This is a genomic window from Bradyrhizobium sp. UFLA05-109, from assembly GCF_054185165.1.
Genome location: NZ_JBBIAR010000031.1, coordinates 57,672 through 107,415, shown reverse-complemented (window position 1 = coordinate 107,415; position 49,744 = coordinate 57,672). Strand labels below are relative to the sequence as shown.

40 protein-coding genes are annotated in these 49,744 nt (G+C 63.8%); 24 read left to right on the top strand and 16 right to left on the bottom strand.

Annotation, left to right across the window (positions count from 1 at the left end; genetic code table 11):
• Nucleotides 1-241: 241 nt before the first annotated feature.
• The gene (locus tag Q3C01_RS23125; RefSeq protein ID WP_458147607.1) at nucleotides 242-1,021 is read right to left on the bottom strand and encodes an enoyl-CoA hydratase-related protein; all 780 of its coding nucleotides are present in this window, start codon (nucleotides 1,019-1,021) and stop codon (nucleotides 242-244) included.
• 209 nt (nucleotides 1,022-1,230) lie between these two features.
• Here Q3C01_RS23125 and Q3C01_RS23120 point away from each other — a divergent pair, with 209 nt between their 5' ends.
• Nucleotides 1,231-2,505: an acyl-CoA dehydrogenase family protein gene (locus Q3C01_RS23120; RefSeq protein WP_458147606.1), complete on the top strand. Its 1,275-nt coding sequence runs from the start codon at nucleotides 1,231-1,233 to the stop codon at nucleotides 2,503-2,505.
• Between the two features lie 113 nt (nucleotides 2,506-2,618).
• Here Q3C01_RS23120 and Q3C01_RS23115 read toward each other — a convergent pair whose 3' ends face one another.
• Both Q3C01_RS23115 and Q3C01_RS23110 read right to left on the bottom strand, forming a co-directional pair.
• A complete protein-coding gene (locus tag Q3C01_RS23115) occupies nucleotides 2,619-4,199 on the bottom strand; it encodes a fatty acid--CoA ligase (RefSeq protein ID WP_458147605.1) in 1,581 nt (526 codons plus the stop codon).
• Nucleotides 4,200-4,433: 234 nt separating this feature from the next.
• A complete protein-coding gene (locus Q3C01_RS23110; RefSeq protein WP_458147604.1) occupies nucleotides 4,434-5,306 on the bottom strand; it encodes an SDR family oxidoreductase in 873 nt (290 codons plus the stop codon).
• A 105-nt stretch (nucleotides 5,307-5,411) separates the two neighbouring features.
• On the opposite strand from Q3C01_RS23110, the gene Q3C01_RS23105 reads away from it, so the two are divergent.
• Both Q3C01_RS23105 and Q3C01_RS23100 read left to right on the top strand, forming a co-directional pair.
• Nucleotides 5,412-6,221, top strand: a complete 810-nt coding sequence (locus Q3C01_RS23105) for a crotonase/enoyl-CoA hydratase family protein (RefSeq protein ID WP_458147603.1) — start codon at nucleotides 5,412-5,414, stop codon at nucleotides 6,219-6,221.
• 142 nt (nucleotides 6,222-6,363) lie between these two features.
• A complete protein-coding gene (locus tag Q3C01_RS23100) occupies nucleotides 6,364-7,911 on the top strand; it encodes an acyl-CoA synthetase (RefSeq protein WP_458147602.1) in 1,548 nt (515 codons plus the stop codon).
• A 390-nt stretch (nucleotides 7,912-8,301) separates the two neighbouring features.
• On the opposite strand, the gene Q3C01_RS23095 is transcribed toward Q3C01_RS23100, so the two are convergent.
• From Q3C01_RS23095 to Q3C01_RS23085, 3 genes are all read right to left on the bottom strand, one after another.
• The gene (locus Q3C01_RS23095) at nucleotides 8,302-9,768 is read right to left on the bottom strand and encodes an arylsulfatase (protein ID WP_458147601.1); all 1,467 of its coding nucleotides are present in this window, start codon (nucleotides 9,766-9,768) and stop codon (nucleotides 8,302-8,304) included.
• 150 nt (nucleotides 9,769-9,918) lie between these two features.
• Nucleotides 9,919-11,529: an arylsulfatase gene (locus Q3C01_RS23090; RefSeq protein WP_458147612.1), complete on the bottom strand. Its 1,611-nt coding sequence runs from the start codon at nucleotides 11,527-11,529 to the stop codon at nucleotides 9,919-9,921.
• Nucleotides 11,530-11,737: 208 nt separating this feature from the next.
• Nucleotides 11,738-12,094 carry a hypothetical protein gene (locus Q3C01_RS23085; RefSeq protein WP_458147600.1) on the bottom strand — a complete coding sequence of 119 codons (357 nt, stop codon included), beginning with the start codon at nucleotides 12,092-12,094 and terminating at the stop codon, nucleotides 11,738-11,740.
• 81 nt (nucleotides 12,095-12,175) lie between these two features.
• On the opposite strand from Q3C01_RS23085, the gene Q3C01_RS23080 reads away from it, so the two are divergent.
• On the top strand, nucleotides 12,176-12,580 hold the full coding sequence (locus Q3C01_RS23080; RefSeq protein ID WP_458147599.1) for a YccF domain-containing protein: 405 nt from the start codon (nucleotides 12,176-12,178) through the stop codon (nucleotides 12,578-12,580).
• A 265-nt stretch (nucleotides 12,581-12,845) separates the two neighbouring features.
• On the top strand, nucleotides 12,846-15,656 hold the full coding sequence (gene ppc / locus Q3C01_RS23075; protein ID WP_458147598.1) for a phosphoenolpyruvate carboxylase: 2,811 nt from the start codon (nucleotides 12,846-12,848) through the stop codon (nucleotides 15,654-15,656).
• A 63-nt stretch (nucleotides 15,657-15,719) separates the two neighbouring features.
• Here the strand turns inward: ppc and Q3C01_RS23070 are convergent, their stop codons facing one another.
• The 3 genes from Q3C01_RS23070 to Q3C01_RS23060 are packed head-to-tail and all read right to left on the bottom strand — an operon-like array spanning nucleotide 15,720 to nucleotide 18,244.
• Nucleotides 15,720-16,634 (bottom strand): SDR family NAD(P)-dependent oxidoreductase, encoded by a 915-nt coding sequence (locus Q3C01_RS23070; RefSeq protein WP_458147597.1) that lies wholly within the window; start codon nucleotides 16,632-16,634, stop codon nucleotides 15,720-15,722.
• 53 nt (nucleotides 16,635-16,687) lie between these two features.
• On the bottom strand, nucleotides 16,688-17,827 hold the full coding sequence (locus Q3C01_RS23065) for a thiolase C-terminal domain-containing protein (RefSeq protein ID WP_458147596.1): 1,140 nt from the start codon (nucleotides 17,825-17,827) through the stop codon (nucleotides 16,688-16,690).
• Between the two features lie 3 nt (nucleotides 17,828-17,830).
• The gene (locus Q3C01_RS23060) at nucleotides 17,831-18,244 is read right to left on the bottom strand and encodes a Zn-ribbon domain-containing OB-fold protein (protein ID WP_458147595.1); all 414 of its coding nucleotides are present in this window, start codon (nucleotides 18,242-18,244) and stop codon (nucleotides 17,831-17,833) included.
• 201 nt (nucleotides 18,245-18,445) lie between these two features.
• Between Q3C01_RS23060 and Q3C01_RS23055 the strand changes: the two genes are divergently transcribed.
• From Q3C01_RS23055 to alkB, 4 genes are all read left to right on the top strand, one after another.
• Nucleotides 18,446-19,798, top strand: coding sequence for an amidase (locus Q3C01_RS23055; protein WP_458147594.1), 1,353 nt, complete (start codon nucleotides 18,446-18,448; stop codon nucleotides 19,796-19,798).
• Complete coding sequence (locus Q3C01_RS23050) at nucleotides 19,791-20,477, top strand: DUF2848 domain-containing protein (protein ID WP_458147593.1); 687 nt, start codon at nucleotides 19,791-19,793, stop codon at nucleotides 20,475-20,477. The genes Q3C01_RS23055 and Q3C01_RS23050 overlap by 8 nt, the downstream gene beginning before the upstream one ends.
• Before the next feature lie 147 nt (nucleotides 20,478-20,624).
• A complete protein-coding gene (locus Q3C01_RS23045) occupies nucleotides 20,625-21,371 on the top strand; it encodes a 2OG-Fe(II) oxygenase (RefSeq protein ID WP_458147611.1) in 747 nt (248 codons plus the stop codon).
• Nucleotides 21,372-21,380: 9 nt separating this feature from the next.
• The gene (gene alkB / locus Q3C01_RS23040) at nucleotides 21,381-22,034 is read left to right on the top strand and encodes a DNA oxidative demethylase AlkB (protein WP_458147592.1); all 654 of its coding nucleotides are present in this window, start codon (nucleotides 21,381-21,383) and stop codon (nucleotides 22,032-22,034) included.
• An 89-nt stretch (nucleotides 22,035-22,123) separates the two neighbouring features.
• Here the strand turns inward: alkB and Q3C01_RS23035 are convergent, their stop codons facing one another.
• The 6 genes from Q3C01_RS23035 to hpaH form a co-directional block, all read right to left on the bottom strand.
• A complete protein-coding gene (locus Q3C01_RS23035) occupies nucleotides 22,124-23,749 on the bottom strand; it encodes a thiamine pyrophosphate-dependent enzyme (RefSeq protein ID WP_458147591.1) in 1,626 nt (541 codons plus the stop codon).
• A 21-nt stretch (nucleotides 23,750-23,770) separates the two neighbouring features.
• Nucleotides 23,771-24,640 (bottom strand): fumarylacetoacetate hydrolase family protein, encoded by an 870-nt coding sequence (locus Q3C01_RS23030; protein WP_458147590.1) that lies wholly within the window; start codon nucleotides 24,638-24,640, stop codon nucleotides 23,771-23,773.
• 3 nt (nucleotides 24,641-24,643) lie between these two features.
• The gene (hpaD, locus tag Q3C01_RS23025; RefSeq protein WP_458147589.1) at nucleotides 24,644-25,627 is read right to left on the bottom strand and encodes a 3,4-dihydroxyphenylacetate 2,3-dioxygenase; all 984 of its coding nucleotides are present in this window, start codon (nucleotides 25,625-25,627) and stop codon (nucleotides 24,644-24,646) included.
• Between the two features lie 99 nt (nucleotides 25,628-25,726).
• Entirely contained in the window at nucleotides 25,727-27,265 is a 1,539-nt protein-coding gene (gene hpaE, locus Q3C01_RS23020; protein ID WP_458147588.1) for a 5-carboxymethyl-2-hydroxymuconate semialdehyde dehydrogenase, read from the bottom strand.
• Nucleotides 27,258-27,656: a 5-carboxymethyl-2-hydroxymuconate Delta-isomerase gene (locus Q3C01_RS23015; RefSeq protein ID WP_458147587.1), complete on the bottom strand. Its 399-nt coding sequence runs from the start codon at nucleotides 27,654-27,656 to the stop codon at nucleotides 27,258-27,260. The genes hpaE and Q3C01_RS23015 overlap by 8 nt, the downstream gene beginning before the upstream one ends.
• A 30-nt stretch (nucleotides 27,657-27,686) precedes the next feature.
• Complete coding sequence (gene hpaH, locus Q3C01_RS23010; RefSeq protein WP_458147610.1) at nucleotides 27,687-28,493, bottom strand: 2-oxo-hept-4-ene-1,7-dioate hydratase; 807 nt, start codon at nucleotides 28,491-28,493, stop codon at nucleotides 27,687-27,689.
• Nucleotides 28,494-28,610: 117 nt separating this feature from the next.
• On the opposite strand from hpaH, the gene hpaR reads away from it, so the two are divergent.
• From hpaR to Q3C01_RS22935, 15 genes are all read left to right on the top strand, one after another.
• Nucleotides 28,611-29,129, top strand: a complete 519-nt coding sequence (gene hpaR, locus Q3C01_RS23005) for a homoprotocatechuate degradation operon regulator HpaR (RefSeq protein ID WP_458147586.1) — start codon at nucleotides 28,611-28,613, stop codon at nucleotides 29,127-29,129.
• 163 nt (nucleotides 29,130-29,292) lie between these two features.
• The gene (locus tag Q3C01_RS23000; protein ID WP_458147585.1) at nucleotides 29,293-30,378 is read left to right on the top strand and encodes a malate/lactate/ureidoglycolate dehydrogenase; all 1,086 of its coding nucleotides are present in this window, start codon (nucleotides 29,293-29,295) and stop codon (nucleotides 30,376-30,378) included.
• Between the two features lie 125 nt (nucleotides 30,379-30,503).
• Nucleotides 30,504-31,280, top strand: coding sequence for an HpcH/HpaI aldolase family protein (locus Q3C01_RS22995; protein ID WP_458147584.1), 777 nt, complete (start codon nucleotides 30,504-30,506; stop codon nucleotides 31,278-31,280).
• Between the two features lie 157 nt (nucleotides 31,281-31,437).
• The gene (locus Q3C01_RS22990) at nucleotides 31,438-32,961 is read left to right on the top strand and encodes a UxaA family hydrolase (protein ID WP_458147583.1); all 1,524 of its coding nucleotides are present in this window, start codon (nucleotides 31,438-31,440) and stop codon (nucleotides 32,959-32,961) included.
• A 191-nt stretch (nucleotides 32,962-33,152) separates the two neighbouring features.
• Nucleotides 33,153-36,422 carry a transglutaminase family protein gene (locus tag Q3C01_RS22985; RefSeq protein ID WP_458147582.1) on the top strand — a complete coding sequence of 1,090 codons (3,270 nt, stop codon included), beginning with the start codon at nucleotides 33,153-33,155 and terminating at the stop codon, nucleotides 36,420-36,422.
• Between the two features lie 27 nt (nucleotides 36,423-36,449).
• Complete coding sequence (locus Q3C01_RS22980; RefSeq protein ID WP_458147581.1) at nucleotides 36,450-38,969, top strand: circularly permuted type 2 ATP-grasp protein; 2,520 nt, start codon at nucleotides 36,450-36,452, stop codon at nucleotides 38,967-38,969.
• Nucleotides 38,966-39,844 (top strand): transglutaminase family protein, encoded by an 879-nt coding sequence (locus Q3C01_RS22975; RefSeq protein ID WP_458147580.1) that lies wholly within the window; start codon nucleotides 38,966-38,968, stop codon nucleotides 39,842-39,844. Before Q3C01_RS22980 ends, Q3C01_RS22975 begins: the two co-directional genes overlap by 4 nt.
• 275 nt (nucleotides 39,845-40,119) lie before the next feature.
• Nucleotides 40,120-40,800, top strand: coding sequence for a formyltransferase family protein (locus Q3C01_RS22970; RefSeq protein WP_458147579.1), 681 nt, complete (start codon nucleotides 40,120-40,122; stop codon nucleotides 40,798-40,800).
• Nucleotides 40,797-42,491, top strand: a complete 1,695-nt coding sequence (locus Q3C01_RS22965) for an ATP-grasp domain-containing protein (RefSeq protein ID WP_458147578.1) — start codon at nucleotides 40,797-40,799, stop codon at nucleotides 42,489-42,491. The genes Q3C01_RS22970 and Q3C01_RS22965 overlap by 4 nt, the downstream gene beginning before the upstream one ends.
• A gap of 264 nt (nucleotides 42,492-42,755) precedes the next feature.
• Nucleotides 42,756-43,583, top strand: coding sequence for an HD domain-containing protein (locus Q3C01_RS22960; protein WP_458147577.1), 828 nt, complete (start codon nucleotides 42,756-42,758; stop codon nucleotides 43,581-43,583).
• Nucleotides 43,584-43,707: 124 nt separating this feature from the next.
• Nucleotides 43,708-44,601 carry an alpha/beta fold hydrolase gene (locus Q3C01_RS22955; protein WP_458147576.1) on the top strand — a complete coding sequence of 298 codons (894 nt, stop codon included), beginning with the start codon at nucleotides 43,708-43,710 and terminating at the stop codon, nucleotides 44,599-44,601.
• 119 nt (nucleotides 44,602-44,720) lie between these two features.
• Nucleotides 44,721-45,347: a GTP cyclohydrolase I FolE gene (gene folE / locus Q3C01_RS22950; protein ID WP_458147575.1), complete on the top strand. Its 627-nt coding sequence runs from the start codon at nucleotides 44,721-44,723 to the stop codon at nucleotides 45,345-45,347.
• A gap of 25 nt (nucleotides 45,348-45,372) precedes the next feature.
• The gene (locus tag Q3C01_RS22945; protein WP_458147574.1) at nucleotides 45,373-46,896 is read left to right on the top strand and encodes an FAD-dependent oxidoreductase; all 1,524 of its coding nucleotides are present in this window, start codon (nucleotides 45,373-45,375) and stop codon (nucleotides 46,894-46,896) included.
• A gap of 130 nt (nucleotides 46,897-47,026) precedes the next feature.
• Complete coding sequence (locus Q3C01_RS22940; RefSeq protein ID WP_458147573.1) at nucleotides 47,027-47,602, top strand: HdeD family acid-resistance protein; 576 nt, start codon at nucleotides 47,027-47,029, stop codon at nucleotides 47,600-47,602.
• A gap of 73 nt (nucleotides 47,603-47,675) precedes the next feature.
• Nucleotides 47,676-47,900 carry a LapA family protein gene (locus tag Q3C01_RS22935; protein WP_458147572.1) on the top strand — a complete coding sequence of 75 codons (225 nt, stop codon included), beginning with the start codon at nucleotides 47,676-47,678 and terminating at the stop codon, nucleotides 47,898-47,900.
• A 9-nt stretch (nucleotides 47,901-47,909) separates the two neighbouring features.
• Here the strand turns inward: Q3C01_RS22935 and Q3C01_RS22930 are convergent, their stop codons facing one another.
• A complete protein-coding gene (locus Q3C01_RS22930; RefSeq protein ID WP_458147571.1) occupies nucleotides 47,910-49,649 on the bottom strand; it encodes a methyl-accepting chemotaxis protein in 1,740 nt (579 codons plus the stop codon).
• Between the last annotated feature and the right edge of the window lie 95 nt (nucleotides 49,650-49,744).

Below are 49,744 nucleotides of genomic sequence, written 5' to 3'. Positions count from 1 at the left end.
CATTGCCAAATCCATGCACTATGATGTGTCGGCTATGTCCCCGAACACCCGTCGGTCATGTCCCCGGGCTGAACACTTGACCGGGCGATCCAGTACGCCGCGGCAGTTGTTATGGATCTCGCTGCCTCTGGAATGCTGGATGCCCCGCCGGAGCCTGTCATCGGGCTCGCCCAGGGCGAGACCCGGTGGCGGGGCATGACAGCGGTGATGTTCGGGCACTCGCCATGACAGGCGCAGGGTCCTACCGGCCCAACCACTTCGGCGGCCGCTTCTCGGCAAACGCCTTCGGCCCCTCGATGTAATCCTGCGAGGCCACCATCGCCTTCACCGCTGGATACTCCCGCTGCTCCTCGATCGCCTGCTGCAGCGACACGGCGAGTCCTTTCTGGATGGTCTGCTTCGACGCGCGGATCGACATCGGCGAGTTCCTGGTGATCGTTTCCGCCCAGCGCAGCGCGGCGTTGAGCGCTTCGCCCTGCGGAACCACCTCGTTGACGAAGCCGAGCTCGAGACCTTCCTTGGCGCTGACGTGGCGCGCGGTGAGGATCATGCCCATGGCGCGCTTCAGCCCGATCTGCCGCGGCAGGCGGTGCAGGCCGCCGGCGAGCGCGGCGAGACCGACGCGCGGCTCGGGCAGGGCGAAGGTTGCGTTCTCCGAGGCGATGATCAGGTCGCAGGCGAGCGCGATTTCGAAACCGCCGCCCATCGCGACGCCGTTGACTGCGGCGATGATCGGCTTGTCGCAATCGAAGCGCGAGGTCAGCCCGGCAAAGCCGCCCTTGTCCCAGCCGCGTTTTCCTCCCGCTGCCTGCCATTTCAGGTCGTTGCCGGCGCAGAACGCCTTGTCGCCGGCCCCCGTGACGATCGCGACCCACTGCGCAGGGTCTGCCGAGAAATCGTCAAACACCTTGTTGAGCTCGAAATGCGCATCGATATGAAGCGCGTTGTAGACCTCGGGCCGCGACAGCGTCACGATCGTGACCGGTCCCTTGCGTTCCACCTTTGAGAACTTCAGCTCCATCGCGCGCTCCCGCATTTTCTCGTGAAGGAATATTGGCGTCATATTAGCGCGCGTCAGTGCCCGAGCACCATCGAATTGCGCAACGCGCCTTGCGCCGCTCACAAGCCTCGGCTTGCTTGACTTGCGCGCACCCTTCTCACCTTAATCATGCGAGCAGAATGCGCGTAGCGCCTTAACGCAAAACGACAAAATCAATCCGGGAGCGAACCGTGGATTTCTCATTGCCTGCTGATCTCGTCGCCTATCTCGGAGAGCTGGATGCCTTCATCGCCCGCGAGATCAAACCGCTGGAGGAGGCCGACGACAACATCCGCTTCTTCGACCATCGCCGCGAATGGGCGCGCACCGATTTCGAGAATGGCGGATTGCCGCGGCATGAATGGGAGGCGCTGCTGCGCAAGGCGAAGGACGTCGCGGACGCCGCAGGTCATCTGCGCTTCGCGGTGTCCAGGCAATATGGCGGCAAGGACGGTTCAAATCTCTGGATGGCGGTCATTCGCGAGCACTTTGCTGCAAAGGGTCTTGGCCTGCACAACGATCTCCAGAACGAGCATTCCATCGTCGGCAATTTCCCCGTCGTTACCATGCTCGACCGCTACGGTCGCGACGACCAGAAGGCGATGATCGACGGCTCGATCAAGGGAAAATACCGCATCACCTTCGGCCTGACCGAGCCGCATCACGGCTCGGACGCCACCCACATGGCGACGCGCGCGGTGCCGGCGACCCGCGACAACGTCAAGGGCTGGATCATCAACGGCGAGAAGATGTGGACGACGGGTATGCACGTCGCCACCCATTGCGCGCTGTTCGCACGCACCAGCGGCGATGACGGCGATGCGCGCGGCATCACCTGCTTCCTGGTGCCGGCGAACAGCCATGGCGTGAAGGTCGAAGAGTATATGTGGACCTTCAACATGCCGACGGACCATCCCCGTGTCAGTTTTACGGAGGTGTTCGTGCCCGAGGATGCGCTTTTCGGCGAGGTCGGCCGCGGCCTGTCGCTTGCGCAGTGCTTCGTGCACCAGAACCGAATCCGGCAGGCCGCAAGCTCGCTTGGAGCTGCCGTCTACTGCATCAATGAGAGCGTGAAATATGCGCGCGAACGAAAGCCGTTCGGCAAGGCGCTCGCGGAGAACCAGGCGATTCAGTTCCCGCTGGTCGAGCTTGCCACCCAGGCCGAGATGTTGCGCCTGTTGATCCGCAAGACCGCCTGGGAGATGGACAAGCTCACCGAGGAGCAGATCGAGCGAACGCTCTCCGACCGCGTCTCGATGTGCAACTACTGGGCAAACCGTCTGTGCTGCGAAGCCGCCGACCGTGCCATGCAGGTCCATGGCGGCATGGGCTATTCACGCCACAAGCCGTTTGAGCATATCTACCGGCATCACAGGCGCTACCGGATCACCGAGGGTAGCGAGGAGATTCAGATGCGGAAGGTGGCGGGGTTCCTGTTCGGCTATATGGGGCCGGGGAAGCATTGAGGCCCGCCGCTGTCGTAGGGTGGGCAAAGCGAAGCGTGCCCACCACTTCTGTTGCCAACGTGGAAAAATGGTGGGCACGGCTGCACCTTTGCCCACCCTACGGGACAGCGCGTTCAATTCACCCGTCGTTCCTTCCCCGCCCAATACGGCTCCCGCAATTGTCGCCGCAAGATCTTGCCTGACGGATTGCGCGGCAGCGCGGGGACGAACTCGACGCTTTTCGGCGTCTTGAAGCCGGCAATCCTTTCGCGGATAAAATTGATGATGTCGGTGGCTTCAGCCTCTTTGCCCGGCTTCATCACCACGATGGCCTTCACCGCCTCGCCCCATTTGTCGTCGGGGACGCCAATCACGGCGGCCTCCGCCACATCGGGGTGATCGCACAGCGCGCTCTCGACCTCGGCCGGATAGATGTTCTCGCCGCCGGAGATGATCATGTCCTTGATGCGGTCGTGGATGTAGAGATAGCCATCCTCGTCCAGGTAGCCGGCATCACCGGTGCGCAGCCAGCCGTCGGCGCGCAGCGTCGCGGCGGTTGCCTCCGGCAGGTTCCAGTACCCCGCCATGTTGGAGCCCGAGCGCGTCGCGATCTCGCCGACCTGGCGCGGCGGCAGCGGTTTGCCGTCGGCGTCAAGGATCGCGATCTCGACGCCCGGCAGCGCCTTGCCGGCCGAACGCATCCGCTCCAGCCCCTCGATGTGATCCTCCGGCGGCAGCGCGACGATCGTGCCCGTCGTCTCGGTCATGCCGTACATCTGCACGAAGCCGCATTTGAAGACCTCGATGCACTCCCTCAGCAACGCCGCCGGTATGGGTGAGGCGCCATAGAGCATGTATTTCAGCCGCGAGAAATCCACAGTCTTCGCGCGCGGCTGGCGCACCACGAATTGCATCGCCGCCGGCACCATGAAGAGTTTTGTGATGCCAGACTGCTCGAAGAAGTCGAGCACCTTTGTCGGATCGAACTCGCGCGCGATTACGCCGCGCGCGCCGTGATAGAGCCCCACCACGCCCCAGCCCGAGCCGCCGATATGGAAGATCGGCATCGCTACCAGCGACACGTCATCGGTGGTCCACCGGTTCCACTCTGGCTTCTCGGCTTCGGTGCCGGACTGCACGAGGTTGAGGAAGTTTGCATGCGACAGCATCGCGCCCTTCGGCTTGCCCGTGGTGCCGGACGTATAGAGCTGGATTGCAATGTCCTTCGCGTTGATCGGCACGTTCGGATCGTTGCCTTCTTGCGCATCCCGCCAGGCGGTGAAATCCGGCCATTCCAGCGCCCCGCCTTCCGTGGTGATCACGCTGCGGACGTTCGGCAGCTTGTCCCCGATCTGGCGCACCAGCGTGATGAACTCGGGCCCGACGAACAGCACCGGCGCCTTGCAGTCCTCCACGATGAACGCAACTTCCGGCCCCGCGAGCCGCCAGTTCACCGGCGCCATCACGACACCGGCCTTCATCGCGCCCATCAGCAGCTCGAAATAGATGTCGCTGTTCTTGCCGAGATAGGCGATGCGGTCGCCGTGCTTGACGCCCATCGCAAGAAGCGCATTGGCGACCTTGTTCGTCTTGACGTCGAATTCGGCAAAACTGGTGAGGCGTCCCTCGAACTCATAAGCGGTGGCGTTGCCGCGGCTCTTCGCGCGCTCGCGCACCATCTCGGCAAGGTTCGCCGATGGCTGTGAAGTGGACATGTCTCTCCCGTGGCGTCTTGTCTTATGCCGCGGAGTGTGGCGTCATCCGCGCGCAAAGACAATACGGGGAGGGGCGCGGCGTGGTTTCGTGTCCCGGACGCGCTGCAGCGCTCTTGCGCTGCTGCGCAGAGCCGGGACCCACACTTTCGCGCACGTGCGAGCAGGCTGGGCCCCGGCTCTGCAACGCACCACGCCGCAAGCGCGGCGCGCTGCGTTGCGTCCGGGGCACCAGACCTAGCCTCTCGCAGCGCGATCCTTCTCGTTCTGCGCCATGATGGACTCGCGCGCCTTGGTCCAGTCGTCGTCGCTCCAGTCACGGAGCTGGTAGAAATTGCCGCCCATGGCGAGCGCCTGCGCGCCGTCCATGGCGATGGTCTCGCCGTTGATCCAGTCGCAGCCGCCCGAGATCAGGAACACCGCGAGGTTCTGGAGTTCCTCCATGGTGCCGACGCGGCCCATCGGGTTCATCGCCCTGGTGCGCGCGCCAGCCTCGTCGCCCGGTTTGATGCGCTTGCTCATGCCCTCGGTCGGGATTTCGCCCGGCGCGATGGTGTTGAGGCGAATGCCGTGGCGGCCCCATTCGGTCGCAAGCGACATCGTCATGGCATGGATTGCGGACTTGCTCATCGCCGACGGCACCACGTAGGGCGAGCCGTTGCGCACCCAGGTCACCGTGATCGAGACGACATTGCCCGGCTGCTTCGCGGCGATCCAGCGCTTGCCGACGGCATGCGTCACGTAGAACGTGCCGTGCATGACGATGTTGGCGACTGCGTCGAAGCCGCGCGGCGAAAGCTCTTCCGTGCGTGAGATGAAATTGCCGGCGGCATTGTTTATGAGGTCGGTCAGCGCGCCATCGCGAAAGATGTTCTCGATCATCTCGTCGACCGCGAGCGCGTTGCGGATGTCGACGCCATGGCTGGTGACGCGGCCGCCGTAGAGATCCATCAGCTCGGTCGCGGTCTCGTCGCACACGATCTTGCGCCGGCCGCAGATGTGCACCTCGGCGCCGAGCTGGAGAAAGCGCGCCGCCATCGACTTGCCAAGACCAGTGCCGCCGCCGGTCACAAGGATGCGCCGACCGGCCAGAAGATTTTCCTTGAACATGGCGTTTCCCCTCGATGGATTATGAGTTAATTGGTCGATTGACTAAATCTGGCCACCGCCGTTCTGTAAAGCGGCTGCCGTTCAAGATCAGGGGAGAATTCGTCGATGGAAGAGCGCGTCTCGATCTCGATTTCGGAAGGCGTCGCCGACGTCCGCCTGGTGCGGGCGGACAAGATGAATGCGCTGGATCAGGCGATGTTTCAGGCATTGGTGGACGCAACTGACCGGCTTTCCAAAGAAAAAGGCGTGCGCGCGGTGGTGCTGTCCGGCGAGGGGCGGGCGTTCTGCGCCGGCCTCGACATGGGGCGTTTTGCCGCCATGAAGGAGAAGGGCGGCAACGGAATTCCGGGTGGCGAAAATCGCGATCTCACCGTGCGCACGCACGGCAAGGCGAATTTCGCACAGCAGGCAGTGTGGGGCTGGCGTCAGCTTCCCGTGCCCGTAATCGCCGCAGTCCACGGCGTCGCCTTCGGCGGCGGCTTTCAGCTCGCGCTGGGCGCGGACATGCGCTTCGTCGCGCCCGATGCGCGGATGTCGATCATGGAGATCAAATGGGGCCTCGTGCCCGACATGGCGGGGACGCCGATCCTGGCTTCGCTTGTGCGCGACGATATCCTGCGTGAGTTGACCTACACGGGGCGCATCTTCTCGGCGCAGGAGGCGATGTCATACGGCATCGCCACGCGCATCTGCGATGATCCGCGCGCCGCGGCGCTCGAGGTGGCGCACGAGATCGCAGGCAAGAGTCCGGATGCGATCCGTGCGGCAAAGCGCATGCTGAACAATCTCTCGGTCGATCCGGCTGCCGCGCTGCTCGCCGAATCCGTCGAGCAGCAGAAGCTGATCGGCAGCGCGAACCAGACCGAAGCCGTTCGTGCGAATATGGAGAAGCGCGCGCCAAAGTTTGCGGATTGATGCACTCTCCGTCATGGCCGGGCTTGTCCCGGCCATCCACGTTCTTGGTCCAAGGCGACGAAGCAAGAGCGTGGATCACCGGGACAAGCCCGGTGATGACGAAATAACCGACACTGTCGCTGAACAACGAAGAAAAACAACAATGAGCGAAACGTCCAAACTCTTCCTCGGCCTCGTCTCCGGCGAGCGCCGCCGGAGCCACGCCGAAGTCACCGACCGCGCCGGACGCATCGCAAGCGGCCTCGCCAAGCTCGGCGTCAAGCAAGGCGATTGCGTCTGCGTGCTCATGCGCAACGACATTGCCTTCCTGGAAGCCGCCTACGCCGCGATGCGACTAGGTGCCTACGGCGTGCCGCTCAACTGGCACTTCAAGCCGGATGAGATCAACTACATCCTGCAAGACTCCGGCACGCGGGTTTTGATCGCGCATGCCGACATGCTGCACGCCTTGCGCGAGGCGATCCCTGAAGGCGTCACCGTGCTGAGCGTGCCGACGCCGTCCGAAATCCTGAAGACCTACAAGATCGATCCTGATCATCTGGCGACGCCGGATTTTGCGATCGATTTCGATTCTTGGCTCGCGCAATTCCAGCCCTATGACGGCCAAGTCGTGCCACAGCCCATGAACATGATCTACACCTCGGGCACCACGGGTCATCCCAAGGGTGTGCGGCGCAACGCGCCGACGGGGGAGCAACTGGCTGCCGGCGATCGGATGCGCGCGATGATCTATGGCCTCAAGCCCGGCTCGCGCGCGCTGTTGCCGGGGCCGCTCTATCATTCCGCGCCGAACTCGTTCGGCATCCGCGCAGGGCGGCTCGGCGGCGCGCTGGTGCTGATGCCGCGGTTCGAGCCGGAAGAATTTCTGGCGCTGATCGAGCACTATCGCATCGACACCATCTTCATGGTGCCAACCATGTTCATCCGCCTGATGAAACTGCCGGAAGAGCTGCGCCAAAAATACGACGTGTCCTCGCTGCGCCACGTGATCCACGCCGCCGCGCCCTGTCCGCCCGACGTCAAGCGCGCCATGATCGAATGGTGGGGGCCGGTGATCTATGAGTTCTACGGCTCGACCGAATCCGGCGCCGTGACCTTCGCCACGTCGGAGGACGCGCTGAAGAAGCCGGGCACGGTGGGCAAAATCTCGCCCGGCGCAGAGCTGCGTTTCATTGGCGAAGATGGCCGCGTGCTCGGCGTCGGCGAGATCGGCGAAATCTATTCGCGCATGCGCGAGACGGCTGATTTCACCTATCACAACAAGCCCGAGAAACGCAGCGAGATCGACCGCGACGGCTTCATCACCTCGGGCGACGTCGGCTATATCGACGAGGACGGCTACGTCTTCATCTGCGACCGCAAGCGCGACATGGTGATCTCGGGCGGTGTCAACATCTATCCGGCCGAAATCGAGGCCGTGCTGCACGCTGTTCAGGGCGTACATGACTGCGCCGTGTTCGGCATCCCCGATGCCGAGTTCGGCGAGGCACTGATGGCGGTGGTCGAGCCGCAAGCCGGCGTGACACTGGAGGCCGAGGACATCCGCGCGCGCCTGAAGGCCCAACTGGCGGACTACAAGGTGCCCAAGTACATCGAAATTCGTACTCAATTGCCGCGCGAAGACTCTGGCAAGATCTTCAAGCGCCGCCTGCGCGATCCCTATTGGGAGCAGGCGGGGCGGAAGATCTGACAGGACGAACCGACGGCTGGCGCGCCCCCACCCTACCTCCACTCGATATCCCGAAAATTTGGCCGGTTCCAATCGTCATCGGCGGCTGCCTAGTTCCAACGCGCGTCACGAGCCGGCCATTCGTGTTTCCCTTGCTTGCAGCAGTCTTCATCGTCGCAGTATTGCGCGAGGCCCCGCGTGAACGAGCTCTAGAGACAGCGAAGGCCGGCTCCGCGCAAACGAGCGGCACGATGTTTTGCCTCGATCTCCGCACTTGACGGGTCAACGGCCGCGCCTAGACTTCATGCGCCGCACTTTCAGTTCATTTGTCCGATTTTCGGAGCAATGTCGCGTTACCGAGAATGTTGCGAGCGGCCGGTAGGCGACTCCGATGCGGTGTTGAGGCAGTAGCTACTGAGGCGTTGTATACGGGTCTGGCGTGCCGAGTTTGATCGGCGGATATTTCTTCAGGCTGGCCTCAAATTCGGCAATAATCTTCAACATCGGATCTGCCACCCAAGTGTTGTAGGGACCCGCGTCGCGCTCTTCCTTGCGATCTGTAAGCAGGTTGATGATCCTCGGCAATGGAAGCTTCTCCGGGACGTCGTACATGCTGTCTTGCTTGATGAGATGCATCTTCCAGTTCCGCCATTTGACGGCGGTCAGCCGGTCGGCCACGTAGACGGGAAAACCTTCGCGGTTAGAGGCTTCCTTCTGGCCGAGGAAGAAGTCCAACTGGTCAACCCCATCAATCGGGCGATCCGTTGGAACGTCCGCGCCGCCGACATGCGCGAGCGTCGCGAATAGATCGACGATGTGAACTATCTCGTTGTTGACTTGGCCAGCGGGCACTTTACCAGGCCAGCGGATGATGAACGGTGTTCGCAGCGAGGCCTCCATTGCCGTGAAGTACGTGCCCCGCCAAGGTCCGCTGTCTCCTTCCCACGGGCGGGTTGCTTCTGGGCCATTGTCGCTGGTGAAAATGACCAGCGTGTCATCTTCGACGCCCGCTTGTTTGATGGCGTCGAGAATTTGTCCAGTGCGGTAGTCCATTTCCGCCAAGCAATCGGCCCAATCCCCGTTACCGGTTCTCCCGGCGAAATCCGGATTTGGCAATGTCGGCATGTGCATCAATGAGAATGACACATAGGCGAAGAATGGTTTACCAGCGCCCGCGTTGCGCTTGATGAAATCCACCGCCCTGCTGGTAATTTCGGCTTCCATTGTTCGGCGGCGATCAACGTCGAGTATCGCGACTTCTCGCGGCTTCTCACCTTTGCGGGCATCGTAGATCATTTGGGGCGCGACTTCCTTCGCCTTCCAACCCTGCTTGTTGCCGACCGATGGCCACATGCTGTTTGTCTGATTGAGAGAAGGCCACTCCGCCTCGTCGTAGCTACGCGGAATGCCATACCATTCATCGAAACCCCTGTTTGTGGGCAGCCGGGCCTCGGCGCTTCCGAGATGCCATTTGCCCCACATGCCTGTGGCATAGCCTTGCTGCGACAGTAGCTGAGCAATGGTGATTTCCCACTGTGTCAGCCCGTCGGGAACGCCGCCGATGGGGACTTCATAGGTTCCGGAGCGGATCGAGAAGCGCCCGGTCATCAACGCGGATCGCGACGGCGTGCACTGCGCCTCGACGTTGAAGTTGAGCAAGCGCATTCCTTCGGCTGCAAGCCGGTCAATCCTCGGGGTGGCCGCGCCCCGAAGGATGCCGCCGCCGTAAACGCCCAACTCGCCATAGCCCAGATTATCCGTGAGCATGACGACGATGTTGGTCTTGTGGCCCTGCGCCTTGGCCGGAGTGTCCGCGAGTGCCGTGGTTGCAACGAAAGCCGCCAGGAAATCGAGGCAAGTGCGCCGCGACACGATCATGTCTGGCCTCCATGGCCATTCAGGAAGACAATCGACTAAGAAGCTCGGAACGTAAAATTAGGCGGCTGGGCCGGCGCCCGGCTATGGCACATTCGGCACATAGCGCGGGCCCGCCGGCCAAAGGCGTATTCACTCATCCAGTTGAATGAGCTATTTGGCCATTGCCGTCCTGGCTGCCTCTATCTTGGCTTTCACCGCATCGAGATTGAAGCTGGCGCCCCGCTGCATTGGCGGAAACTCGATTGCGGTTTGAGCGAGCTTCTCGACCTGCTGCTGAACGAATACGAACCGCCAGAATTCGTATTTGAACCAGTCGAAATATTGTTGTGCCCCGAACTTGGTCCCGCTGTCGGGCCACCCCGTGCGCTCGAATGGATCGAGGCGCAGGTTGGTCAGATACGGCACGTCAACTTTGGTCTTTTCGCCGAGCCACCCGCCGGGTTGGTCGATGAAACGATATTTGAAGTCGTCGATGCGGACCGCGCCGAGTTCGCTCTCTCCAAAATACCAGACTTCATGCCGGTTTGACGGCCCCTTGCCGGTGATCATGTCCATCTGGTTGTAGCCGTCGAGATAGTTCTTGTATGTGCGGTCGCCGATCTGCTTGCCCTTCCGCAGCTGTTCGGCAATGTCCGGATTTCCGGCGGCCGCCACCAGGGTCGGGAACCAGTCGAGGCCTGAGATGATGCCGTTCTCGACCTTGCCCGCCGGGACCTTGCCCGGCCAGCGGACCATCGCGGGCGCACGAAAGCCGCCTTCCAGAACGGTGCCTTTGCTCTGCGCGAATGGCGTCTGCCCGCCGTCGGGCCAGGTAAAGACCTCAGTCCCGTTGTCGGTCGTGAACACGACGATGGTGTTGTTGTCGACGCCCATATCCTTGAGCTTCTGCATCACCAGACCAACGTCATCATCGAGCTGCGCCATGCCGGCTTCATGAATGGTCCAGCCGTTCCTCGAATTGCGCGTTGCCTCGTATTTGGGCGAGAGGTGGGTCACGATATGCATGCGTGTCGGGTTGAGCCACAGGAAGAACGGCTTGCCGTCGGTCTTTGCTTTCTCGATGAACTTGAGGGCAAAGTCCCGAATCTCGTCGTCCACGGTCTCCATCCGCTTGGGGTAGAGCGTGCCGGCATCTTCGATCCTCTGCTTGCCGACTTTGCCCCAGCGCGGATCGACCGTCGTATCGTCGCGGTCCGTCGCGTAGGAGTGGATCATGTTGCGCGGGCCGACGGTGTTCAGCAGTTCCTGCGGGTAGGCGGGATGTGCCGGGTCTTCCATCGCATCCAGATGATACAGATAGCCGAAGAATTCGTCGAAGCCGTGCACCGTCGGCAGGAACTCGTTCTTGTCGCCGAGGTGATTTTTGCCGAACTGTCCGGTCGCGTAGCCCATGTCCTTGAGGACAGTCGCAAGCGTCACGGCTTCCGCCGGCAAGCCGGTGGGCGCGCCGGCTTGTCCGACGGTTGTCATGCCGGTGCGAATCGGCAACTCACCCGTGATGAAGTTGGCGCGGCCGGCCGTGCAGCTTGCTTCGGCGTAATAGTCGGTGAACAGCATGCCTTCGGCCGCGATCTTGTCGAGGTTCGGTGTCCGTCCGGCCATCATGCCGCGGTGATAGGCACCGATGTTCCAGATGCCGATGTCATCGCCCATGATGACGACAATGTTCGGCTTCTGGCCGGCCGCCTGTTGCGCTATCGCCGTTTGCACGCTCGCGATCGCACCGAGCGCCGACGTTGCTGCAACGGCGGTGCTGGCCATCAATATATCGCGGCGATTGAGCTTGCTCTTGTCCGAGTTCGCGCTGTTTTCGTTGATCGAATTGGGCATTGCTTTCTCCGGTTGTGGGATGGACCTGAACCCGGCATGGCTTATCGAGCCCTTGATCGACGATGTGGCTATCGCAATTGCTCCACCTTTGCAGCCATGTCGGGATATCGGCTGATCCTGTAGGTTGCGTTGTCGCACGTCAGAACCCAGACCTCGTGATCCGGCTTTGATCGCGCGGTATCCTGTTCGCACGCTGCGGCTTGTCGCAAACGATACCTTGGCTGCGGATTTGAGCTGCCAGCATGTCCTTGGGCGTTTCGTCGGCAGCTTTTGCGATTGAGCGGAAGGGTACGCTGTCCGACAGCGCCCCTCCGACAAGTAGAAAAGTCGCGATCGGGAGATATTTGAGGTCGCGCACGGCGAAATCTCCGCACGCGCCAATTGAAACGAGATGCCGCGTCCTGCGATGTTGATTTAGATCAATCGAGATGTGCTTCGCTTCATTTCCGACGAGCCTCGCCACCACGAGTGGCTGGCGAAAGTTGCGCGTGGTCAAACGGGAGCGGATCTCGGAGATGTCTTCGCAGCGACAGCTTTCGAGCTTATACAAGCAGGATCATTGACGGCGGAAAGTCCCATGGCTCCGGTTTCCATCCTGCTCAACTTGCTCTGGATTCTCATCGGTGGTGCCTGGATGGCGTTCGGCTGGCTGGTGGCTTCCGTCATCATGGCCATTACCATTGTCGGCCTGCCCTGGGCGCGGGCTGCGTTCAACATCGCCGTCTACACGCTCCTGCCGTTCGGCTCAAAGGCGGTGCGGCGCGACGAGGTCACCGGCATGAGCGATATCGGCACCGGTCCGCTCGGGGTGCTCGGCAATATCATCTGGTTCCTGCTCGCCGGCTGGTGGCTGGCGCTCGGCCACCTCGTTACCGCCGTGATCCTGGCGATCACCATCATCGGCATTCCCTTCGCCTGGGCCCACCTGAAGCTCGCCGGCATCGCGCTCTGGCCGATCGGCAAGGTGATCGTGCCGGCCTAGGGGCAGCGTTCGCTCAGCTACGGCGAAGTCGCTCGGCCGGACTACGATATCTAGTGTTTCTGCTTGATGCGTCGGGCAAGCCCTACTTTGCATGGGGTTGATTTCGAGAAAAGCAAACCGCTTGCGCCGTTGGGGCAGATCATCTTTACGACTTTGCCCGTTTGGTCCCCAGTGTGCGCCGCCTCCAAGTTTATCTTGCACTGCGGCAAAAAACTTGCACACTTGCTGGGCCGGGCAGCCAAGGGACCTCGAAGGGAATTGAGCCATGTCCCTCCAGACCGTACCATCTGACACAGCGATCGACCGCCCCAACCGCGCCGAAGAGGCCCAGGCGCTGGAGGCGGATGCGCAGCTGCGGGACGATATCCGCCTGCTCGGGCGCATCCTCGGCGACACGGTGCGCGATCAGGAGGGGCCTGACGTGTTCGACCTGGTCGAGCGTATCCGCCAGACCTCGATCCGGTTCCACCGGGACGAGGACCGGCTCGCCCGGCGCGAGCTCGAGCAGATCCTCGACAGCATGTCGATCCCCGATACTTTGCGCATCGTCCGCGCCTTCAGCTATTTCTCCCACCTCGCCAACATCGCCGAGGACCAGAATAACATCCGCCAGATGCGCGCCCGGAGCGCTGCCAGGGAAACCGGATCACGCGGCGGGTCGGGCGTGCTCGCGGAGACGCTGGCGCATGCGAAGAGCGCCGGCGTGAGCCCCGACGCGTTACGGGGCTTCTTCAAGGAGGCTCTCGTCAGTCCGGTGCTAACGGCGCACCCGACCGAGGTTCGCCGCAAGAGCACCATGGATCGCGAGATGGAGATCGCCGCGCTCCTGGACAGCCGCGAGCGGCTTGCCATGACGGCCGACGAGGCCGCGGCCAGCGACGAGCAGTTGCGGCGCGAGGTGCTGACGCTGTGGCAGACCAATCTGTTGCGCCGGACCAAGCTCACCGTGCTCGACGAGGTCGCCAACGGCCTGTCGTTCTACGACTACACCTTCCTGCGCGAGGTTCCGCGCCTCATCAACGCGCTGGAGGACCGGCTGGAGGAGGGCGGCGAGCAGGCGGCGGCCGAACTCGCCTCGTTCCTGCGCATGGGAAGCTGGATCGGTGGGGACCGCGACGGCAATCCGTTCGTCACCGCCGACGTGATGCGCGGCACGCTGCGGCTGCAATCAAGCCGGGTGATGCAGTTCTATCTGAACGAGCTGCACGTGCTCGGCTCGGAATTGTCGATCGCGGCGTATCTTGCCGACGTTTCCGAGGAGCTGCGCGCGCTCGCCGAGCGCTCGCCGGACACCTCGCCGCACCGAAGCGGCGAACCCTACCGCCTCGCGGTCTCCGGCATCTATGCCCGCCTGACCGCGACGGCCGAAAAGCTCCAGGTCGAGATCACGCGTCGTCCGGTCGGCAAAGGCGCGCCTTACGAGAGCGTCAGGGAGCTGCAGGCCGATCTCGACGTGCTGCATCGCTCGCTGATCTCCAACAACGCCCGCGTCATCGCCCGCGGCCGGTTGCGGCTGTTGCGGCGCGCCGTGGACTGCTTCGGCTTCCATCTGGCGCGGCTCGACATCCGCCAGAACTCGGCGGTGCACGAGCGCACCATCGCCGAGCTGATCGACGCGGCGAACCCCGGCATGTCCTATCTCGCGCTCGGCGAGGAGGCGCGCATTGCGCTGCTCACCAACGAATTGCGCAGCACGCGCTCGCTGGTCTCGCAATTCATCAAGTACAGTGACGAGACGATGGGCGAGCTCAACGTATTCCATGCTGCCGCGGAGGCGCATGCGAAGTTCGGCTCCGACGCCATTCCCCAGTGCATCATCTCGATGTGCAAGGGCATGTCGGACATGCTCGAAGTGGCCGTGCTGCTCAAGGAGGTCGGTCTCGTCAATCCGTCGGGGCGCAGCGCCATCAACGTCGTGCCGCTGTTCGAGACCATCGAGGATCTGCAGGCCTCATCCGGCATCATGGACCGCATGCTGGCGCTCCATGATTACCGCAGGCTCGTCGACAGCCGCGGCAGCGTGCAGGAGGTGATGCTCGGCTATTCCGACAGCAACAAGGATGGCGGCTTCGTCACTTCGGGCTGGGAGCTCTACAAGGCGGAGATCAATCTCGTCGAAGTGTTCGAGCGCCACGGCGTGCGCCTGCGCCTGTTCCACGGCCGCGGCGGCTCGGTCGGCCGTGGCGGCGGCCCGAGCTATGACGCCATCATCGCGCAGCCGGGCGGCGCAGTGAACGGCCAGATCCGCATCACCGAGCAGGGCGAGATCATCTCGTCGAAATATTCCAACGCCGAAGTCGGCCGCAACAATCTGGAGATCCTTGCCGCCGCGACGCTGGAGGCGAGCCTCCTGCATCCGCGCCAGAGCGCGCCGCGCCACGAATATCTGACCGCGATGGATGAATTGTCGAGCCTCGCATTCAAGGCCTATCGCGGCCTTGTCTACGAGACCGATGGGTTCGTCGACTATTTCTGGTCGTCGACAGTGATCAACGAGATCGCGACGCTCAACATCGGCAGCCGACCGGCCTCGCGCAAGAAGACCCGCGCGATCGAGGATCTGCGCGCAATCCCCTGGGTGTTCTCCTGGGCGCAATGCCGCTTGATGCTGCCCGGCTGGTACGGTTTTGGCAGCGCTGTCGAGACCTGGATCGCGGAGCATCCCGACAAGGGCATGCCGTTCCTCAAAGAGCTCTACAAGGAATGGCCGTTCTTCCGCATGCTGCTCTCGAACATGGACATGGTGCTCGCAAAAAGCTCGATCGCGATCGCCTCGCGCTATGCAGAGCTCGTGCCGGACGAGGCTTTGCGCGAAAAGATATTTGGCCGCATTCGCCGCGAATGGCATTCATGCATCGAGACGCTCCTGGACATCATGGGCCAGGACCGGTTGCTGCAAGGCAACCCGCTGCTCGAGCGCTCCGTGCGCCACCGCTTCCCGTATCTCGACCCGCTCAATCACGTGCAGGTGGAGCTGTTGAAAGAGCATCGTGCGCAAAACCCGGACGAGCAGGTGCTGCGCGGCATTCAGCTCACCATCAACGGCATCTCGGCGGGATTGCGGAACACGGGTTAGCCCCAAGTCTCGTCATTCCGGGTTCGGCACTGCGAGCCGCCCCGGAATGACGACGATGCGGCGCTACACCGGATCCCACGTAAAGATATCCGCCGAGCGATCCAGTTTGTAAAACGAGCCCTTCAGCGCCGGCATCGCATGCTCCGCGATCGACTGCGTCGTCCAGCCGTCGCTGCTCTGCACCGATCGGATCGGACGTGACTGGCTCATCAGGAAGATCTCGTTCATGCGCACTGCAAAGATCTGCCCGGTGACGTCCTTGGCGGCGTCGCTGAGGAGATAGGCGGCGACCGGCGCGATCAGCTCCGGGCCCATCTTCTGAATTTTCGCTACGCGCGCCTTCTCGGCTTCGGTCTCGGTCGGGATGGTGCCGATCATGCGGCTCCAGGCGAACGGCGAGACGCAGTTCGAGCGCACGTTGAAGCGGTTCATGTCGAGTGCGATGGATTTCGACAGGCCGACGATACCGAGTTTCGCTGCGGCATAGTTGGCCTGGCCAAAATTGCCGATCAGGCCCGATGTCGAGGTGAAGTGCACGAAGGAGCCGCTCTCCTGCTCGCGGAACAGCCGTGCGGCGGCGTGGGAGACGTAAAACGAGCCCATCAGGTGCACCTTGATGACGGCCTCGAAGGCTTCCACGCTCATGCGGTGGAAGATCATGTCGCGCAAAATGCCGGCATTGTTGACGACGCCGTCGAGTCGGCCGAAATGATCGGTCGCGCTCTTGACGATCTTGCTTGCAGGAATGGCTTCGGCGACGCTCTCGAAATTGGCAACCGCCGTGCCACCGCGCTTCTTGATCTCTTCGACCACCTCCTCGGCGGGCGCGGCGCTGGAGCCCGAGCCATCCGACGCGCCGCCGGGGTCGTTGACGACGACCTTGGCGCCTTCGGCCGCGCACAGCAACGCGATCTCCCGCCCAATACCGCGCCCTGCGCCGGTGACGACGATGACCTTGTCCTGCAGTGATTTCGTCATGTGAATGCCTCCTGTTGTCCGTCGTTCTCGTATGGCTCGCGCTGCGCAGCGCGTTATCTCTCGTTCGTGAACACGATCGTGCCGCTTGCCGCGAACATGCCGCCGACGCCGTGGCACACCGAGATCTTTGCGTTGGGCACCTGCGCCGGCGCGATGCCGCGCATCTGGCGCACGCTCTCCTGCAGCGCGTACATGCCGTACATCCCCGAATGCATGTAGGATAGGCCGCCGCCGTTGGTGTTCAGCGGCAGCTTGCCGCCCGGCCTCGTGTTGCCGTCGGCAATGAAACTGCCAGTTTCCTCATAGGGCATGAAGCCGAGATCGCCGAGGCCGAACAGCGGGAGATGCGCGAACGCGTCATAGATCATGAGATGATCGACGTCCTTGTGTGCGATGCCGGCCTCCTTGAAGGCGAGGGGGCCCGCGACCTTGAAGGCGCGCGAGGAGTTGAATGTCTCCATCTGGCTGACCATCGGCGTCTCCACGCTCTCGCCAGTGCCCATGATGTAGACCGGCCTCCTCGGAAAATCCTTGGCGCGATCGGCCGAGGTCAGGATCAGCGCGCCGCCGCCGTCGGTGACGAGGCAGCACTGCAGCAGCCGGAACGGATAGGCGATCATGCGCGAGTCGAGCACGTCGGCAACTGTGATCGGCTCCTTCATCATCGCGCGCGGGTTCTTCGCCGCCCATTCCCGCTGCACTACTGCCACCATCGCAAGCTGCTCATGCGTGATGCCGTAGGTCTTCATGAAGCGCAGCACGGGAATCGGGAACATGCTGGGCGGGCCGTAGACGCCGAAGGGAGCCTCGAACTGGCCGTTGAGGCTGTCCGGCGCGGTAAAGCGCGGCTGCTTGCCGATCATCGACTTGCCGCTCTCGGCATGGGTGATCAGCACCGTGCTGCACAGACCGGCCTCGATCGCTGCCGCGGCATGACGGACATGCAGCATGAACGAGCACCCGCCGACCGAGGTACCGTCGACCCAGGTCGGCTTGATGCCGAGATAATGGCAGACCTGCTGCGGCGTCTCGACGGCCGTGGCAAAACCGTCGATGTCGGACAACTTCAGCCCGGCGTCCGCGATGGCATTGAGCGCCGCATCCGCATGAAGCTGGAGCTGCGACATGGTGGGGATGACGCCGAGCTCGGTGGTTTCGGCCGCACCCACGACGGCGACCTGGTTCCTGCGCATGGCCTATCCCTTCGCCGGACGGAACACGGGGAGGGTGATCGCGTCATCGAGCTTCTGGAAGGCGACCTCGAGCTTCATGTCGAGCTCGAGCGCTTCCGGCGTCTGCGGACAGTCGATGATGTTGCTCATCATCCGCGGTCCCTCCGCAAGCTCGACCACCGCGATCGCGTAAGGTGGCGTGAAGCCCGGTGCAGCGGGGCGGTGATTGATCACGTAGCTGTAGAGAAAACCGTTGCCGCTGGCCTTGAAGATGCTCACCTTGCGGGAGGCGCAGGAGGGGCAGAACGGACGCGGCGGGAAATAGACATGCGCGCAGGCATCGCAGCGTTGCAGGCGCAACTCGCCCGCTTTCGTGCCGTCCCAGAAATGCTGCGTTTCCGGCGTCGGTTTCGGTCGCGCGCGCTGCGGTTCGGCCATTGCGGCAGATCCTCCCAAGCAAGTTCTCCCAAGACACAGGCTTGACGCCCGCTCGTTTCGAGCTTGATGCGACAATTGACTATTGGCCGTCAACGGTCCAGCGATGTGCGCGCATGGTAAGCATACCGTAGCGCGCACAATGCTTGTGTCGAACCGAACCAGCGCGATAGATTGCGCGTGCCAATATTCCGTGAGACAGACATGCCGAACTTTCCGACACTGGCGAAGCTTGCCGAAGACCTCGAGAGCGGCCGCACAACCTCCCGAAAGCTGGTTGAAGAATGCCTCGCCAGGATCGCCGATCCGGCCGGTGAGGGCCGACGCGCATATGTCGATGTCGACAGGCAGGCCGCGTTGACTGCGGCAGATGCGATGGATGGCTTGCGCGAGGTCAATGCCGCGCCATCGCGCTATGCCGGCATTCCGATCTCGATCAAGGATCTCTTCGACATCAAGGGCCAGGTGACGCGCGCCGGCTCCCGCGCGCTGGATGACTCGCCTATGGCGGAGCACGACGCGGCGGCCGTGGCGCGGCTGCGCCGCGCCGGCTTCGTGGTGATGGGCCGGACCAACATGACCGAGTTCGCCTATTCCGGCATCGGCATCAATCCGCATTTCGGCACGCCGAAGGGTGCCTGGAACCGGGCCGAGGGCCACGTGCCCGGCGGCTCGTCCTCGGGTGCGGCGGTGTCCGTGCTGGACGGAATGGCGCATGCTGCACTCGGCACCGATACCGGCGGCTCCTGCCGGATACCGGCGGCCTATAACGGCATCGTCGGGTACAAGCCGACGCAACGCCGCGTGCCGCTCGATGGCTCAGTGCCGCTGTCATTCTCGCTCGACAGCATCGGACCGCTGGCGCGAACGGTCAATTGCTGCGCCGTGCTCGACGCCGTGCTAGCGGACGAGCCGATCGATCCGCTCAGGCCGCCGCGCCCGGTGAAGGGCATGCGGCTTGCAGTGCCGACCACCGTTGCGCTCGACGACCTCGATACGGCCGTGGCGCAGACCTTCGAGCGGGCGCTGGAAGCGCTCGCCAGTCACGGTGCCACCATCGAGCGCATCGAGATGTCGGAGTTCCACGACATCGGCCCGATGAACGCCAAGGGCGGCTTTGCGGCGGCGGAAAGCTTCGCCTGGCACCGCTATCTCATCACGGCCAAGGGCGACGTCTATGATCCCCGCGTCGCGGTGCGGATCATGCGCGGCGAGGCGCAGAGCGCGGCCGACTACATCGATCTTCTCAATGAGCGTCGCTCGCTGATCGCGCGGGTCAATGCACGGATCGCGCCCTATGACGCGCTGGTGCTGCCGACCACCGCCAACACGCCGCCGAAGATCGCCGACCTCACCGACGACAAGGCGTTCACCGCGGCGAACCTGCGTGCTTTGCGCAACTGCACCTTGATCAACATGATTGATGGTTGCGCCATCTCGCTGCCTGCCCATCGCGAGGGCGAGGTTCCCGTCGGCCTGATGCTGGCGGGCGCGGGCGGATCGGACCATCGCATTTTCGAGCTTGCTGCCGGCATGGAGGCCGTGATCCGTGTTTGACCTGACCTTCACCGTCGATGCCCAGGACACGACAACGCCGCTGACGCTCGCGATCGACCGGGCCGTCATCGCCGGCTGGACCGGCCGCGATCCCGTCGCGCGCGACAAGCATATCGCGGAGCTCGAGGCTGTCGGCATCGCGCGGCCGGCATCGACGCCGATCTATTACCGCGTCTCGGCGCGGCGGCTGACGATGGAAGACAGTATCGAATGTTGCGGCGGCGAGTCCTCCGGCGAGGTCGAGTTCGTACTGATCGGCTGGCAGGGCCGCATTTTCGTGGGCTGCGGCTCTGATCATACCGACCGCAAGGTCGAGGCCTACAGCGTCACCGTCTCGAAGCAGATGTGCGACAAGGTCGTCGCGCCCGTGTTGTGGGAACTCGAGGACGTAATCGGCCATTGGGACAAGATGGTCCTGCGCTCCTACGCCTGGATCGACGGCGAGCGCGTGCTCTACCAGGAGGGCACGCTGGATGCGATGCTGCCGATCGACGAGCTGATCGCGCGCTGCTTCGACGACAAGAAGCTGCCCGACGGCTGCGCCATGTTCGGCGGCACCTTTGCGGCGAAGGGCGGCATCCGCCCCGCTGACCGCTTTGAGTTCGAGCTGGAGGACCCCGTGCTCAAGCGCACGATCCGGCACGGGTATGACGTGATCACGCTGCCGGTGCTGGGTTGATGCCTCTCCATCGTCATTGCGAGGAGCAATAGCGACGAAGCAATCCAGACTGCTTCCGCGACTCTGGATTGCGGGCTTCGCCCCGATGATGGTGAGCAATCGGAAATCGGGTGGCGACGTGAGCGCCAGGCTGCGAGAATGAGTGCTATGACAGCGACCGCACGAAAACCCACACAACCTTCTTCTCCCGCCCTTGCCGCTCGCGTCGATTCCCTCGACTGGCCCCAGATCACCGGCGAGCTCGACGCCCAGGGCAGCGCGGTCCTGAAAGGCCTGCTCACGTCCGGCGAATGCCGCGACATCGCCTCGCTCTATCCCAACGACGCACACTTCCGCAGCCGCATCGTGATGGGCCGCCATGGTTTCGGTCGCGGCGAGTACAAGTATTTCTCCTATCCGCTCCCCGACCTGATCGCGGAATTGCGCCCGGCGCTCTACGCACATTTACACGGCGTGGCCAATCGCTGGAACGAGGCGATGGGGATCGATATCCGCTATCCCGCGGCTCATTCGGCGTTCCTCAAGCGCTGTCACGAGGCGGGCCAGGGCAGGTCGACGCCGCTGCTGCTGCAATACGAGGCCGGTGACTACAACTGCCTGCATCAGGATCTCTATGGCGAGCACGTGTTCCCGATCCAGGTTGCGATCCTCCTATCCGAGCCGGGGCGGGATTTCACCGGCGGCGAGTTCGTGCTGACCGAGCAGCGTCCGCGCATGCAGTCGCGTGCCGAGGTCGTGCCGCTCTCCCAGGGCGATGCGGTAGCTTTCGCCGTGCATCATCGCCCGGTGCAGGGGACGCGCGGCACCTATCGCGTTAATCTGCGCCACGGAGTCAGCCGGATCCGATCCGGACAACGCCATACGCTGGGTGTGATATTTCATGATGCGAAGTGAGCGCAGTCGTTGACGGCGGATTTGTTCGACAGCCTCGCCGAGGCGCAGCCGTCGCGCGAAGACATCGCGGACGGAGCCGTGCTGCTGCGTAGATTTGCAGGGCCGATCGAGCACGAGCTGATCGCGGCCGTCAGCGCGATCACGGTGCAATCGTCATTTCGGCAGATGACGACGCCCGGCGGTTACCAGATGTCGGTGGCGATGACGAATTGCGGCGAGCGCGGCTGGATCACCGATCACACCGGCTATCGCTATGATCCGATCGATCCGCTGACCGGAAAGCCTTGGCCAGCGATGCCGCCGATATTCCAAGACCTGGCGCGGCGGGCGGCCGAGAACGGAGGTTTTCCCGGCTTCGCGCCCGATGCGTGCCTCGTCAATCGCTACGAGCCGGGCACACGACTGTCGCTGCATCAGGACAAGGACGAGCTGGATTTATCGGCACCGATCGTGTCGGTCTCGCTTGGCCTTCCCGCGATCTTCCTGTTCGGCGGCATGGCGCGCAGCGACAAGCCGCGCCGTTTTCGACTCGTGCATGGCGATGTTGTGGTATGGGGTGGGACGAGCCGGCTCGCCTACCACGGCGTCGCGCCGCTCGCCGACGGCGAGCATGCGCTGCTCGGTCGCCAACGGATCAACCTGACCTTCCGCAAGACGCGCTGACGCCGCTCGTCATTCCGGGGCGATGCGAAGCATCGAACGCGGAATCTCGAGGTTCCGGGTTCGGCTCTGCGAGCCGCCCCGGAACGATATCAGGGCTTCGGCGGATGAATGAACGCCCACGGGCTCACTTCGGAATCCCGCGGCACCTCGATCGACAGCAGATACGGCCCACCATTGTCGAGTGCCTTCTCCAATGCGGCCTTGAAATGATCCGGTGAGGTTACACGCGCGGCCGCGACGCCAAAGGACTCCGCGAGCTTGACGAAATCCGGATTGACGAGATCGGAGGCCACCACGCGGCCGTCAAATCGCTCGCGCTGATCGCGCCGCACGTTGCCATAGGCATTGTTGTTGAACACCAGCGTCACCACGCCGATGTTGAACTGCACGGCGGTGGCAAGCTCCTGCACGCCGAACATGAAGCCGCCGTCGCCGGTGATCGCGACGACCGGCTTGTCGGGATTGGCGACTTTGGCGCCGAGCGCAGTGGGGAAGCCGGAGCCGAGCGTGCCCTGATAGCCCGAGGTGATGAAGGTACGCGGCTCGTAGATCGGAAAGCCGTACCAGGAGGCGAAGCCGACCTGCGACAATTCGTCGGTGACGATCGCGTTCGCCGGCAGCACCTCGCGCAGGATGTTGAGATAGGCCATCTGCGGCTGGATGCGCTGGATCTCCGCTTGCGCCGAGGCGGTGGCTTCGCGGATCGCGGCGCGGCGGCCGCTGGTCTTGCTGTAGCCCGACTTGCGCACGGCCTCTGCAAGACCGGCGGTCGCGGCCTTGGCATCGGCAATGACCGCCGTGTCGGAGGAGAAACGACGCATCTCGATGGGATCGATGTCGATCCGGATGCTCTTCAATCCGTCCGGACGATAAGGCCAGCGCGACATGGTGGGCAATTCGAGCCGCGTGCCGATGCCGATCATGAGATCAGTGTTCGGCCACAGCTTGTAGGCGGCCGCCATGGTGAGCCCAAGGTCGTGCGCGTTGGAGACGATGCCGCGACCGCTTCGGAAGGCGACAACGGGGGCGTCGATCATCTCGGCAAGTTCGAGGATTTCTTCGCGCGCATCGATCGCGCCGCTGCCGACGAAGATCATCGGTGCCTTCGCGGCCTTGATCAGGCCAGCGGCTTGCTTCACTGCGTCGGGGTCGGGCTGTGGTGCCGGCAAAGGCGCGAGCACCTGCGCAGCCGCCGTGTCGGCGCGCTGCGTGAAGATGTCCCAGGGCATCTCGACCGAGGCGGGACCGCGACGTCCCGACAGCATCTCCTGGAATGCGCGTGCGACGACCGTCGGCGCGTTGGCCGGCGCTTCGATCCTGTCAGCCCATTTCACATAGCTGCGCAGGGTCGCGAGTTGATCCGGCATTTCGTGCAGATGCCCTCGGCCCTTGCCGAGGAATGCCGTTGGCACCTGGCCTGTGACGCACAGCACCGGCTCGTTGCAGCCAAAGGCGGTCAAAAGCGCAGCGCTCGCATTGAGCACGCCAGGGCCGGGCACCACGCTGAACACGCCCGGCCTGCCGCTGGCGCGCGCATAGCCGAACGCCATGTAACCGCAGGCCTGCTCGTGCCGCGCGCCGATCACCTTGAGCTGTGCCTGGTGGAAGGCGTCGAACAGTCCGTAGACCTGCGCGCCCGGCAGGCCGAACACGGTGTCGACCCCATGGGCGACAAGGCCGCTTACGATCGCTTCGCCGCCGGTGAGGGTGGTCATGGTTGTCTTCCAATCCAGATGTCAGGCTTCGTCGACGACGCCGTTGCGCAACAGGCCGATGCCTTCGGCTTCGACTTCGACGACATCACCAGGCTTGAGATAGCGCGGCGGATCAAAGCGCGCGCCGGCGCCGGTCGGCGTTCCCGTGACGATGATGTCGCCGGGAACGAGCGTCGCAAAGGTCGAGATGTAGTTGATGAGGTAGCGGAAGGGAAAGATCAGCCGGCCGGTCGAGTCGTCCTGCCGGAGCTCGCCGTTGACGCGTGTGGTCAACCGTACGTCCACGAGCTGCGACTCCTGCACATAGGGCACGAGCCACGGACCCAAGCTGCCGCTGGAATCGAAATTCTTGCCTTGCGTGACATTGAACTTGGCGTGCCGCAGCCAGTCGCGCACCGAGCCTTCGTTGCAGAGTGTGAGGCCCGCGATGTGGTCGAGCGCAGCGCTTTCCGGAATGTGCCGGCCGGCCTTGCCGATCACGAGCACGATCTCGCCTTCATAGTCGAGCTGCGCGGATGCGCGCGGGCGCACCAGCGGTGTCTCGTGGCCGACGAAGGAGCGGGGCGAACGCATGAACATGCTCGGATATTTTGGCGCCTCCTGGCCGTCCTTGTACTCGGCGTTGCGGTCGGGATAGTTGACACCGATGCAGATGATCTTTTCCGGCGCAGGCACGGGCGGCAGCCAGGTGATGTCGGCGATCGCATGATCCGGCCTACGGCCGGCAGCGTCTTCTGCAAAGCTCAGCAGCTTGCCGGCTGCGATCACCTCGCGCAGCGTCGGATAGTCCTTGGCGTGGCGCGCGGAGAGGTCGAAGAGGCCGCCGTCCACGACGGCACCATATTTGGTTGCACCCTTGACGGAATAGGTCGCAATACGAGGGAGCGTCATCACTCAGTCCGCCACCAGCACGTCGGCCACGAATTTCGGCTCGCGCACGGCCTGTCCCGTGAACGGCGAGCCCTGCTCGAACCATGAGCGTGGGGCTGGCGCGCCCCACAGCGTCTGCCGGCGGGGATCGCGCAGCGACCAGCGCAGCGGCTCATGATCGTGATCGCCTGTAAAGTAGTCGCTGGTGTAGAGCTCGAGGCGATGGCCGTCGGGATCGCGAACGTAAAGGAAGAACGCGTTCGAGATGCCGTGGCGTCCGGGACCGCGCTCGATGTTCTTCACGAAGCCCTGGGAGGCCATGACGTCGCAGAGATGGATGATGTTCATCGCGGTCGGCGTCCAGTAGGCGAAATGATGCAGGCGCGGGCCCTTGCCGTTGGTGATGGCAAAGTCGTGGACGTTGCCCTTGCGATGCATCCAGGCGGCGGCGATGCGGCCGTTCGGCCCGTCCTCCTCGGCATATTCGGTGAGACGGAAGCCGAGCCGCGCGTAGAAATCGACCGTGTCCTGCACTTCGGCCGCGAAGACGTTGAAATGGTCGAGCCGCTGCGGATGGCACCCCCGGTAAAGATCGTAGCGGCGCAAGAGATGCGGCCGCTTCTCCATCGATGCGTAGAGCTCGATCTGGAATCCGAAGGGATCGGTGAATTGCAGCGTGCGGCCCTGGAAGGGCTGGTCGACGAACGCGTGCTTGAGGCCGTTCTCAGTGAGGAACGCAGTCGCGTTGTCGAGATCCTTCTCGTTGCCGACCTTGAAGCCGAGGCGGTTGCACGCCGGCACGGCGGCCTTGCGCAGCACCAGCGAATGATGCTGATGCTCTTCCACGCCGCGCAGGTACACGACGTTGTCGTCGGAATCCTCGACATGCAATCCGACGGTGGTCTCGTAAAATTCGCGGCTGAGCTTCAGATCAGTCACGTCGAGCACGGCATGGCTCGAGCGGATGATGTTGAAGGGCGGCTCGAAGACGTGTTGCGGTGCGGGCATTGCGTTTCCCCTCAGATTGTCATTCCGGGGCGGCTCGAAGAACCCGGAATCTAGAGGTTCCGGGTTCGCGCTGCGCGCCGCACCGGAACGACGGTTGTTCTAGATCCCCAGTTTCTGAATCTTGTGCGTGCCCCGCGCGAGCGAGACGTGCTTGGTTTCCATGTAGAAATCGAACGAATAGTCGCCGCCGTCGCGGCCGATGCCTGAGGCCTTCATGCCGCCGAATGGCGTCGGCAAATGGCGGACGTTTTCCGAGTTCAACCAGATCATGCCGGCTTCGAGCGCGTCCGCGACGCGTAGCGCGCGTCCCATGTCGTTGGTCCAGACATAGCCGGTGAGGCCGTAACGGATGTCGTTGGCGATCTCGATCGCGTCGGTCTCGTCGCGGAAGGGGAGCACGGTGAGGAACGGCCCGAACACCTCTTCCTGCGCCACCCGCATCTTGGAATGCGCACCGGTGATCAGCGTCGGCTGAACGTAGTGTCCGCCGCCGGGGCCGTCATGCGCCTTGCCACCGGCGGCAATGACCGCGCCGTCCTCGCGGGCGATGTCGAAATAAGAACAGACCTTGGCGAGATGCCGCTCGTGGATCAGCGGCCCGATCTCGGTAGCAGGATCGAGGGGATGGCCGACCCTTAGTGCCTTCACGCGCGCCGTGAGCTTTTCGACGAATTTTTCGGCGATGCTCGCCTGGATCAAAAGCCGGCTGGAAGAAGTGCAGCGCTCGCCGTTGAGCGAGTAGATCATGAACACGACCGCATCGAGCGCGCGGTCGAGATCCGCATCGTCGAACACGATCACCGGATTTTTGCCGCCGAGTTCGAAATGCACGCGCTTCAGGGTCGGCGCGCCCTGTTTCATGATCGCCGAGCCCGTCGCGCTCTCGCCAACGAAGCCGATCGCCTTGATCGCGGGATGCTCGGTCAGCGTCTTGCCGGCCTCTTCGCCGAAGCCGTGCACGGTGTTGAGCACGCCATCGGGGATACCGGCCTGCTTGGCGAGCTTGGCGAGCAGATCGGCGGTGACCGGCGACCACTCGGCCGGCTTGTGCACGACCGTGCAGCCCGCCGCCAACGCAGGCGCAATCTTCCAGGTCGAGAGCATGAACGGCGTGTTCCACGGCGTGATCACGCCGACGGGGCCGATCGGCACGCGCGTCGAGACGTTCCAGTGCTCCTCGCTCGGCGTGTTCAGGCCGTCTCGCGTCTCGGCGCATTTGTCGGCGAAGAAGCGAAAATTCTCGGCGGCGCGGATCGCGGCCTTGGCCATGAAGCGATAGGCCTGGCCCGTATCGATGCATTCAAGCACGGCGATGTCGTCGGCATTGTCCTCGATCGCATCAGCCACCCGATGAAGCAGCTTGCGCCGCATCGCAGGTCCCATGTCGCGCCAGGACTTGAAGGCAGTCGCGGCGGCGGTCGCGGCACGGTCGATATCCTCGGCATTGCCGCGGGCGACGCTTGCGAGCGTGGTGCCATCGACCGGCGACTTTGTCTCGAAGGTCTCGCCAGAGATCGAGGCGACGGTCTTGCCGTCGATCATGTGGCCGATGCCGTCGGCATGCAATTTCTTCAGCAGCGGCGCGACGCGCTCGCGGTTGGCCTGGAAGACGTCGGCTTTCGGCGCGGGCTTATCCATGGGCGGCCTCTGCTTTCAGGGCATCGTGGATGTTGTTGCGTTTCCAGCTCGTTTCCTTGTCGTTGATCTGCATGTCGAACGACAGGGCGAATTTCGAGCTTGCGAAGACGGGATCGAGATGCCTGGAGAGCGCCTGGAAGACGTGCTCGCCGGCTGTCTTGCGAGTGGCGAGATCGCGACCTTCGCCAATGCGCAGCACCATGTCGAGAAAGGCAAGGTCCTTGCTTCCGTCGGCGATCGCGTAATGCTGGCACTTGATCGCGCGGACGCGGATGCCGCCGAGCGGGAAGATGCCGGTCTCCACCGCCGCCTTGCGCACGATCTCGCACAGCGCGCCCATGTCGACGCGGCCATCGAGATTGGCCGAATACTCGATGGTGAAATGCGGCATGGCGGTTTCACTCCCTGTGCTTCTCGTTCGTCAGGCGAAGTAGCAGCTCACCGAGCCGTAGGCGCCATAATCGGCTTGAATTGTGTCGCCCTTGCGGGCCTCGATCGGACGGATGAAAGAGCCGGCGAGCACGACCTGGCCGGGCTCGAGCGCAAGACCGAGCGGCGCGATCTTGTTGGCAAGCCAGGCAACGGCGGTCGCGGGATGATTGAGCACGCCGGCGGCAAGACCGGTCTCCTCGAGCTGGCCGTTCTTGAAGCAGAGCGCGCCGATCCAGCGCAGGTCGGCTTCCAAGGGGCGGATCGGTCGGCCGCCGAGCACGATGCCGGCATTGGCTGCATTGTCGGCGATGGTGTCGAAGATTTTCCGCGTTGCTTTGGTCTTGGGATCGACGCGTTCGATACGCGTGTCCAGAATCTCGAGCGCGGGCACCACGAAGTCGGTGGCATTGAGCACATCGAACATCGTGCAGTCTGGGCCCGAAAGCCGCTTGCTCATGATGAAGGCGAGTTCGGCTTCGACGCGCGTCGCGATGAAGCGGCCCGTCGGCACCAGCCCGCCATCGGCGAAGAACATGTCGTCGAGCAGCACGCCGGAATCCGGTTCGTCGATGTTGAGCGCGCTCTGCATCGCCTTCGAGGTCAGGCCGATCTTGTGGCCTTTGACGATGCGGCCCTCGGCGAGCTTGATGTCGACCCAGGCCTTCTGAATCGCGTAAGCATCAGCGATGGTGATCGCGGGATAGTCCTGCGAGAGCTGCCTGATTTGCGTGCGCGTCTTCTCCGCCTGGTGCAGACGCCTCGCGCAGTTCAGAATATCGTCGTTGGAAAGCGCCATCTCTGACATTACAAATCGTGGTGCCGAGAGATACTTAACATGTTAAATGAATTCGTCAAACCCTATTCTGGTTTGCTGCAGTGCAAACGTTTTTGGATTTGAGGGCGGAGCATCATCTTGAAGAAGAGACCGGCTGATCCTGCGAATGGAGGCGTGCCTGCCACCCGGCAGGTCCCAATGCGCGAGTTTTCGCGTTCGCTGCCGATGTCGCTGCTGAGGGCGCGCGAAGCGGTGATGCGGCAGTTCCGGCCATCGCTGCGCCAGCATGGTCTCACCGAGCAGCAATGGCGCATACTGCGAGCGCTCGCGGCCATCGACGCTGTCGAGGTCACGGAACTCGCGCGCACGGCGTTTCTGCTTGGGCCCAGCCTGTCGCGTATCCTGCGTGATCTCGAAGCTCGCCACCTGATCGAACGGAAGACAGCGAAAGCCGATCAGCGCCGCAGCATGGTGTCGATCTCCGAGAAGGGCGTGAAGCTCATGGCGGCCGTGGCGCCGACGTCGGAAGCGATCTATGCCGAGATCACGCGGCGCTTTGGCGCACGCAAGCTCTCGGAGCTTCAGGAGATGCTGGGCGAGCTCGAGCAGAGCCTTGCAGGACTTGGAAGTGCCGATGAGGCAATAGCCGAGGAGTGAAAAGCAGATATGCGCGCGGATGCGGCAAGAAGCATGGACACGGTCGGTTTTTTTCGCTCAAAGTGCCGCCCAAGCCGATCCGCCCAAAAATCGGCGCCGGGACCGGATGATGCCGCATCTGCGCTAGCTCATCCGGCAGGGAACAAGAGGCAAATAGACCCGTATGGTCACCATTCAGGTTGAGAAGCTGATCGACTTCGTCACGGAGGTTTTTTCGCACGCGGAGTCCTCGTCCGAGGAAGCCAGACGCATCGCGACGTATCTGACCACCGCCAATCTCACCGGCCATGACAGCCACGGCGTGATCCGCGTGCCCGTCTACATCCGCTGGAAGAAGACGGGGAACGTAATCCCGAACCAGAACGCGGAAGTGGTGCTTGATACGCCCTCGCTCGCGGTGGTCGACGGCAGGTTCGGCTACGGCCAGACGGTTGCGCCGCAGGCGGTGAAGATCGGCATCGAGAAGTGCAAGAAGGGGGGCCTCGCGGCGGTCGCTCTGCGCAATGCCGGTCATATCGGCCGCGTCGGCGACTGGGCCGAGATGGCCGCGGCCGAAGGGCTGGTCTCGGTCTATTTCGTCAACGCTGCCGGCTCGCTGCTGGTCGCGCCGTTCGGAGGCGTGCAGAAGCGACTGTCGACAGCTCCCTATTGCGTCGGCATTCCGCGCGAGGGGCAGGACCCGATCGTGCTGGACTTTGCGACATCGATCGTCGCCGAAGGCAAGGTGCTGGTCGCAAGCCGTGGCGGCAAGAAGTTGCCAAAGGGCGCGTTGGTGGATTCCGACGGCAGCTTAAGCGAAGACCCTGTCGTGCTCTATGGGCCGTATACGCCCGACGGACCGCGCGACCACACTCAGGGAACGGGCGCGATTCGCGCCTTTGGCGAGCACAAGGGCTCGGGCCTGGCCTTCATTTGCGAGCTGCTCGGCGGCGCGCTGACCGGAACCGGCGCTACCTCAGGCGGCCGCCGCTTCGCCAATGGCATGCTGGCGTTCTTCGTCGACCCCAAAGTGGTCGACACATCAGATGTTTTCGATGCCGAAGTGTCGCGCTATGTCGACTTCATCCGGGCCACCAAGCCGATGGCCGGTGTCGAGCAGGTCCTGGTCCCCGGCGATCCCGAAAGGAAGACCCGGGCCGAGCGCACCCGGAACGGCGTGCCCTTGCCGGACGACACCTGGGCGGCGATAGTGAATACTGCCCGCGATGTCGGTGTCAGCGAGAGCAGTATTCAGAGGGCGACGAGCTAGTTCAATTTCGTCATTGCGAGGAGCGCCAGCGACGAAGCAATCCAGAGTGTTGCCGCGGACGAATTCTGGATTGCTTCGCTTCGCTCGCAATGACGGCGAGTAGACCAACAGGGAAGGAAGGCAACGTGGCGAATAAAGTCAAAGAAATCTGGAAGTCGGGCAAGGCCGTCGTCAATGCGTGGCTTGCGATCCCCTCCGGCTTCTCGGCCGAGGTGATCGCGCAATGCGGCTTCGACAGCGTCACCGTCGACATGCAGCACGGCGTGCAGGACTATCTGTCGATGGTTCAGTGCTTCCAGGCGATGGACAAGCATCCCGTGACGCCGATGGTGCGCGTGCCCTGGAACGAACCCGGCATCATCGGCAAGGTGCTCGATGGCGGCGCCTACGGCATTATCTGCCCGATGGTCAACACGCCGCAGGAAGCCAGGAACCTCGTCTCCTATTCGAAGTATCCTCCGAAGGGCGTGCGCTCCAACGGGCCGATCCGCGCCGGCATGTACGGCACCGCGGGCACGTACCAGAAGACGGCGAACGACGAGACCGTGTTGCTGCCGATGATGGAGACCAGGACGGCGGTCGAGAACATGGAAGCTATCCTCGACGTCGAGGGTATCGACGGCGTCTATATCGGCCCGTCCGACCTCGGCTTCTCCTACGGGCTCGAGCCCAAGCTCGACCGCACCGAGCCTGAGATTCTTGCGATCTACGAGAAGATCATCAAGGAATGTGGCAAGCGCGGTCTCAACGCCGGCATCCATTGCAGTGGTGCGGAAGGCGCCGCGCGCGCCATCAATATGGGCTTCAAGCTGGTGACACTGGCGAACGAGGTCGGGTTGATGTCGATCTACGCCAAGATGCAGGTGAACCAGACCCGGAAGGATTCCGGCGGCAAGGCTTGATCTGGCGTGTCCCGGACGCGGTGCGGCACGCAGTGACGCGTCGCAGAGCCGGGACCCAGTTGCCGACGTCACGTGTGGGCCCCGGATCAGCAGCGCACCGCTTGCGCGCTGCGCAGCATCCGGGGCACGATACTTTTGAAGACCAAGGAGAACGATCATGACCCCAGCCCCCGTCATCCGCCTGCATCCTGATGATGGCGTGGTGATCGCGCGTGCCAGCCTGCCGCCCGGAACGGTGGTGGCTGACGGCGTGACGACGGTCGACCGCATCCCGTCGGGGCACAAGGTCGCGATCAAGCCGATTGCTGTCGGCGAGCCGGTCAGGCGTTATGGCCAGATCATCGGCTTTGCCACCGCGCCGATCGCACCCGGCCAGCACGTCCACACGCAGAATTGCGGCATGGGCGATTTTGCCAAGGACTATGCCTATTGCGCCGACGTCAAGCCGACGCCGAATTTCGATCTGCCTGCGACCTTCGAGGGTATCCGCCGCCCCGACGGCCGCGTCGCCACGCGCAACTATATAGGCATCCTGACCTCGGTGAATTGCAGCGCGCATGTCGCTGGTCTCGTCGCCGACGTCTTCAAGAAGAATCCCTTCACCGGCGAAAATCCGTTGGCCGAATTCCCCAACGTCGACGGCGTGGTCGCACTGACGCACAAGACCGGCTGCGGCATGACGCAGAATGAGCCTTTGGCGCTGCTCCGCCGCACGCTCGGCGGCTATGCGCGGCACGTCAATTTCTCGCACGTGATCGTGCTCGGTCTTGGCTGCGAGGTGAACCAGATCGGCGGCCTGATGGAGGAGCAGAAGCTCGCCGGGCGCCTGCGCGCGATGGACATCCAGGAGGTCGGCGGCACCCGCAAGACGGTCGAGGCCGGCGTTGCCTTCGTACGCGAGGCTCTTGCGGACGCCAACAAGGTGAAACGCGAAGCGGTACCGGCAAGCGAGCTGACCGTGGCGCTGCAATGTGGCGGCTCGGATGGCTATTCCGGTGTATCAGCCAATCCCGCGCTCGGCGCGGCCAGCGATCTCATCGTGCGTCACGGCGGCACCGTGATCCTGTCGGAGACGCCGGAGACCTACGGCGCAGAACATCTGCTCACGCGCCGTGCGGTCAGCCGCGAAGTCGGCGAAAAGCTCGTCGATCTCATGCGCTGGTGGGAAGAGTATACCGAGCGCGAAGGCGCCGAGATGAACGCCAATCCGAGCCCCGGCAACAAGGCCGGCGGCCTCACCACGATCCTCGAGAAGTCACTCGGCGCGATGGCCAAGGCCGGCACCACCAATCTCGTCGACGTGCTGCGCTATGCCGAGCCTGTGACGAAGAAGGGCTTTGTGTTCATGGACACGCCCGGCTACGACCCGGTTGCCGCGACCGGCCAGGTAGCAGGCGGCGCCAATCTCGTTTGCTTCACGACGGGGCGCGGCAGCGTGTTCGGCTGCAAGCCCGCGCCGTCGATCAAGCTTGCGACCAACACGCCGATGTACAAACGCATGGAAGAGGACATGGACGTCAATTGCGGCACCGTCCTCGAAGGCTCCGAGACGGTCGAAGAGTGCGGCCAGCGCATCTTCGATCTGATCCTGAAGACGGCCTCGGGACAGCCGACCAAGAGCGAGAGCTTTGATTTCGGTGGCGCCGAGTTTGCGCCCTGGGTGATTGGCGCCACGATGTAGCGTCACCGCGTAGCCCGGATGGAGCGAAGCGCAATCCGGGGTTCGTCATTCCTGGATCGATTGTCCCGGAGTACGCTTCGCTCCATCCGGGCTACGGCGGATACTTCCTAGGCACGCGCTGCCCGTTGTTAGTGCTTGATCGCGATGACATCAGGTGTTCTGCTCAAAAAAGCTGCTGGAGCACCGCATCCGTGTCGATCTACGTCGCATTGCATCACGTCACGCACTACAAATACGACCGTCCGATCGATCTAGGCCCGCAGACCATCCGCTTGCGGCCAGCGCCGCATACGCGGACACCGATCCTGAGCTATTCGCTCAAGGTTACGCCGCCCAATCATTTCGTGAACTGGCAGCAGGACCCGCAAGGCAACTGGCTGGCGCGCTACGTTTTTCCGGAGAAGACGACGGAGCTTAAGATCGAGGTGGATTTCACGGCTCAGATGACCGTGGTCAACCCGTTCGATTTCTTCGTCGAGCCCTATGCCGACAGCTTTCCCTTTCAGTACCCCAAGGATCTGAAGACCGAGCTTGCGCCATATCTCGAGACCATCACACCAGGTCCCCTGTTTGCCGAATATCTCGCCACGATCCCGCGTGAGGCCAGCAACACCGTCAACTTCTTGGTTGATCTCAATCGCGAGCTGCAAAAGCGGGTACGGTACATCATCCGCATGGAGCCGGGCGTGCAAATCCCGGAGGAGACCTTGTCCTCGGGTGCAGGCTCTTGCCGCGACTCCGCCTGGCTCCTGATCCAGACGCTGCGCCATCTCGGTCTCGCAGCGCGCTTCGTCTCCGGTTACCTGATTCAGATCCGTCCCGACATCGATCCGATCGAGGGACCGCCGGAGGTGGAGAACGATTTCACCGACCTGCATGCCTGGGCTGAGGTTTATCTGCCGGGCGCGGGCTGGATTGGTTTCGATGCGACCTCCGGCATGCTGGCAGGCGAGGGGCACATTCCGGTGGCCGCGACGCCGCATTACCGTTCGGCCGCGCCGATCTCCGGCAGCGCCGGCTTTGCCGAGGTCGAGTTCGCCTTCGAGATGAGCGTGAAGCGCATCCGCGAAGCGCCTCGCATTACAAAGCCTTTTTCTGATGAAGCCTGGGCCCGGCTCAATGAGCTCGGCGAGCAGGTCGACGGCGATCTCGCTGCCCAGGATGTGCGGCTCACCATGGGTGGCGAGCCGACTTTCGTGTCCGTCGACGATCTCGAAGCGCCGGAGTGGAACACCGAGGCCGTTGGCCCGACCAAGCGTGCGCTCGCGGACGATCTGATCCGCCGCTTGCGCACGCGGTTCGCGCCGGGTGGTCTGCTGCACTACGGCCAGGGCAAATGGTATCCGGGCGAAAGCCTGCCGCGCTGGGCCTTTGGACTCTACTGGCGCAAGGACGGCGTCCCGATCTGGAAGAATGCCGACCTGATCGCGAAGGTCGAGACCCCCCGCCGCGCCGAGGTTGGGGATGCCGAGGCCTTCATGGCGGGTACGGCGGCGCGGCTCGGGCTCGACCCCGGTTACATCATGCCGGCGTATGAAGATCCCGCCTATTGGCTGCAGAAGGAAGCCGACCTTCCCGTCAATGTCGATCCCTCCGACTCCAAGCTGTCTGATCCGGAGGCGCGGGCGCGGATGGCGCGGGTGTTCGACCAGGGGCTCGGCACGCCGCGCGGGTTCGTGCTGCCGGTGCAGCGTTGGAATGCGCCGCCGCGCTGGCGCAGCGAACGCTGGGGTCTGCGGCGGAGCCATCTGTTCCTGACCCCGGGAGACTCTCCCTTGGGCTTGCGGCTGCCGATGGGCTCGCTCGGCTACGTCCCGCCCAACCAATATCCGTACATCATCGAGCAGGACCCGATGGAGGTGCGCAAGCAGCTGCCGGTGTTCAGCCGCATGCCGCGGCCGCCATCGCCGCCGCGGGTTGCGCCTGAATATCTCAATACGGCGATCCCGGTGCGCACCGCGATGGCGGTCGAAATCCGAGACGGCGTGCTCTGCGCCTTCATGCCGCCGGTCGAGCGGATCGAGGATTATCTCGAACTGATCGCCGCGCTCGAAGCCACCGCCGAGGAGATTCAGCTTCCGGTTCATGTCGAGGGCTATCCGCCGCCATTCGATCCGCGCCTTGACGTCATCAAGGTGACGCCCGATCCTGGCGTGATCGAGATCAACATCCAGCCGGCGAAGAACTGGCGCGAGGCGGTCGAGATCACCTCGGGTCTTTATGAGGACGCCGCGAAGGTGCGGCTCGGTGCCAACCGCTTCCTGGTCGATGGTCGCCACACCGGCACCGGCGGCGGCAACCACGTCGTGGTCGGCGGCTCGAGCCCGCAGGACTCGCCGTTCCTGCGCCGGCCCGATTTGTTGAAGAGCCTGGTGCTGTACTGGCAGCGCCATCCGTCGCTGTCCTATTTCTTCTCCGGCCTGTTCATCGGCCCGACCAGCCAGGCGCCGCGTATCGACGAGGCGCGCCATGACAGCATCTACGAGCTCGAGATCGCGCTCTCGCACGTGCCCCCGCCGGGCTATCAAACGCCGCTGTGGCTGGTGGACCGGCTGTTCCGGCATCTGCTCGTCGACATCACCGGTAACACCCATCGCGCCGAGATTTGCATCGATAAGCTCTATTCGCCGGAAGGCCCGACGGGGCGGCTCGGCCTGGTCGAATTCCGCGCGCTCGAAATGCCGCCCGATCCGCGCATGTCGCTGGCCCAGCAGCTCCTGGTCCGCGCGCTGATCGCAAAGCTCTGGCGCGAACCGCAAGCCGGCAAGTTCGTGCGTTGGGGCACGGCTCTGCATGATCGCTTCATGTTGCCTCACTTCATCTGGGAGGATTTCGTTGACGTGCTTTCTGAGTTGAAGCAATCGGGCTATCCCTTTGAGCCGGAATGGTATCTGGCTCAGCTCGAATTCCGTTTCCCCGCCTTTGGCCGGGTCCATCATGGCGGCGTGACGCTGGAATTGCGCCAGGCGCTGGAGCCCTGGCATGTGCTCGGCGAGGAGGGTTCGGCCGGCGGCACCGTGCGCTATGTTGATAGTTCGGTTGAGCGGCTTCAGGTGAAGGCGGAAGGCTTCATCGAGGGCCGCCATGTCGTGACCTGCAACGGCCGCCGCCTGCCGATGACCCCGACGGGACGCTCGGCAGAAGCGGTGGCCGGCGTCCGCTTCAAGGCCTGGCAGCCGGCCTCCGGCCTGCACCCAACCATCCCGGTCCACGCGCCCCTGACATTCGATCTCATCGATACCTGGAACGGCCGCTCGCTGGGCGGTTGCGTCTATCACGTCGCCCATCCCGGAGGGCGCAACTACGACACCAAGCCGGTCAACACCTACGAGGCCGAGGCGCGGCGGCTGGCCCGCTTCCAGGACCACGGCCATACGCCGGGCCCCAGCCAGCCGCCGCCGGAGGAACGCACAATTGAGTTTCCGCTGACCCTCGACTTGCGCACGCCGCTCCTGCATTGAGTATGGTGATGGGGCAGGGAGTGGTGCATGGGCGAGGGCGCGACCGACGGAGAAGGCCAGGCCGGCAGGCGCCTCAGCCAGCGCCGCGTCGCGCAATGGGTCCGCGACTATAGCCGGCTGCCTGGCATCCCCGACGAATTCCTCGGTCCCGATGGCGCCCCGCGCGCCGTCTGGAGCCGTTTCTTCGACGCCTTTGGCGCGCTGGCACCCGACGAGATCGAGCGGCGCATCGCTATGGCTGACCGGCATTTGCGCGAGGCCGGCGTCACCTATCGCGCACCGGGCGACAGCGCCGACCGGCCCTGGTCGCTCAGCCATCTGCCGCTTCTGATCGACGAGGCCGACTGGCAGCAGCTCTCGGCCGGCATCAAGCAACGTGCCCAGCTTCTCGAACTTGTGCTGCGCGACATCTATGGCGAGGGCCGGCTGGTCGCCGAAGGCGCGCTCCCTGCCGCTGCGATCGCCGGCAGCGCCGAATATCTGCGGCCTGTCTGCGGCGTGGCGCCGCCCGGCGGGCGGTACCTGTCGATCTATGCCGCCGATGTCGGCCGGGGCCCCGACGGGCGCTGGTGGGTGCTCGGCGACCGCACCCAGGCGCCGTCGGGGGCTGGCTACGCGCTGGAAAACCGCCTGGTGCTGTCGCGGGCCTTTGCCGATCTCTACAAGTCGATGAACGTGCCGCGCGTCGCGCCGTTCTTCGAGGCCTTTCGGGATAGCCTTCGCGCCAGCGCCGATCGCGACGAGCCGCGCATCGGCGTGCTGACACCCGGCAGCTTCAGCGAGACCTACTTCGAGCACGCGACGCTTGCGCGCTATCTCGGCTTCCTGCTGGTCGAGGGCGACGATCTCGCAGTCAGCGACAACCGCATCCACATCCGCACCGTCGCAGGCCTCAAGCGACTCGACGTGCTCCTGCGCCGGGTCGATTCCAATTCGCTCGATCCGCTCGAGCTCGACGCCTCCTCGCGGTTAGGTGTGCCCGGGCTGATCGACGTGCTGCGCAAGGATGGCGTCGTCGTCGCCAACATGCCCGGCTCCGGCGTGCTGGAGGCGAGGGCGCTGCTCGGCTTCCTGCCGGCGTTGAGCCGTCGCCTGCTCGGCGAGGACTTGAAGATGCCGCACATCGCGACCTGGTGGTGCGGCCAGCGCTCGGCGCGTGAGGAGGTCTTGTCGCGGCTTGACGAGGTCGCGATCGAGGGCGCCTATCGCCGTGGTGTTCCCGGCTTCCACGGCACGGGGCCGGTGCTTGCGAGCGAGCTCGATGCAGCAGAGCGGCAGCGGCTGATCGATGCGATCGGCGGGCGCGGGATGGATTATGTCGGCCAGGAGGTGGTGCGGCTGTCGACCATGCCGGTGTGGGAGCAGGGCCAGCTCACCCCGCGCCCCTTCGTGCTGCGCGTGTTCGCGGCGGCCACGCCCGACGGCTGGACCATCATGCCCGGTGGCTTCTGTCGGATCGCCGAACAGGCCGACGCGCGCGCCGTGTCGATGGGCGATGGCGCGCGCGCCGCCGACGTCTGGGTCGTCTCGGAGAAGCAGGTCTCCACCGCGACGCTGCTGCCCGCGACCGACAAGGTGCGGATCCGCCGCATCGCCGGCGTGCTGCCGAGCCGTGCCGCCGACAATCTGTTCTGGCTCGGCCGCTATCTCGAACGCGCCGAGGCCACGCTGCGGCTGGTGCGCGCGCTCGGCTCGCCGATGCGCGGACCCAACAACAAGGGCGCATCGACCGCGATGCAGTCGGCCGAGCGCATCCAGCGCATCCTCGTCGCCTGGGGCGCGATCTCCCAAGCCTCGCGCACGGTCCCCGGACGGATCGCGGCCGAAGCACTGCAAAGCCCCGACCGTTTCGGCTCGGCGCTGTCGCTGGTGCGCGCGGCGCAACGCACGGCAACCGGTCTGCGTGAGCGGTTGTCCCCCGACGCCTGGCAGGTCATCACCGAGATGACCGATCGGCTCGCCTATGAGGTCGAGGACGACGACAGCGTGCTCAGCGCCGCCGAGCTCACCTTGCAGGAACTCGCGAGCTTTGCCGGCCTTGCGCAGGAGAACATGAATCGCGCTGCCGGCTGGCGCTTCCTCGACATGGGCCGCCGCGCCGAGCGCGCCATCAACACCACTCGCTTTGCGCGGCAGTTCGCCTATGACGAGGCGGGCGACGAGGACCTCGACGTGCTCCTCACGCTGGTCGATTGCCAGATCACCTATCGCTCTCGCTATTTGCTGGCGCCACTGCTCGCGCCGGTACGCGATCTCGCGGTGCTCGACACCTACAATCCGCGCTCGGTGGCCTTCCAGGTCGCAAGCCTGAACGAGCACATCGCAGCGCTGCCGAGCCTGAAGGAGTACGGCCTGATCGAGAAGCCGCAACGACTTGCAGTCGCCGTGCAGGCGATGCTCGCCACGGCCGAGGCCGAGAAGCTCGAGGTCAAGACGCTGTTCTCGCTCGAGCAGGACCTGCTCAACCTCGCGGAGGCGATCGGGCTGCATTACTTCCCGCACGGTCCCAACGCCAGCCGGCCGGAAAAGCTGACGGGGCTGGCGTGATCTACGACATCCGTCACGTCACGACCTATTCTTATGAGAGTCCGGTCAGCTTCGCCCGCTGCACGCTGCGGCTCGAGCCGAAAACCGGCGACGGGCAACAACTCATCTCGCACCACGTCGAGATCCGGCCGCGGCCTGCGGACCGCCATGCCAGGCGCGATTTCTTCGGCACGCTGACGGAGAGCGTCGTGATCGAGGCGCCGCATCGAAACCTGCGCATCGATTCTCGCTCCCGCGTGTCGGTGTCGCGAACGCCGCCGCCGCGCGATGCCTTCAGTCCGCCCTGGGAAGGCATCCGCGATCTCGCCTTCGAGGCGACGAGCCTCGGGCCGTCGTCACCGGTCGGCTACGTCTTCGCGAGCCCGCTGGTGCCCGTGCTGCGTCCCGTCAGCGCCTATGCTGCGATGAGCTTTGCGTCCGGCGCCGGCATCCTCGCCGGCGCTGTCGATCTGATGCATCGCATCCGCAGCGAATTTCGCTACGATCCGAAGGCGACGGTGATCTCGACGCCACTCAACGAGGTGTTCGACAAGCGCCATGGCGTCTGTCAGGACTTTGCCCATGTGATGATCGCAGGACTTCGCGGGCTCGGGCTGCCTGCGGCCTATGTCAGCGGCTATTTGCGCACCATCCCGCCGCCCGGTCAGCCGCGCCTGCAAGGCGCCGATGCCACGCACGCCTGGGTGTCGCTGTGGTGCGGGCCTGAGCTCGGCTGGGTCGATTTCGATCCGACCAACGATCTCCTGGTCGCCAACGATCACATCGTGCTCGCTGTCGGCCGCGACTTCTCCGACGTCTCGCCGGTCGACGGCATCATCGTCGGCTCGCCGAAGCAGAAGCTCGGCGTCGCGGTGGACGTGCTGCTGGTGGAGTAGTTGTCAAATCGCATTCCTTTCATTCCCCGCGAAAGCGGGGAATCCAGTACGCCGCGGCTTCTCCGTATTCGTCGCTGCCTCTGGGATACTGGATCGCCCGCCTTCGCGGGCGATGACGACTGAGCGCGTGGTGGGCAGTTTGTACACAATCACCTTTTTCAACAATTTTGTTTCTCGATGTTTCCAAGGTGTGTCCGGTCGATCATCGTTAGTGCGCTGTTAACAGGCCGCTGCGACATTTTGGCTCACCATCATCGTTAACAAAGCGGTAACCGATGTTCGAGGCCGTAGTGTTGCTGACGGAAGCTGCCGAGCAGGTGGCGCTGTCGCGGATATTGAGAAGGCACCGGCAGGACCTGACGATCAGGCCGGTGACCGGGATCAACGAGCTTAGGAGTCTCGAGCCGCCGCTGCTTCGGCAAGCCCGGCTGATCGCCTTTGCCTCCAACACCATCGTGCCCGCCGACCTGCTCGCGAGCCTGGGTTATGGCGCCTACAATTTCCATCCGGGGCCGCCGACCTATCCCGGCTGGGCACCGACGCACTTCGCGCTCTACGACCGCGCGACCGAGTTCGGCGTGACTCTTCACGCCATGGCCGAGCGTGTCGATACCGGCATGATCCTCGACGTCACCTCGTTTGCCATTCCGGAAAACGCTGGTGTCGTCGGTCTGTGCGAGCTGACTTACGCGCAGCTCTTGAACCTCTTCGCTGAATGGGCCGATCGATTGGCCCATCAATTGTTGCTTCCAACGCCGCGTCCGCCGATCCCATGGAGCGGTCGAAGAAATTCGCGGCGTAATTACAGAGCGATCTGCGACATTCCGCCGGATATCAGCAAGGACGAGCTGTGGCGCCGGATGCGCATCTTCGGTGCCAATCACTACGGCATCGCGCCGACCGTCAATCTGCACGGCGTGAGCTTCACGGCGACGTTTCCGGCAGAGAGCGCATGAGCCCAATGTCGACCTCGCTCTTGCCGCAGGTTCCGACCGGACCGAGCGCCGCCGACCTGCTGCGCATGGGACGCGAGCATTACAAGCGCGGTGAGCTCAACGACGCGATCGCGATCTTCAGGGCCGGTCTTGCGCAGGTCTCCGTGATGTCGATCGGTACCACCACCGACATTGCGGCCGATCTTCACGCCGCGCTCGCAAACGCCTTCATGCTCTGTGACGATCTCGACTCCGCGGCCGAGAACTACAGGGCCGCGTTGCGGCTTGCGCCGCATCTCGTCGCCTGCTGGTGCAACCTCGGCAACGTGCATCTGAAGACCGGGATGGCGCAACAGGCCATCTCGCTCTATCTCGAAGCGCTGCGGTTGAGCCCGGCGCATCGTCCGGCACTGACCAATCTGGTGCAGGCACTCGTCGCGACCAGGCAATACGTGCTTGCGCAGATCCTGCTAGGTGAACTCATCGAGGAGACGCCCGATGACGCGGCCCTTCATGCCGAGCTCGGCAGGGTCTGCTTCGAGCTGAAGCGGATCGAGGACGCGATCTTGCATTTCGAGCGGGCCGCCGCGCTCGCACCGGAGCGGGCCGACAATTTCTACTGGATCGGCGCCATCCGGCAGGCGATCGGCGAAAGCGAGGCCGCGGAGGCCGCCTATGAGCGAACCGTCCGGCTTCACCCGGTGTTGCGCAGACCCGCGAAGCGGTCGCCGGCCAGCTTCCGCGTGCTCGCTCTGTTCGCGCCCTTCGTCGGCAACACGCCGGTTGCGTATCTGTTTCGGGATTGCGCCTACCAGACCGACATTCTCTCGCTGTCGCCCTCGATCAGGCCAGATCTCGGGACGCTCGCGCGGGAGGCCGACGTCGTCGTCAACCTCGTGTGTGATGCGGACCAGGGCGCGGCCGTTCTTCCGCTCGCCGATGAGATTGCCAGGCAGCTCGGCAAGCCGGTCGTCAACGAACCCGAAAAGGTCTTGCGAACGACACGCGATGCGACCGCGATTGCGCTTGCCGGCATTCCGGGCTGTCGCGTGCCGCGCACATTGCGCATCGCCGCCGGTCACGTGCTTCCGCCCGCGGAAAACGAACTGACGTTTCCATTGCTGGCCAGGCCGGCGGGGACCCATGGCGGGGACTTCTTCGCCAGGTTCGAGGATCCCGATACTCTGACGGCGTTCCTCACCGAACGCGTGAGTGAGGATCGCTATCTGATCGAGCCTGTCGACTATCGATCCGCCGACGGCTTTTTCCGCAAGTACCGGTTCATTTTCGTGGACGAGGAAATCCTGCCCTATCATCTGGCGATCGGGGAGGGCTGGAAGCTCCACCGCGACAGCACGGATATGGCCAGCCAGGACTGGATGCAACGCGAGGAGGAGCAGTTCCTGCGCGACCCCGCGTCGGTCTTTTCCGCAAGCCACCATGACGTGTTGCGCATGATCAGGAGCCGCATCGGTCTCGACTATTTCGGTATCGACTGCGCACTCGACGACCAAGACAATCTCGTCGTGTTCGAGGTCAACGCCTCCATGCTGGTGCACGACGAGAACCCGGACTTTCCCTACAAAGACCCTTTCGTTCGCAGGATCAAGACTGCGTTCGACGCCATGCTGGCGCGGCGATTGAGCGAATGCGACGAGGCCCGGGCCAACCAACACGCGGCGGCAGCGCCGTTCATCTCGAGAGCCTCCTGAAAACCAAATCTCCGGGTCATTCACAGGCAAGCCGGGGCCGGCGCCGACGACCGACAGGCGCGATTTGGCCTGACGGGTAACCCTTGCCATCCTCGACAGGATCGCTGAGCTGCTGCGAGGCCTCGCGCAACCCAAATCTTTTCGTTTACGTCGCCATTGGAGATTTGGTGAGCGGGGCCGAGATAGGCTATGCTGCCTCTGGGCGAGGAAAAATGAGGCATCAGGAGTTGGCGTGGGGACACCACCGACAACGGGGCTGCATCCATGATCACGTTACCGAGACTGGCTGCCGAATCTCTGGAAAAGCTGCTTGGCTCGTTCATGCGTCGCCGGTACGACGAGTCCGCTGCAAGAATGATCGAGAGCGCGACCCGCACGACGATGGAATGCATCGGCAACAGCGATGCACTCTATCACAATATCGAGCATACGATGCTCGTGACGCTGGCGGGCCATTCCATCCTTAACGGACGATACCTCCATACCCACCTGGAGGCGGAGGATTTCATCCACGTCCTGATTGCCTGCCTTGCCCATGACATAGGCTATGTGCGCGGCCTGTTCGAGGAAGATGACCAAGACGGTTTTCTGATCGACGACGCCGGCACCAAGATCGCGCTGCCGCGCGGCGCATCCGATGCCAGCCTGATGATGTATCACGTCGACCGATCGAAGCTTTATGTCATGCGGCGGCTGCAACATATCCCAGAGCTCGATCCGGAGCGCATTGCCCGCGCCATCGAGGGTACGCGGTTTCCGGCCCGAGACGGCCAGGCCTACGATGCCGACGCTTCGGTCCTGCGTGCGGCCGATTTCATCGGCCAGCTCGGCGATCCCAATTATTTGCGCAAGGCCAATGCGCTCTACTATGAGTTCGAGGAGGTCGGCATCAACCGCCAGCTCGGCTATGACTCGCCTGCCGACATCGTGCATCGATATCCGCAATTCTATTGGGACAGCGTCGCGCCGTACATCCAGGCCGAGATCGGCTATCTCAACCAGACCGACATCGGCCGGCAGTGGATCGCCAACCTCTACAGCAACGTGTTCCGCGCCGAGCGCGACATCCCGCTGTCGGGGCCACAGAAGTAGGTCGGAGCCTTGTAGCCCGCATGGAGCGAAGCGGAATGCGGGGATGCCAACGTCTGCGGCTCCCGGATTTCGCTGCGCTTCATCCGGGCTACGTGGTCGAGTTTGTTCAGAGAGTGTCGCAAGAATGCAACCGAAAACAGTGACTGCCGGCGTCCTCGAAGTCGCCTTTCTCGAATTCGGCGCGCCGGACGGCTGGCCCTGCATCATGGGCCACGGCTTTCCCTACGACGTCCAGGCCTATGCCGAAGCCGCGCCGCTGATCGCACGATCAGGCGCGCGGGTGTTGGTGCCATGGCTGCGCGGCTATGGCGGGACGCGATTTTTGTCCGACAAGACGTTGCGCTCGGGCGAACAGGCGGCGCTGGGCGCCGACTTGCTGGCCTTCATGGATGCTCTGAAGATCGAGCGTGCGGTGGTCGGCGGCTACGACTGGGGCGGGCGTGCCGCCTGCGTGGTCTCGGCGCTCCATCCGGAGCGCGTGGTCGGGCTCGTCTCTGGCAATTCCTACAACATCCAGAACATCGCGCGGTCGATGGAGCCGGCCTCGCCGCCGGAGGAGGCCGCGCTCTGGTATCAATATCTCTTTCACAACGAACGCGGTCGCCGCGCGCTTGAGCGCAACCGGCGCGGCTTTGCCCGTCAGCTCTGGTCGATGTGGTCGCCGACTTGGGTGTTCGACGATGCGACTTTCGACACAACCGCAGTCGCCTTCGACAATCCAGACTTCGTCGACGTCGTGATCCACTCCTACCGGCATCGCTACGCGCTGGTTGAAGGCGATCCCGCCTATGCGGCCATTGAGGCACAACTTTCCGCGCAGCCGCCAATCCGCGTGCCGACGATCGCGATCGACGGCGATCGCGATGGCGTCATTCCTGGGACCGCCCACCACGCGCGCAGGTTCGAGGGCTTTTTCGAGCGGCGCGTGTTCAACGGGGCAGGTCACAATCTGCCGCAGGAGCGGCCCGCCGAATGGGCGCAGGCCGTCCTCGACCTGCGTAAGGCCGCAGACAGTTGAGCCTGGTTCCGGGCCCGTCCTGAATTTTCCCCTATCCCTGGGAACCTTTTTCCGTTGCCGCCGTCCAAGCCTTGGTATCGCAATGCGATTGTTTCGGGTGGTCAGGGGGAGGAGTTCACATGGAACGACAGGCGCGACGGCTGGAACGCGTTGCACTCGCGCAAGCGCTGGCGGGCATGCCAAGCCAGGCGGAGGTCGAGGACGCAGTGCGCACCATGATCCGCTGGGCGGGCGATGATCCCGCGCGCGACGGCCTGCGCGAGACGCCGGACCGGGTAGCGCGTGCGTTTCGGGAATACTTCACCGGCTACACGCAGGACCCGACCGAAATCCTGCAAAAGACCTTCGAGGAGATCGAAGGCTATGACGAGATGATCGTGCTGCGCGGGGTTCGCTTCGAGAGCCATTGCGAGCATCACATGGCGCCGATCGTTGGGCGTGCGTGGGTCGCCTATATCCCGCAGGGCCGTGTCGTCGGCATTTCCAAGTTGGCGCGGGTGGTCGACATCTACGCCAAGCGTCTCCAGATCCAGGAGAAGATGACGGCGCAGATCGCCAACTCGATCAATGACGTGCTGAGGCCGCAAGGCGTCGGCGTGATCATCAAGGCGACGCACCATTGCATGACCACGCGCGGTGCGCACAAGCCGGGCACCGATCTCGTCACCAGCCGCATGCTCGGCGTGTTTCGCGACAACGCGTTGACGCGACAGGAGCTGCTCGGCCTCGCCAACTCGGACGATTGAGACGCAAAGCCACGGGAGACGGCGCATGAACGATGAGAAGAAGCCGAGCGGACCCAATCTGAGCAAGGGCGTGGACCTCGCCGATTTCAACGACGGCAGGCTGCTTGGCCATGTCGGTGACGAAGACGTTCTCCTCGTGCAGTTCGGCGCCGAGGTTGTGGCGATCGAACCGGCTTGCACCCACTATCATGGTCCGCTCGCCGAAGGGCTCGTCGTCGACGACACCATCCGATGTCCCTGGCATCATGCCTGCTTCTCGCTGCGCACCGGCGAGGCGGTCGCGGCGCCGGCGCTGAATGCGCTGGCGGTCTGGGAGGTCGAACGCGAGAAGGACAAGATCGTCGTGCGCCGCAAGCGAGAGGCATCACCACTGGCCGCACCGCACCGCTCCGCGCCGACGCCGGACCGGTTCGTCATCGTCGGTGGCGGCGCGGCGGGATTTGCAGCGGCCGAAATGCTCCGCCGTGAAGGATTTGCCGGCAGCATCACCATGCTCAGCAACGACGGTGCCTTGCCGGTCGACCGGCCGAACCTGTCCAAGGACTATCTGGCCGGCAATGCGCCGGAGGATTGGCTGCCGCTCCGGCCGGAGGATTACTACGCAGACGCAGGCATCAATCTCAGGCTCGACACCTCCGTCGCCGAGCTCGATCCGAAACAACGTCATGTGACATTGGGCAACGGCGACAAGGTGCCGTTCGACCGGCTGCTGCTGGCGACCGGTGCCGAGCCCGTGAAGTTAAGAATTCCAGGCAGCGACCAGCCGCATGTCCACACCCTGCGATCGGTCGCCGACAGCCGCGCCATCATCACGGCGGCCGGTAGCGCCAAACGCGCGCTGGTGATCGGGGCGAGCTTCATTGGCCTCGAGGTCGCCGCCTCATTGCGGGCGCGCAAGCTCGAGGTTCACGTCGTCGCGCCGGAGGAGCGGCCGATGGAGCGCATCCTGGGACGTGAGATGGGCGATTTCGTCCGTGCGCTTCATGAAGAGAACGGCGTCCATTTCCACCTCAAGGACACTGTGGACAAGCTCGATGGCCGCCGCGCCCATCTGAAAAGTGGCGACGTGATCGAGGCGGACCTGGTGGTGGTGGGCATCGGCGTCAAGCCGCGCCTCGAACTGGCCGAGCGAGCCGGGCTTGCGATCGATCGCGGCGTGACGGTCGATGCTTACCTTGAAACCAGCGCGCCCGGCATCTTTGCCGCCGGTGACATCGCGCGCTGGCCGGATCAGCATTCGCAAGCCAGCATCCGCGTCGAACATTGGGTGGTTGCCGAGCGTCAGGGCCAGACCGCCGCGCGCAACATGCTGGGCGGGCGCGAACGCTACGACGCCGTACCATTCTTCTGGAGCCAGCATTATGACGTGCCGATCAATTATGTCGGCCACGCCGAAAGCTGGGATGACATCGAGATCGACGGCAGCATCGCGGGCAAAGACTGCCTGCTCCGGTACCGGAAAGGCGGCCGTGTGCTCGCGGCGGCTTCAATTTATCGCGATCTCGACAGTCTCAAGGCCGAGCTCGAAATGGAGCGGTCGCGCGCTTGAGGCGCGCCTGGGCGGCCTTGACCTGCATCAACAGCGACGCTGGCGACGGCTGCTCTTCTAGCTGTTGTCCCCACTGAGCCCATGCTATTCTGACGTGTGCCGTGGGGGTTCGCTTGAAGGAGTAGCCGTCATGACAACTGCTTCGGATATGTCTCACAGCCTAGGCTTGGGCTCCGGCATCGCGGCGTTGCGCCCGAAATGGGGCTGGATCGTCGCGCTCGGCGTCGTCTACCTCATTGCCGGCTTCATTGCGCTCGGTAGCGTGGTGATGGCGACGGTGGCCAGCGTGATCGTGGTCGGCGCGATGATGATCGTGGCCGGCGTGACCGAGGTCATCGGTGCGTTCCAGATGAAGAGCTGGGGCAAGTTCCTGATCTGGGCGCTGCTCGGCGTGCTCTATGTCATCGCGGGCTTTTTGACCTTCGAGAACCCGCTATTTGCTGCGGTGCTATTGACCCTCTTCCTCGGTGCCTCGCTGATTGCTTCCGGCGTCGTCAGACTGTTTCTCGCCTTCAGCATGAAGCGGGAGAGCCCCTGGATCTGGGTCGCGCTCTCGGCCGTCATCACCCTGTTGCTCGGCCTGTTGATCCTGGCGCGCTGGCCGGTCAACAGCGTCTACATCCTCGGCCTGTTCCTCGGTATCGACCTGATCTTTGCCGGCGCGGGCTGGCTGAGCCTCGGCTTCAGCCTGCGGCGCGGCACTTAAGGCGCGCGAGGAAAGGTTATGTTAGGTCGCGGGTGACCGCGCGAGCTTGCGCGCGGTCGAAGGGGAATGCGTCATGCGTTGGTTTTATCTCGCCATCATCACCCTGTTCGTGGCCGCGATCGTGGTGTTCGCCGCGCAGAACTTCGAGACCGTGACGGTCTCGTTCTTCAGGGTGAACCTCAGCCTGCCGCTCGCGCTGCTCTCCGTCGTCGTCTATTTGCTAGGCGCTGCGACCGGTGGAAGTCTGTTCGCGCTTCTGCGACGTTCCTACAAGGGCTCGTGGCGCAGCGTCGGCTGACGCGGAGAGCTAGCTCGCCTTGGCGATAGGGCGCTCAGCGGGTCCAGAGCGCAAATTCCCGAAGAATTTTTCCACCTCGCGCGACAGCGTTTCTGCCGTTGCGGTCAGGCTGCCTGCCGCGGTCAGGACGGAGGTTGCTGCGGTGTCCGTTTCGCCGATGGCGTCGCGGAGCGAGGTGATGTTGGCGACCAGCGTCTCGTTGCCTTGCGCAGCGGACTGTGCATTGGCGGAGATTTCGCGAGTGGCGGAGTCCTGCTGGCCGATGGCGCCGGCAATCGCCGAGGTGACGTCGTTGATCTCGCGCACCGCGCCGCCGATCTCGCGTACGGCCTCGACCGCGTTGCGGGTCGAGGACTGGATCATGCCGACATTCTCGCTGATCTCCGCGGTCGCCTTCGCCGTCTGCCCGGCGAGCGCCTTGACCTCATGGGCGACGACGGCAAAGCCGCGGCCGGCGTCGCCGGCGCGCGCCGCCTCGATGGTGGCGTTGAGCGCCAGGAGGTTGGTCTGCTCGGCGATCGCCTGGATCAGATTGAGCACGCCGTCGATGCGCTGTGTGGCGGCAGCCAGGCTCTCGATCTCGGAGATCGATTTCTCGGTGCGCTGGCCGGTCTGCTCGACGGCGCTCGCCGATTGCCGCACCTGGCGGCCAATCTCCTCGACGGATGCCGACAGCTCTTCCGCGGCGCTCGCCACCGCCGTGACGTTGTGCGAGGCCTGCTCCGTGGCGCCTGCCGCCGTGCCGGCGCGAGTGCTGGCATCCGCCGTGACGCGGGTGATGGTCTGCGCGGTCTCGCGCATCGCCGACGCGTTGTCGGCAAGGCCGCGCATGACCGCGCCAATCGCCTCGCGGAAGGCCTCGACGGAGGTCTCGATATGGCGGGCGCGCTCGTCGCGCGCCGCGGAGTCCTGCGAGACCTGCGAGGCCAGATTGCGGTTGCGGTCCATCGCCTCCTGGAAGATCCGGATCGCGCGCGCCAGCGCGCCGATCTCGTCGGCACGCTCGGTATGCGGCACCACGACGTTCTCTTCGCCGTCGGCGACCTGCTTAATGGTCGCGGTGATCGTCGAGAGCGGACGGGCGATCGAGCGCGCGATGATGACGATGCCTATCACGACGAGCGCCAGCGCGACGCCGCCGAGGCACGTCAACACGAAGGAGAGCGTACGATTGGTCTCGGTCTCCTGCGCAATCTGCTTGGCGCGCTGGGCATAGACTTTGGACAGCGCCTCGAGATCCTTGTTCAACGCCGACCGCACGCTGCGATTGGCGTCGTTATCGCCCCATTCGCGGCCAGCTGCCGGACCGATCTCATAGGCCCGGCGAACCAGTTCTTTCCGGAAATCGATGAACTGCTCGATGCGCTTCTTGAACGTTGCGAACTGGTCGGCGTCGTCGGTCTTGACGATGCCTTCCCAGCCCTTCACCACGCCGAGGATCTCGTCGTTGAACTTGAGCAGGCCGTCCCCGAACTTCTTCACGGCCTTTGGATCCGTCGACATGTAGACGCCGCGGGATTCCATCACCACGGCGTAGACCAGCGAGTTGACGCGCTCGACGTTCAGCGCCGCCGCATTCGCGGTCTCAATCGCGGCAGTGAGCTCGGCGCCGCGGCGGCTGTTGTAGTCCGACAGCAGAGCGATTGCGGCGGTGAGCAGCGCGAACAGCGCGAAGATCGAATAGAGCCTGGTGGCAAGCGTGAAACGGCCCGCCAGGCCGGCGGCATTCCCAATTCGGTCAATTGTCATGGCTTCCAGAGACCCAAATGGCCTTTTATGTACGATCGGTGAGCACGAACGGTAAAATTGATACAAAAACTATGCAGAACGAAGGTGGACGCAGC

Excerpts from the sequence above, each read along its gene's own strand:
- Q3C01_RS22930 (WP_458147571.1), bottom strand. The coding sequence starts at position 49,649 with ATGACAATTGACCGAATTGGGAATGCCGCCGGCCTGGCGGGCCGTTTC.
- Q3C01_RS23030 (WP_458147590.1), bottom strand. The coding sequence starts at position 24,640 with ATGACGCTCCCTCGTATTGCGACCTATTCCGTCAAGGGTGCAACCAAA.
- hpaD (WP_458147589.1), bottom strand. The coding sequence starts at position 25,627 with ATGCCCGCACCGCAACACGTCTTCGAGCCGCCCTTCAACATCATCCGC.
- Q3C01_RS23100 (WP_458147602.1), top strand. The coding sequence starts at position 6,364 with ATGAGCGAAACGTCCAAACTCTTCCTCGGCCTCGTCTCCGGCGAGCGC.
- Q3C01_RS22960 (WP_458147577.1), top strand. The coding sequence starts at position 42,756 with ATGATCACGTTACCGAGACTGGCTGCCGAATCTCTGGAAAAGCTGCTT.
- Q3C01_RS22990 (WP_458147583.1), top strand. The coding sequence starts at position 31,438 with ATGACCCCAGCCCCCGTCATCCGCCTGCATCCTGATGATGGCGTGGTG.
- Q3C01_RS23125 (WP_458147607.1), bottom strand. The coding sequence starts at position 1,021 with ATGGAGCTGAAGTTCTCAAAGGTGGAACGCAAGGGACCGGTCACGATC.
- Q3C01_RS22945 (WP_458147574.1), top strand. The coding sequence starts at position 45,373 with ATGAACGATGAGAAGAAGCCGAGCGGACCCAATCTGAGCAAGGGCGTG.
- Q3C01_RS23110 (WP_458147604.1), bottom strand. The coding sequence starts at position 5,306 with ATGTTCAAGGAAAATCTTCTGGCCGGTCGGCGCATCCTTGTGACCGGC.
- Q3C01_RS23035 (WP_458147591.1), bottom strand. The coding sequence starts at position 23,749 with ATGACCACCCTCACCGGCGGCGAAGCGATCGTAAGCGGCCTTGTCGCC.
- Q3C01_RS23000 (WP_458147585.1), top strand. The coding sequence starts at position 29,293 with ATGGTCACCATTCAGGTTGAGAAGCTGATCGACTTCGTCACGGAGGTT.
- ppc (WP_458147598.1), top strand. The coding sequence starts at position 12,846 with ATGTCCCTCCAGACCGTACCATCTGACACAGCGATCGACCGCCCCAAC.
- Q3C01_RS23105 (WP_458147603.1), top strand. The coding sequence starts at position 5,412 with ATGGAAGAGCGCGTCTCGATCTCGATTTCGGAAGGCGTCGCCGACGTC.
- Q3C01_RS22980 (WP_458147581.1), top strand. The coding sequence starts at position 36,450 with ATGGGCGAGGGCGCGACCGACGGAGAAGGCCAGGCCGGCAGGCGCCTC.
- Q3C01_RS22940 (WP_458147573.1), top strand. The coding sequence starts at position 47,027 with ATGACAACTGCTTCGGATATGTCTCACAGCCTAGGCTTGGGCTCCGGC.
- Q3C01_RS23080 (WP_458147599.1), top strand. The coding sequence starts at position 12,176 with ATGGCTCCGGTTTCCATCCTGCTCAACTTGCTCTGGATTCTCATCGGT.
- Q3C01_RS22955 (WP_458147576.1), top strand. The coding sequence starts at position 43,708 with ATGCAACCGAAAACAGTGACTGCCGGCGTCCTCGAAGTCGCCTTTCTC.
- Q3C01_RS23115 (WP_458147605.1), bottom strand. The coding sequence starts at position 4,199 with ATGTCCACTTCACAGCCATCGGCGAACCTTGCCGAGATGGTGCGCGAG.
- Q3C01_RS23015 (WP_458147587.1), bottom strand. The coding sequence starts at position 27,656 with ATGCCGCATTTCACCATCGAGTATTCGGCCAATCTCGATGGCCGCGTC.
- Q3C01_RS23095 (WP_458147601.1), bottom strand. The coding sequence starts at position 9,768 with ATGATCGTGTCGCGGCGCACTTGCCTCGATTTCCTGGCGGCTTTCGTT.
- folE (WP_458147575.1), top strand. The coding sequence starts at position 44,721 with ATGGAACGACAGGCGCGACGGCTGGAACGCGTTGCACTCGCGCAAGCG.
- Q3C01_RS23070 (WP_458147597.1), bottom strand. The coding sequence starts at position 16,634 with ATGACGAAATCACTGCAGGACAAGGTCATCGTCGTCACCGGCGCAGGG.
- Q3C01_RS22970 (WP_458147579.1), top strand. The coding sequence starts at position 40,120 with ATGTTCGAGGCCGTAGTGTTGCTGACGGAAGCTGCCGAGCAGGTGGCG.
- Q3C01_RS23045 (WP_458147611.1), top strand. The coding sequence starts at position 20,625 with ATGACAGCGACCGCACGAAAACCCACACAACCTTCTTCTCCCGCCCTT.
- Q3C01_RS23060 (WP_458147595.1), bottom strand. The coding sequence starts at position 18,244 with ATGGCCGAACCGCAGCGCGCGCGACCGAAACCGACGCCGGAAACGCAG.
- Q3C01_RS23090 (WP_458147612.1), bottom strand. The coding sequence starts at position 11,529 with ATGGCCAGCACCGCCGTTGCAGCAACGTCGGCGCTCGGTGCGATCGCG.
- hpaE (WP_458147588.1), bottom strand. The coding sequence starts at position 27,265 with ATGGATAAGCCCGCGCCGAAAGCCGACGTCTTCCAGGCCAACCGCGAG.
- Q3C01_RS23055 (WP_458147594.1), top strand. The coding sequence starts at position 18,446 with ATGCCGAACTTTCCGACACTGGCGAAGCTTGCCGAAGACCTCGAGAGC.
- Q3C01_RS22935 (WP_458147572.1), top strand. The coding sequence starts at position 47,676 with ATGCGTTGGTTTTATCTCGCCATCATCACCCTGTTCGTGGCCGCGATC.
- Q3C01_RS22965 (WP_458147578.1), top strand. The coding sequence starts at position 40,797 with ATGAGCCCAATGTCGACCTCGCTCTTGCCGCAGGTTCCGACCGGACCG.
- hpaH (WP_458147610.1), bottom strand. The coding sequence starts at position 28,493 with ATGGCGCTTTCCAACGACGATATTCTGAACTGCGCGAGGCGTCTGCAC.
- Q3C01_RS23065 (WP_458147596.1), bottom strand. The coding sequence starts at position 17,827 with ATGCGCAGGAACCAGGTCGCCGTCGTGGGTGCGGCCGAAACCACCGAG.